General features: G+C 69.9%; 53 protein-coding genes and 1 pseudogene (2 of these 54 only partly in view). 17 read left to right on the plus strand and 37 right to left on the minus strand.

The annotated features are described in order from the left end of the window. Positions 1-977, plus strand: partial view of an acyl-CoA dehydrogenase family protein gene (locus tag OG714_RS03380; protein WP_406118399.1) — the 3' portion only. The gene continues 211 nt to the left of window position 1, outside the view; only the last 977 of its 1188 coding nucleotides appear in the window; its start codon lies off the left edge, out of view; it ends in the stop codon at positions 975-977. Between the two features lie 9 nt (positions 978-986). On the opposite strand, the gene OG714_RS03385 is transcribed toward OG714_RS03380, so the two are convergent. Next, positions 987-1508, minus strand: a complete 522-nt coding sequence (locus OG714_RS03385; protein ID WP_406118400.1) for an AAA family ATPase — start codon at positions 1506-1508, stop codon at positions 987-989. Between the two features lie 56 nt (positions 1509-1564). Here OG714_RS03385 and OG714_RS03390 point away from each other — a divergent pair, with 56 nt between their 5' ends. After that, positions 1565-2500 (plus strand): ADP-ribosylglycohydrolase family protein, encoded by a 936-nt coding sequence (locus OG714_RS03390; RefSeq protein WP_406118402.1) that lies wholly within the window; start codon positions 1565-1567, stop codon positions 2498-2500. Between the two features lie 654 nt (positions 2501-3154). On the opposite strand, the gene OG714_RS03395 is transcribed toward OG714_RS03390, so the two are convergent. The 6 genes and pseudogenes from OG714_RS03395 to OG714_RS03420 form a co-directional block, all read right to left on the minus strand. Continuing rightward, on the minus strand, positions 3155-4063 hold the full coding sequence (locus OG714_RS03395) for a carbohydrate ABC transporter permease (RefSeq protein ID WP_406118403.1): 909 nt from the start codon (positions 4061-4063) through the stop codon (positions 3155-3157). Then, entirely contained in the window at positions 4063-5016 is a 954-nt protein-coding gene (locus tag OG714_RS03400) for a carbohydrate ABC transporter permease (RefSeq protein ID WP_406118404.1), read from the minus strand. Before OG714_RS03400 ends, OG714_RS03395 begins: the two co-directional genes overlap by 1 nt. Then, a complete protein-coding gene (locus tag OG714_RS03405) occupies positions 5013-6332 on the minus strand; it encodes an ABC transporter substrate-binding protein (RefSeq protein WP_406118405.1) in 1320 nt (439 codons plus the stop codon). Before OG714_RS03405 ends, OG714_RS03400 begins: the two co-directional genes overlap by 4 nt. A 344-nt stretch (positions 6333-6676) precedes the next feature. Continuing rightward, complete coding sequence (locus tag OG714_RS03410) at positions 6677-8074, minus strand: condensation domain-containing protein (RefSeq protein ID WP_406131705.1); 1398 nt, start codon at positions 8072-8074, stop codon at positions 6677-6679. A gap of 159 nt (positions 8075-8233) precedes the next feature. After that, positions 8234-9448 (minus strand): annotated as a pseudogene (locus OG714_RS03415) (RNA-guided endonuclease InsQ/TnpB family protein); the annotation flags it as partial. Positions 9449-9654: 206 nt separating this feature from the next. Continuing rightward, positions 9655-10185 (minus strand): FABP family protein, encoded by a 531-nt coding sequence (locus tag OG714_RS03420; RefSeq protein ID WP_406118406.1) that lies wholly within the window; start codon positions 10183-10185, stop codon positions 9655-9657. Positions 10186-10563: 378 nt separating this feature from the next. On the opposite strand from OG714_RS03420, the gene OG714_RS03425 reads away from it, so the two are divergent. Further along, on the plus strand, positions 10564-11559 hold the full coding sequence (locus OG714_RS03425) for a phospholipase D-like domain-containing protein (RefSeq protein WP_406118407.1): 996 nt from the start codon (positions 10564-10566) through the stop codon (positions 11557-11559). Positions 11560-11566: 7 nt separating this feature from the next. On the opposite strand, the gene OG714_RS03430 is transcribed toward OG714_RS03425, so the two are convergent. The 5 genes from OG714_RS03430 to OG714_RS03450 all read right to left on the minus strand — a co-directional run bounded on the left by OG714_RS03430 (position 11567) and on the right by OG714_RS03450 (position 17668). Next, positions 11567-11902 carry a hypothetical protein gene (locus tag OG714_RS03430; protein WP_406118408.1) on the minus strand — a complete coding sequence of 112 codons (336 nt, stop codon included), beginning with the start codon at positions 11900-11902 and terminating at the stop codon, positions 11567-11569. Positions 11903-11970: 68 nt separating this feature from the next. Next, positions 11971-12585 carry a DinB family protein gene (locus OG714_RS03435; protein WP_406118409.1) on the minus strand — a complete coding sequence of 205 codons (615 nt, stop codon included), beginning with the start codon at positions 12583-12585 and terminating at the stop codon, positions 11971-11973. 89 nt (positions 12586-12674) lie between these two features. After that, positions 12675-13583, minus strand: a complete 909-nt coding sequence (locus OG714_RS03440; RefSeq protein ID WP_406118410.1) for a GlxA family transcriptional regulator — start codon at positions 13581-13583, stop codon at positions 12675-12677. Between the two features lie 10 nt (positions 13584-13593). After that, the gene (locus OG714_RS03445; protein WP_406118412.1) at positions 13594-14193 is read right to left on the minus strand and encodes an isochorismatase family protein; all 600 of its coding nucleotides are present in this window, start codon (positions 14191-14193) and stop codon (positions 13594-13596) included. A 100-nt stretch (positions 14194-14293) separates the two neighbouring features. Then, complete coding sequence (locus OG714_RS03450) at positions 14294-17668, minus strand: pyruvate carboxylase (RefSeq protein WP_406118413.1); 3375 nt, start codon at positions 17666-17668, stop codon at positions 14294-14296. Between the two features lie 235 nt (positions 17669-17903). Here OG714_RS03450 and OG714_RS03455 point away from each other — a divergent pair, with 235 nt between their 5' ends. Next, positions 17904-19127 carry a chitinase gene (locus tag OG714_RS03455; RefSeq protein WP_365609258.1) on the plus strand — a complete coding sequence of 408 codons (1224 nt, stop codon included), beginning with the start codon at positions 17904-17906 and terminating at the stop codon, positions 19125-19127. Positions 19128-19137: 10 nt separating this feature from the next. On the opposite strand, the gene OG714_RS03460 is transcribed toward OG714_RS03455, so the two are convergent. From OG714_RS03460 to OG714_RS03475, 4 genes are all read right to left on the minus strand, one after another. After that, a complete protein-coding gene (locus OG714_RS03460) occupies positions 19138-20793 on the minus strand; it encodes a carboxylesterase/lipase family protein (RefSeq protein WP_406118414.1) in 1656 nt (551 codons plus the stop codon). A 132-nt stretch (positions 20794-20925) separates the two neighbouring features. After that, positions 20926-21669: a hypothetical protein gene (locus tag OG714_RS03465; RefSeq protein ID WP_406118416.1), complete on the minus strand. Its 744-nt coding sequence runs from the start codon at positions 21667-21669 to the stop codon at positions 20926-20928. A 106-nt stretch (positions 21670-21775) separates the two neighbouring features. After that, on the minus strand, positions 21776-22960 hold the full coding sequence (locus OG714_RS03470; protein ID WP_406118417.1) for a M20 family metallopeptidase: 1185 nt from the start codon (positions 22958-22960) through the stop codon (positions 21776-21778). A gap of 55 nt (positions 22961-23015) precedes the next feature. Beyond that, positions 23016-24575, minus strand: a complete 1560-nt coding sequence (locus OG714_RS03475; protein WP_406118418.1) for an AbgT family transporter — start codon at positions 24573-24575, stop codon at positions 23016-23018. A 114-nt stretch (positions 24576-24689) separates the two neighbouring features. Between OG714_RS03475 and OG714_RS03480 the strand changes: the two genes are divergently transcribed. Beyond that, positions 24690-25715, plus strand: coding sequence for an Lrp/AsnC family transcriptional regulator (locus tag OG714_RS03480; protein WP_406118419.1), 1026 nt, complete (start codon positions 24690-24692; stop codon positions 25713-25715). A gap of 70 nt (positions 25716-25785) precedes the next feature. On the opposite strand, the gene OG714_RS03485 is transcribed toward OG714_RS03480, so the two are convergent. After that, complete coding sequence (locus OG714_RS03485) at positions 25786-27342, minus strand: hypothetical protein (protein WP_406118421.1); 1557 nt, start codon at positions 27340-27342, stop codon at positions 25786-25788. A 59-nt stretch (positions 27343-27401) separates the two neighbouring features. After that, positions 27402-28151 carry an IclR family transcriptional regulator gene (locus OG714_RS03490; RefSeq protein WP_406131706.1) on the minus strand — a complete coding sequence of 250 codons (750 nt, stop codon included), beginning with the start codon at positions 28149-28151 and terminating at the stop codon, positions 27402-27404. Between the two features lie 106 nt (positions 28152-28257). On the opposite strand from OG714_RS03490, the gene mhpD reads away from it, so the two are divergent. The 3 genes from mhpD to dmpG are packed head-to-tail and all read left to right on the plus strand — an operon-like array spanning position 28258 to position 31045. Next, on the plus strand, positions 28258-29100 hold the full coding sequence (gene mhpD, locus OG714_RS03495) for a 2-keto-4-pentenoate hydratase (protein WP_406118423.1): 843 nt from the start codon (positions 28258-28260) through the stop codon (positions 29098-29100). Beyond that, positions 29097-30032 carry an acetaldehyde dehydrogenase (acetylating) gene (locus OG714_RS03500; protein ID WP_406118424.1) on the plus strand — a complete coding sequence of 312 codons (936 nt, stop codon included), beginning with the start codon at positions 29097-29099 and terminating at the stop codon, positions 30030-30032. The genes mhpD and OG714_RS03500 overlap by 4 nt, the downstream gene beginning before the upstream one ends. After that, the gene (dmpG, locus tag OG714_RS03505) at positions 30029-31045 is read left to right on the plus strand and encodes a 4-hydroxy-2-oxovalerate aldolase (protein ID WP_406118425.1); all 1017 of its coding nucleotides are present in this window, start codon (positions 30029-30031) and stop codon (positions 31043-31045) included. The genes OG714_RS03500 and dmpG overlap by 4 nt, the downstream gene beginning before the upstream one ends. A 6-nt stretch (positions 31046-31051) precedes the next feature. On the opposite strand, the gene OG714_RS03510 is transcribed toward dmpG, so the two are convergent. After that, the gene (locus OG714_RS03510) at positions 31052-31903 is read right to left on the minus strand and encodes a helix-turn-helix transcriptional regulator (RefSeq protein WP_406118427.1); all 852 of its coding nucleotides are present in this window, start codon (positions 31901-31903) and stop codon (positions 31052-31054) included. Positions 31904-31990: 87 nt separating this feature from the next. On the opposite strand from OG714_RS03510, the gene OG714_RS03515 reads away from it, so the two are divergent. Next, positions 31991-32776 (plus strand): SDR family NAD(P)-dependent oxidoreductase, encoded by a 786-nt coding sequence (locus tag OG714_RS03515; RefSeq protein ID WP_406118428.1) that lies wholly within the window; start codon positions 31991-31993, stop codon positions 32774-32776. A 23-nt stretch (positions 32777-32799) separates the two neighbouring features. On the opposite strand, the gene OG714_RS03520 is transcribed toward OG714_RS03515, so the two are convergent. From OG714_RS03520 to OG714_RS03545, 6 genes are all read right to left on the minus strand, one after another. Next, on the minus strand, positions 32800-33846 hold the full coding sequence (locus OG714_RS03520; protein ID WP_406118429.1) for a YbhN family protein: 1047 nt from the start codon (positions 33844-33846) through the stop codon (positions 32800-32802). A 31-nt stretch (positions 33847-33877) separates the two neighbouring features. Continuing rightward, a complete protein-coding gene (locus tag OG714_RS03525) occupies positions 33878-34891 on the minus strand; it encodes a VOC family protein (protein WP_406118431.1) in 1014 nt (337 codons plus the stop codon). Next, the gene (locus OG714_RS03530) at positions 34888-35763 is read right to left on the minus strand and encodes an alpha/beta fold hydrolase (RefSeq protein ID WP_406118432.1); all 876 of its coding nucleotides are present in this window, start codon (positions 35761-35763) and stop codon (positions 34888-34890) included. The genes OG714_RS03525 and OG714_RS03530 overlap by 4 nt, the downstream gene beginning before the upstream one ends. A gap of 10 nt (positions 35764-35773) precedes the next feature. Then, a complete protein-coding gene (locus OG714_RS03535) occupies positions 35774-37369 on the minus strand; it encodes a bifunctional 3-(3-hydroxy-phenyl)propionate/3-hydroxycinnamic acid hydroxylase (protein ID WP_406118433.1) in 1596 nt (531 codons plus the stop codon). Further along, a complete protein-coding gene (locus OG714_RS03540) occupies positions 37366-38328 on the minus strand; it encodes an amidohydrolase family protein (protein ID WP_406118434.1) in 963 nt (320 codons plus the stop codon). The genes OG714_RS03535 and OG714_RS03540 overlap by 4 nt, the downstream gene beginning before the upstream one ends. Positions 38329-38416: 88 nt before the next feature. After that, complete coding sequence (locus OG714_RS03545) at positions 38417-40036, minus strand: MFS transporter (protein ID WP_406118435.1); 1620 nt, start codon at positions 40034-40036, stop codon at positions 38417-38419. Positions 40037-40143: 107 nt separating this feature from the next. Between OG714_RS03545 and OG714_RS03550 the strand changes: the two genes are divergently transcribed. Beyond that, positions 40144-40752 carry a TetR/AcrR family transcriptional regulator gene (locus OG714_RS03550; protein WP_406118437.1) on the plus strand — a complete coding sequence of 203 codons (609 nt, stop codon included), beginning with the start codon at positions 40144-40146 and terminating at the stop codon, positions 40750-40752. A 30-nt stretch (positions 40753-40782) separates the two neighbouring features. Further along, complete coding sequence (locus tag OG714_RS03555) at positions 40783-41601, plus strand: DUF2993 domain-containing protein (RefSeq protein ID WP_406118438.1); 819 nt, start codon at positions 40783-40785, stop codon at positions 41599-41601. A 3-nt stretch (positions 41602-41604) separates the two neighbouring features. On the opposite strand, the gene OG714_RS03560 is transcribed toward OG714_RS03555, so the two are convergent. The 4 genes from OG714_RS03560 to OG714_RS03575 form a co-directional block, all read right to left on the minus strand. Then, a complete protein-coding gene (locus tag OG714_RS03560) occupies positions 41605-42258 on the minus strand; it encodes a TetR family transcriptional regulator (RefSeq protein ID WP_406118440.1) in 654 nt (217 codons plus the stop codon). 171 nt (positions 42259-42429) lie between these two features. Beyond that, on the minus strand, positions 42430-43008 hold the full coding sequence (locus tag OG714_RS03565) for a hypothetical protein (RefSeq protein ID WP_406118442.1): 579 nt from the start codon (positions 43006-43008) through the stop codon (positions 42430-42432). Between the two features lie 142 nt (positions 43009-43150). Next, positions 43151-44050 carry a SigB/SigF/SigG family RNA polymerase sigma factor gene (locus tag OG714_RS03570; protein ID WP_406118443.1) on the minus strand — a complete coding sequence of 300 codons (900 nt, stop codon included), beginning with the start codon at positions 44048-44050 and terminating at the stop codon, positions 43151-43153. 141 nt (positions 44051-44191) lie between these two features. Next, positions 44192-45004: an SAM-dependent methyltransferase gene (locus OG714_RS03575; RefSeq protein WP_406118444.1), complete on the minus strand. Its 813-nt coding sequence runs from the start codon at positions 45002-45004 to the stop codon at positions 44192-44194. A 204-nt stretch (positions 45005-45208) separates the two neighbouring features. Here OG714_RS03575 and OG714_RS03580 point away from each other — a divergent pair, with 204 nt between their 5' ends. Then, positions 45209-46495, plus strand: coding sequence for a PP2C family protein-serine/threonine phosphatase (locus OG714_RS03580; protein WP_406118445.1), 1287 nt, complete (start codon positions 45209-45211; stop codon positions 46493-46495). A gap of 40 nt (positions 46496-46535) precedes the next feature. On the opposite strand, the gene OG714_RS03585 is transcribed toward OG714_RS03580, so the two are convergent. Further along, positions 46536-46982 carry an ATP-binding protein gene (locus tag OG714_RS03585; RefSeq protein WP_406118447.1) on the minus strand — a complete coding sequence of 149 codons (447 nt, stop codon included), beginning with the start codon at positions 46980-46982 and terminating at the stop codon, positions 46536-46538. Positions 46983-47222: 240 nt separating this feature from the next. On the opposite strand from OG714_RS03585, the gene OG714_RS03590 reads away from it, so the two are divergent. The 4 genes from OG714_RS03590 to OG714_RS03605 all read left to right on the plus strand — a co-directional run bounded on the left by OG714_RS03590 (position 47223) and on the right by OG714_RS03605 (position 50669). Beyond that, a complete protein-coding gene (locus OG714_RS03590; protein WP_406118449.1) occupies positions 47223-48095 on the plus strand; it encodes a helix-turn-helix domain-containing protein in 873 nt (290 codons plus the stop codon). Continuing rightward, positions 48092-48343 carry a DUF397 domain-containing protein gene (locus OG714_RS03595; RefSeq protein WP_366095350.1) on the plus strand — a complete coding sequence of 84 codons (252 nt, stop codon included), beginning with the start codon at positions 48092-48094 and terminating at the stop codon, positions 48341-48343. Before OG714_RS03590 ends, OG714_RS03595 begins: the two co-directional genes overlap by 4 nt. A gap of 84 nt (positions 48344-48427) precedes the next feature. Further along, positions 48428-49255, plus strand: a complete 828-nt coding sequence (locus tag OG714_RS03600; protein WP_406118450.1) for an SAM-dependent methyltransferase — start codon at positions 48428-48430, stop codon at positions 49253-49255. 370 nt (positions 49256-49625) lie between these two features. Next, on the plus strand, positions 49626-50669 hold the full coding sequence (locus tag OG714_RS03605; RefSeq protein ID WP_406118451.1) for a glycoside hydrolase family 5 protein: 1044 nt from the start codon (positions 49626-49628) through the stop codon (positions 50667-50669). Between the two features lie 89 nt (positions 50670-50758). On the opposite strand, the gene OG714_RS03610 is transcribed toward OG714_RS03605, so the two are convergent. Beyond that, complete coding sequence (locus OG714_RS03610) at positions 50759-51184, minus strand: nuclear transport factor 2 family protein (RefSeq protein WP_406118453.1); 426 nt, start codon at positions 51182-51184, stop codon at positions 50759-50761. A gap of 170 nt (positions 51185-51354) precedes the next feature. Here OG714_RS03610 and OG714_RS03615 point away from each other — a divergent pair, with 170 nt between their 5' ends. Next, entirely contained in the window at positions 51355-52161 is an 807-nt protein-coding gene (locus tag OG714_RS03615) for an SDR family NAD(P)-dependent oxidoreductase (RefSeq protein ID WP_406118454.1), read from the plus strand. Between the two features lie 65 nt (positions 52162-52226). Here the strand turns inward: OG714_RS03615 and OG714_RS03620 are convergent, their stop codons facing one another. The 6 genes from OG714_RS03620 to OG714_RS03645 form a co-directional block, all read right to left on the minus strand. Further along, positions 52227-52880, minus strand: coding sequence for a TetR/AcrR family transcriptional regulator (locus OG714_RS03620; protein ID WP_406118455.1), 654 nt, complete (start codon positions 52878-52880; stop codon positions 52227-52229). A 31-nt stretch (positions 52881-52911) separates the two neighbouring features. Next, positions 52912-53316, minus strand: a complete 405-nt coding sequence (locus tag OG714_RS03625) for a RidA family protein (protein WP_406118456.1) — start codon at positions 53314-53316, stop codon at positions 52912-52914. 61 nt (positions 53317-53377) lie between these two features. Next, a complete protein-coding gene (locus tag OG714_RS03630) occupies positions 53378-53980 on the minus strand; it encodes a helix-turn-helix domain-containing protein (protein WP_406118457.1) in 603 nt (200 codons plus the stop codon). A gap of 66 nt (positions 53981-54046) precedes the next feature. Further along, entirely contained in the window at positions 54047-54742 is a 696-nt protein-coding gene (locus tag OG714_RS03635) for an alpha/beta fold hydrolase (RefSeq protein WP_406118458.1), read from the minus strand. A 129-nt stretch (positions 54743-54871) separates the two neighbouring features. Then, positions 54872-56179 carry a dihydrolipoamide acetyltransferase family protein gene (locus OG714_RS03640; protein ID WP_406118459.1) on the minus strand — a complete coding sequence of 436 codons (1308 nt, stop codon included), beginning with the start codon at positions 56177-56179 and terminating at the stop codon, positions 54872-54874. 13 nt (positions 56180-56192) lie between these two features. Next, positions 56193-57061: the 3' portion of an alpha-ketoacid dehydrogenase subunit beta gene (locus tag OG714_RS03645; RefSeq protein ID WP_406118460.1), read on the minus strand. Its footprint extends 100 nt past the window's final position; the window shows 869 of its 969 coding nt (coding positions 101-969); its start codon lies off the right edge, out of view — the gene reads right to left on this strand; the stop codon is at positions 56193-56195.

Raw genomic sequence — 57061 nt, forward strand, 5'->3', positions numbered from 1 at the left:
AGGTGTTGGGCGAGATCGCCGCCGGGTGCGGTTCGACCGGCTTCATGGCGCTGATCCAGGCCGGGTGTTCCTACATCGCCGCGCTCTTCCCGGACCAGGCCCAGGACGAGATCTTCACCGGCCCGGACGTCCGGGTCGGCGGCACGCTCATCCCGGACGCCGTCGCGGTCGAGACGGACGGCGGCTATGTCGTCAACGGCACCTCGGCCTTCGCCACCGGCTGCCAGAACGCCGACTGGCACCTCCTGACGGCCCGGGTCGAGTCCGACGGCGGCCCGCCCGACGTGCTGTGGACCGCCGTACCGATGTCCGATCTGGAGATCCTCGACGACTGGTACGTCTCGGGGTTGGCGGGGAGCGGCAGCAACAGCGTCGTCGCGCGGGACGTGTTCGTGCCCGCGCACCGCGTGCTGCCCGTAGGGCCTTTGCTGCGTGGCGAGTTGGCCTCCAAGGCCAACGCTGACGACCCCTTCTACCGGATGCCGGTGCTGCTGCTGTTCTGTGCCTGGACGGCGCCGAACGCGCTGGGCCTGGCCCGGGCGGCCCTCGCGGAGTTCACCGAGCGCATCCACCGCCGGGGCATCACGTACACCTTCCACGAGCGGCAGTACGAGGCGGGCGTCACACATCTCCAGGTCGCCGAGGCGGCGATGAAGATCTCCTGCGCCGAGCTACTGACCGCCGAGTTCGTCGCCCGGATCGAGGACTCGACCAAGAACGGCGACCCGTCGTACACCCAGGCGGACCGGGCCAGGATCCGCGCGCAGAGCGGCTATACGACACGCCTGTGCAAGGAGGCCGTGGACCTCATCGCCTCCGCCTCCGGAGCGTCCTCCCTCCACCGGGACGTCCCCGTCCAGCGAGCCGTACGCGACCTGCACGCGCTTAGCCTGCACTCCTTCGTCAACCCTGCCACCAACCTGGAGCTGTACGGGCGGGTGCTGGCCGGACTCGACGCGGGCACGCCGTTCCTCTGACCGGTCCCTTCAACGCAGAGTTGCCAGCCAGGCGGCGGTGTCGTCGGGCCGGGCGAACCGGTGTGCGGCGAGCGGGGCGAAGCGGGGTTCGCGGATACGGCGTTCGATCTCGCTCCTCCGCCCCGCGTGCTGTGACCAGGCCCACCAGGCCGGGTGTTCCCGGCTCAGCCAGCCTGCCCAAGTCTCCCTGTTCCCACCGAAGATGCTCTCGCGAGTGACCGTGCGCCGAAGGGAACGGCGCAGGACACGGGGCATGATCACGCGTCGCGCGTAGTCCAGCCAGATCACCGTGTCGGCCTTCTCCCAGAGCAGATCACGGACTTCGGGCGAGCCGATCGAGTCGATGATCCAGCGGGGTTCGGAGGTGAGCCGCAGGACGTCCTCGGCAAGGCCTTGGTTGACGGTCCAGTTGGGCCCGGCGAAGTAGAGGGCGTCCATCTCGTGGTACGGCACGCCGAGCCGCTCACCCACGGCCCGCGCGAGCGTCGACTTGCCCGCGCCCGTCGCCCCGACCACCAGGATCCGCTCCATCCACGCACCCTAACTACGATGTGCGGTGCCCGCCGATCATTAACAGGAGCCCCGCCATGCGCAGTCCGCACCACGCCCACGCCTCCCTCGACGGCCTGGTGACGGGAGACGCCTTCGGCGACGGCTGGTTCACCCGGTCCGACGAGTCCGCCGAGGAGTTGTGGGCCGCGCGGGAGCTGCGCCCCGCGCCGTGGTTGTGGACGGACGACTCGGCCATGGCGTTCGTCCTGTTCGCCCACCTGGTGGCCCACGGGGAGGTCCAACCGGACGCGCTGGCCCGGGAGTTCGCCGCCGAGTACGAGCGGGACCCCAATCGGGGGTACGGCCCGTCCATGCACAGCATTCTGCGCCGCATCGGCGACGGCGAGGACTGGCAGGCGGTCACCACCGGCCAGTTCGGCGGACAGGGGTCCTACGGCAACGGCGCCGCGATGAGGGTCGCCCCGCTCGGGGCATGGTTCCAGGACGACTTGGTGGCTGCCGCCGAGCAGGCCCGGCTGTCCGCGCTGACCACCCACGCCCACCCGGAGGCCGTCGCGGGTGCGGTGGCCGTGGCGGTCGCCGCCGCGCTGGCAGCCGCCGGTGCGGGTCAACAGGCCGCCCCGCGCACCGAGTTCCTGCGCGAGGTCGCCTCGCACGTGCCGGAGAGCGATGCCCGCTCCGGTCTGCTGGTCGCCGCGAACTTCTCCCAGCGGACGTCGGTACGGCACGCGGCCTCCGTCCTGGGCTCGGGCACGCTGATCTCCGCTCCGGACACCGTGCCGTTCGCCCTGTGGTCCGCCGCGGGTCAACCGGACGATCTGCCCGAGGCCTTGTGGCAGACCGTCGCCGGGTGGGGCGACCGGGACACGACCTGCGCGATCGCGGGCGGTGTCGTCGCGGCCCGCACCGGAACGGCCGGCATCCCGTCCGCGTGGCGGGATGCGCGCGAGACGATCCCGGCCTGGAGCGGCTGGGATTCACTCGCGGCGACCCGCCAGAGCAGCCTGTAGTAGAGGCGACTGCTCGCAGTGCGCCGGCGGCCTAACGAATCGGTGTGGTCGTGGGCAGACTCGCCGCGGAGTTCAACTGCCGTGACCGCAAAGGCCAGTGGCCCCGGCAGCAGCGGGGCGAGCAGCGGCAGCATCCACAGGAACGCGACGCACAGTCCGACCGCCGCCACGATCAGCGCGCAGCCCACCGGATCCGCGGCGGAGCGGGTCGCGGCCCGGTTCAGGGCCGGGCTCCAGCCGCGCGCCGCCTCCGGATCGGCGGCGGCGCGCAAGGCTACGACGAGTCCCGCCACCGCGACAGCGATCAGCGCCCATGACATCGGACGGGCGCCGGGGAGACCCGCCCGCGCGAGCGCGAGGTCGAGGACGACCAAGGTCACCGCCGCGAGCACCATCGCGCCCGCGAGCAGCACGCGGCGGAGTCCATGGGCACGGAACTCGGCGACGTACTCCCCCATGCTCACCGGTCGGTCCTCGCGGATCGACCGTCGCAGGACGGCGCAGGCCGCGGCGAGCGCCGTAGGAGCCGTGATCACGAGAAGGGAGGCCACCGCGGTCGCCAGTCCGACGGCAAGCATGTCGGCGAAAAGGGTGAAGCGGGGGCCGAACAGCTCGCCCGGTTCCCGGCGTTGGGGTGCGAAGGAATTCATGGGCTCAGCCCTTCAGGCCGGAGGTCGCCATGCCCTGCACCAGGTAGCGCTGGAAGGCGAAGAAGAACAGCACGATCGGCACGATCGAGATCACCGACATCGCGAACATCGGGCCGTAGGCGGAGGTGCTGGACTGGTCGACGAAGTTGCGCAGGGCCAGGGTGATCGTGAACTTCTCCGGGTCGAAGAGGTAGATCAGCTGGGTGAAGAAGTCGTTCCAGCTCCAGATGAAGGTGAAGATCGCGGTGGTGATGAGGGCCGGGCGGGTCAGTGGGAGGACGACCGACCAGAAGATGCGGAACGGTCCGCAGCCGTCGATGCGGGCGGCCTCGTCGAGTTCGCGGGGCAGGCCGCGCATGAACTGGACGATGAGGAAGACGAAGAAGGCCTCCGTGGCAAGGAACTTCGGCAGGATCAGCGGCCAATAGGTGTCCACCATGCCGAGTTTGTTGAAGATGATGTACTGCGGGATCAGCACGGCGTGGTGCGGCAGCATCATCGTGGCGATCATGAAGCCGAACATCGGGCCCCGCATGCGGAAGCGCAGCCGGGCGAAGGCGTAGGCGGCGAGGGAGCAGGACACGACGTTCCCGACGACCGAACCGACGCTGATCAGCAGGGAGTTGAGCAGGAGCCGGGTGATCGAGACGCCGCTGATTCCGTCCAGGGCGGTGGTGTAGTTCGACCACTCGATGTGGCTCGGCAGCAGCTTGAGGCTGGTGAGGACCTCGTTCGCCGGCTTCAGCGAGGTGGCGAGCAGCCAGGCCAACGGGTAGAGCAGGACGAGGAGTACGGCCAGCAGTCCGAGGTGTTTCGCGATCGTCGCGGTGCGGGTGCGGCCGGGGTTGCTCTTGAGTCCGGAGCTGTTCTTGAGGCCGGCGGCACTCTTGAAGTCGGGCGCTGTCGTGGCCATCAGGCCCCCTCGTTGGCGTAGAAGACCCAGGAGCGCGAGGTCCTGAAGAGGATGAGCGTGACCGCGCCGATGGCCAGGAGCAGGACCCAGGCCATGGCGGAGGCGTAGCCCATGTGCGAGGCGGTGAAGCCTCGTTCGTAGAGGTAGAGCGTGTAGAACTCGGTGGAGTCGGCCGGTCCGCCGTTGCCGCCGCTGATCGCGAAGGCGGGGGTGAAGACCTGGAAGGACTGGATGGTCTCCAGGACGAGGTTGAAGAAGACCACCGGGGACAGCATGGGCAGCGTCACGGACACGAAGCGTCGCCACCGTCCCGCGCCGTCGAGTGCGGCGGCCTCGTACAGGTCGGCGGGGATCTGCTGAAGTCCGGCGAGGAAGATGACCATCGGGGCGCCGAACTGCCAGGCGGAGAGCAGCGCGACGACGAACACCGCGAGGTGCGGGTCGGAGACCCAGCCGCCGGTGTGGATGCCGATGGAGGACAGGAGTTCGTCGACGGTGCCGCCGTCGTTGTAGAGCGCCCGCCACACCAGCGCGACCGCCATGCTCGCGCCGAGCAGCGAGGGGGCGTAGAAGGCCGAGCGGTAGAAACCCTTGGCCTTGCGCGTGTTGCCGAGCAGCAGGGCGACGCTGAGTGCGATGGCGAGTTTGAGGGGGACGGCGACCACGACGTAGAGGAGCGTGGTGCCGACCGAGCGCCAGTACCTCGGGTCCGCGGTGAACATGTCGCTGTAGTTGCGCAGTCCGACCCACTTGGGCGGGTCGAAGAGGTTGTAGTCGGTGAACGACAGGTACAGGGACACGGCCATGGGGGCGAGCGTCAGGAGGACGACTCCGAGGATCCATGGCGAGAGGAACACGTAGGCGGGGCCGCCGCGTTGGCCGCGCCCGCGGTGTTCCGGTGGTGTCGCGGTGGCGTGTGCGGTGCGGGGCGGTGGGGTTGCCGTGGTGGTCATCGCAGCTCCCGCTTGGCCTCGGCGACGTACTCCTCGGCGGCGCCTCGCGGGCTCTCCATTCCGTAGGAGACGCGCTGGTAGTCGCGGGTGAAGGAGACCTGGAGGACGACGTCGCCGCGGGGTGGTGCCATGGGCGGGGCCGACGTGCCGTGGGCGGCGATCGTGCGCCCGTAGTCGTAGACCTCTTTTTCCGGGCCGGTGAGACCCTTGCCTATCGCCTCGGCGATCTTCTCGTTGGGGGGTGTGGAGCGGGTGACGCCGAGGATCTTGCCCGCGGCGGGGTCGTTGAGCAGGAAGTCGATCAACTCGGCCGCCTCCTTGGGGTGTTGGGTCCCCGCGCCGGCGCCGATGAGCATGGTCGGCTTGAAGTACTGGCCCACCTTGCCGTCGGTCGTGGGGACGGGCGCGAAGTGGACCTGGTCGCCGAGCAGGGGCGGGTAGCCGAGGAAGGGGGCGTCCCAGTTGAAGTCGGTCGCCGCGATGCCGCGTCCCATCGGGGTGTCCTCGACGGCGCCGCCGACCTGGGCGGTGTCCCTGGCCTGCGAGACGATGCCCGCGCGGCGCAGCTTGTCGGTGAAGGTCCAGAAGGCGGTCAAGTCGTCGGTGGTGAAGCCGAGTCGGTGCTCCGAGGCGTAGAGCTCCTTGCCGCGGCTGCGCAGCCAGGTCTCGAAGGCGTCCTCGTTGACCCCGAGATCGGAAAGGCCGGTGTAGGCATGCCCGTTGGGGCCCTTCATGCCGAGCGCGCTGATCTTCCTGCCCGCTTCGGCCCAGTCGTCCCAGGTCCAACCGGGCTGGGGTGTCGCGACTCCGGCCTTCTTGAAGACGGTGGCGTCGTAGACGATGCCGGTCGTTCCCTTGCCCATCGGGAGGGCGTACTGCTTGCCGTCGTAGACGCCGGTGCGGGTCAGGGTCTTGTCGAAGTCGGCTGTCCGCAGCGTGCCGTTCTTGAGGTAGGGGCCGAGGTCCAGGAGGGTGCCGCTGCCCGCGTACTGGGATATCTGCCGGTAGTCGAGCTGGGCCACGTCGGGGAGGTCGCCGCCGGCCGCCTGGGTGGCGAGCTTCTGCACATATGCCGGGTAGCCGGCGAAGGAGGTGCGCACCGTGACGTTCGGGTGCCGCTTCTCGAAGACGGCCACGGCGGCGTTGGTGCGTTGGGCTCGGTCGTCGTTGCCCCACCAGGCGAAGGTGAGTGTCACTTTCCCGCCTGCCGCCGTGCTCGCTCCGCTGCCGTCGGAACAGCCGGCGAGGAGGGGGGCGAACAGAGCGCCCGCGACGGCGCCGAGGACAGCTCGTCTCCGGAAACTGGGTGGCGTCATGGCGATGCCTCCTGAGTGGGGCGTGGACATCGTTGTCTGAGGTCAGGAGTTGTTGCCCGGTCCGGCAGAGAGTGGGGGGAGCGGACGGACGGCATGGCACGAGAGCGCGACCCGTCAGGCCGTACTGGATGAAGGGCGGGGGGATATGGCAAGCGCTTTCGTCTTGCAAAGAACGTAGATCCCGTCCGTCCGGTCGGTCAACGGTGCTGCACCACATGTTTGTTCGGACATGAGGCACGCGCGCGGGTCGGCACACGTGCCCCAGGTCGGATTCGGCCTCGCCGGCCGTAGGGGAAAGGGCTGACAGCCGCACGGGAACGGGCTGTCAGCCGTACTGCCAGGGGTCAGAGACGCACGACCGACGCCCGCCGGGCCACCGCGACGAGCCGCTCCTGGACCAGCTCCATACACAGCCGCATGTTCTTGTCCGCGATGACGTTGTCCGGGATACGGCACGCGAACTGGAGCCCCTCGTGGACCCGGGTCACCCACGCGCACACCTGATCGCCGTACGACACCCGGATCAGTCCGTACGCCTTGAGCTCGTGCCAGCGCTCCGAACCGGGCAGGGCGCGCGAGTCGACGTAGGAGACGATCGAGTACAGGTCGGGGGACGTGGGCCTGAAGTCGGCGCCCAGCAGGCGCAGTACGCGGGCGATGGGCATGCGGGCCAGCGGACGGTTCTCGCGGAGGGTCGCGCGGACCATGCGCAGGGCGTGGTCGAAGTCCGTGGCGTGCTGGACGGGGATCTCGATCGGGGCGCCGCCCACGTACCAGCCGACCGAGTCGGCCCAGCGGGACTTGGCGCGGGTGTGGAAGGGGACGACGGTGCGGTACACGTCGAGGCCGCTGATCTCGCGGGCGGCCAGCGCGACGGCCGCGAGGATGCCGACGAGGCTTCCGCCGTAGGGGCGGCAGTACGCCTCGAAGGCCGCCGCGTCCGCCTCGTCGACGAGCATCTCCTGGAGGAACTTCTGGGTGGGCAGCGGCCCTTCGGGGTCGAGGCCGAGGTCGACGGGGAAGTTCGGCAGTTTGCCGTCGCAGCGGGCGATGAACTCGCGCCAGCGGGACACGACGGTGTGGGTGTCGTCGATCTGGTCGGCATCCGTGCGCTCGCCCGCGCAGAAGTCGATGTAACTGGCGACGGGCGCCGACTCGACCGCCTTCCCGGCGAGGCCGGCCTCATACAGCTCGTGGACCTCGCCCGCGATGCGATGCAGCGAGTAGGCGTCGACGTTGCTGTGGTCGAACGCCAGGTAGACGCTCGTGCCGTCGTCCCGAACGACCGCCGCGAACAGGAAGTTGGGCCAGGTGAGCGCGTCCGCCGTCACATCGAAACGGTCCTGCAGGTACCGGGTCAGTGTCCCCGCGTCCGCGAACTCCCCCACGTCCTCGCGGTGCAGGGCCACGGCGTCGGCGTCCAGGGTGAAGCGGCGCATCTCGTCACCGGCCCACCTGAAGCCGCTGCGCAGCGTCTCGTGCCGGAGCATCCAGGACCGCAACGCGCCTTGCAGGACGTCGAGTTCGATCCGCCCCGGCATGTCGAAGGCGGTACCGAGCCAGGTCGGCACGAACAGCCCGTCCTCGCGCACCGAGCGCGCCGTACGGATGTGGGACTCCTGCACGTACGCCGGTGGCCGCGCGTCGTCCGGGAGGGCCCGCGCCGCTCCTACGGCCGCCGGGTGCAGCGTCCACTCGACGAGTCGTCCGGGACGGATCTCGCACCGCTGAAGGTCACTCATGCGCACAGGGCTCTCCGTTCGCCTGCCCACGGGAGGCCGCCGGGCACCACTGTCGATCCACGCCTCCATGCCGCTCGGGCACCGCTCACTGCATGGGAGATCAACGATCGGGATATTCGGAAAGCAACGCTTTGAATCCTCCCCTTCTTGATGGATGGGGATTCCTGGCTCACGTTGGCTGTGGACCGGCGGTCCGTCAGCTCTTACACGATCAGCACCAGCCGGGGTGAGACCAGCCCGGACCAGCATCACGCGGGCGGAGTTCTTGTCCCTGGGGGACACGGCTCCACACACGGTGCAGGCGTAGGTTCGTTCAGAGAGGGGCAGTGCGTGCTTGGTTCTCGCTCCGCACTGTGCGCAGTCCATGGTGGTGTGCGCGGGGTGTACAAGGTGGAGTTCGCGGCCGTGTTTGCGGGCCATATGGATCAGTGCCTGCTTTGTGGCGCCGATCGCCGCGTCGGCGGCCTTGCGGGCCATCGTGGACTTGGCCAGGAATTTCGGGCGGAAGTCCTCGACCGCGAGGCGGTCATGGTCACGGACAACCCCTTTGGCCCACTTACGACCAGTGTCCTCGCGGCGCCGGGCGACTTTCTTGTGGAGCCTCGCGGTCTGCCGTTTCGCTTCCCGGTAGCCTTTGGAGCCAGCCTGTCCACGTTTGGGTTTCCTGCGCACCATCCTCCGCTGATAGCAGGCCAGGCGCTGCGCGGCAGTCTTGCCATGCTGTATGTGTGGCAGGTCGTGGGCGTCCGAAGTGGTCGTCGCTGTCTCCCTCACACCCCAGTCGATACCGATGTCCAACCCAGTGACGGGCAGGGTCTCGGTGGTCGTCGCCACGACGAACGAGGCATACCAGTGGCCGAGGCTGTCGCGGTGAACGCGAACGGAGGACGGTGGATTCGGCAGCTCGCGGGACCACACCACACTCAGCATGATCCCACCCGCCAAGTGCAGACGCCCATCTTTGATCCGGAAGCCACGCCGCGTGTAGTTCAGCGTCGGGTCGGCACCGTGCTTCTTCTTGTACCTGGGCATCCCGGCCCGCTGGCGATGCGGCAGCCGGGCCTTGATATCTTTCAGGGACTTCGCACGGGACTTGGCGAAGTCACGGATGGTCTGCTGCTGGGGAACCGAACTGCCCGCGCGTAGCCACCCGTTCGCCGTGCGGGCCTCGGTCAGCATCCTATCGAGGCGGGCCGGACCGCAGTTCTCCTCGTTGACGTACGCCTTCATCGAGCGGGCACAGCACTCGTTCCAGATCCACCGACAGCGCGCCCACTCCGCCTCAAGAGCCGTGCCGGTAGCCGACGACACGCGCAGACGGTACGTGTACCGAGCGTGCCCGGCATCTCCCACCGCGCCTTTCACCGTCGCCATAGCGTCAAACATAGGCGCGCAGAAGTCCCGCGGTGATGTATTTCTCTGCACGAACATCACTTGCGCCGACCTGCCCGTCAGCAGGCACCCCATTGCCACAGGCCGGTTCACCTTTGCCTGCTCTGTACCGCAGGAGTTCGCCTCATCCCGCCTCTGACGGCCGGACGCCCTCGAAAGAACCTAGTGAACGGTCAGTTCAGCAACTCTCAGCCCGCACGTCGCAGCCGCGCGGAAAGATGGTGTTGCAGCGACTGTCCCACCGCCTCCAGACCGTGGTCGAAGGTGAGGTTGCCGTCGTCGGTCAGAACGTATCGGCGACGGCTGGCGATGACCTTCTTGGCGGTCGGGGTGAGGGCGACCTCGTGGGTGGCGAGGTCGACCGTTCCGTCGGTGGCCTTGCCGACGAGGATCTCGGCGATGCCGGTCGGCTGGGTGATCAGTGCCTCGATCCGGCCGTCGGGTTGCAGGCGCCACCAGCCGCTCTCGCGGGCCGCGGGGCGCACCGGTGCGTTGTCGGCGTCGAGGATCCAGGCTCGGGCCTCGTAGTGCACGAAGGGGCGGCCGTCGTGGCTGAAGGTGACGTCCTGGGCGTAGGTGAAGTCGCCGTCTAGCGTGGGGTATTCCCCCTTGCCTTGGCCGTGCCAGTGGCCCAGGAGGGCGAGTACGGGGGCGAGCAGCGGGTGGGGTGCGGGTTTCTCGTCCGCGTGGTGGGCGTCGGGGTACGGGGGGTTGGGCACGGGGGCGCTCCTGTGATCGATGCGGGTGTCGGGGCGCAGCTTAAACGCTCCGAACGAAGTGCCCCGATATGCCGTCGTTCCAGTGCCTCGCCGTTGTGGCTGGGCGCGCCCACGCGGCGGAGCCGCAAATAGACCCAGCCTCGCACCCCTTCAGGGGCGGTGCAGTTGACCCGGGATTCGCTGGCTACGAAGTTTTTGCTAACTCGCGGGGACCTCATGAACCGGGTCCCACCTGCACAGAGTCCCCTTTATCCACCCGAACGCGCGGCCGGTAATAGCGAGTTCACCTTGCTTCCCTTCCACCGCGTTCTACGCGCGTGGTGTCATGCACCTGCCCGCCACCCCCCACGTGGGCATCAACTCGACCAGGAGTCAGACATGTTGAGGACGTTCCTCGGCCGCTCGGGTGTCGCGCTGGCAGCCGGCGCCACCCTCTTCGTCACGGCCGTCCCCGCCGACGCCGCGACCTACACGGCCTTCGCCTTCTCGCAGGCCGGCACCACCCAGCCGACCATCTACGACTTCATCAACTCGGCCACCTCCTCGCTCGACATGACGATGTACGAGCTGGAGGACACCACGGCCGTCAACGACCTGATAGCCCTGGAGAACAAGGGCGTCACCGTGCGGGTGGTCCTGGACCGCGCGCACCAGTCCGCCAACAGCTCGGCGTACACGGCGTTGACGAACGCGGGCGTGGGCGTGGTGTGGTCGCCGTCCAGTTTCGTCTACACCCACCAGAAGACGATCACCGTGGACGCCACCAAGTCGCTTGTCCTGACCGGCAATCTGACCTCGCAGTACTACTCGACCGGCCGCGACTACGGCGTCTTCACCGACGACACCCGTGATGTCGCCGCGATCGAGAAGGTGTTCAACGGGGACTACGCCGGCACCTCGGTCACCCCGACCGACGGCGACCATCTGCTCTGGTCCCCCACCGACTCCCGCAGCCGTCTGCTGACCGTGATCAACGCGGCCACCACGACACTGGACGTCGAGGAACTGGAGTTCAGCGACAGCACGGTGGTCAACGCGATCGTGGCCAGAGCGAAGGCGGGCGTGACCGTGCGGGTGGTGCTGGAGACCCCGTCCGACTACTCCAGCGAGGTGTCCGCGATCAAGGCGGCCGGGGGCACGGTCGTCGGCTACTCCGACCCCGACGGCTTCTACATCCACGCCAAGGCCATGGTCGCCGACTACGGCCTGTCCACCCAGGAGGTGGAGGCGGGTTCGATGAACATCAGCAGCAACTCCCTCTCCAACAACCGGGAGTTGGGCATCATCCTCACCGGCACGGGGGTGGCCCAGTCCGTAGCCACCACCATCGAGACCACGTTCAAGAGCGACTACGCGGGCGGTACGGCCGCCTAGAACCGTCCTACGCCTCCCGGCAGTTGCGGGATCGACGCCACGACTCCGAGGTGGGGGGCCTCGGAGTCCGTCCGGGACCTTCCGGGGTGAGGGTCGCGACGTTCCCGTGCGCGTCTGCCTCATAGCGCCGTTTCACGACCTGGCCGCGGCTCTGCAGCGCGTCCACGACGCGGGTGATACGGCTCGCCGACAGCGCGGTCGCCGCCGCGAGATCCGCCATGCGGAGTTCCTGGTTCGCGGCCTCGGACAGGCTCATCGGTACGACGTACTCGGTGAGCGTCAGTCCCGTCGCCCGCAGCAGATCGTCGTCCGGTGAACGCGGCAGCGCGACGACGACCCGCATCAGGGCACGCCAGAGACGCTCTTCCTGCGCGGTCAGGGGATCCTCGGCGTCCTGGCGACGGGCCTCGGTCAGACGCCGTGCCGGTACAGGTCGCGCAGCATCGCGATCTCGGCTCCGTGGTGCAGCACTTCCTGGTTGACCCACCACACGATGTCGATGAACGGCTCTTCCGCGTCGCTGCCGTGCGGATAGGTGCAGTACCCCACGGTGTCGAGCGCGGTGTCGTCGACGCCCAGCAGTGCCTTCCGCCAGGCGCCGGCACCGGTGTCGAAGGCATCGACCGCGCCGACGGCGTCCCCGCTCACGGAGAACTCGTCGCGGGTGAGCGAGCGGCTGCCCGCCGTGTGGTCGGCGCGCAGGGTCAACAGTTCGGTGAGGTGACTCAGCCGCCAGGCGATGGTGGTGAAGGGCGGGGGCCAGGGGTGCGGGTAGGCGGCGGCGTCGCGTCCCCAATCGCCCTGTCCCGTCAGGGCAGTTGCCCGCGCTCCCGGCCCGTCCGTCCGCCGTCGCACCGACCAGCAGTCCGGCACCGGTTCCCAGAGGTACTCCGCGTCCGTCATGGGCCCGACCCGGGTGTCCGTCCCGTCGCCGCTGTCCATGACGGGCCCTGTCATACGACTGGAGAGGCGCTCGCACGCGAAGTCGAACTGGTCGAGCAGCGGAGCCAGACGGGGTGGGATCACGGGCACTCCTGGGGCGAGCCGGTCGGTCGTCGAGCCGGCGGACCGCCGACCCGGCAACTTAACAACGTCCCTGCCGTGCCGCCTCCCATTTACGGGGTGCGGGCGCGCAGCCGGCGCAGCATCCGGGGGTCCTCGAACCCGACCGAGCGCGCGGCGGCGTCGATCGTGGCGCCGTGGCTGATGAGGTGCTCGGCGCGTTCGAGGCGGAGGGTCTGCTGGTAGCGCAGCGGGGTGAGTCCGGTGGCCCGGGTGAAGAGGCGGGTGAGGGTGCGTTCGCTGACGCCGACGGCCGAGGCGAGAGCGGGCAGTGGCAGGGGTCGGTCGAAGCGGGTGTCGATGAGGTCCTGGGCGCGGTGCACGGTGTCGTCGAGGTGGGAGCGGTGCCGGAGCATCGCGCTGGTCTGCGGTTCGTGGCCGTTGCGGCGGGCGTAGACGACCATGTCCCGGGCGATCTGCGCGGCTGCGGCGGGGCCGTGCCGGGTGGCGACGATGTGCAGGGCGAGGTCGATGCCGCTGGCGATGCCGGCGGAGGTGATGACCCGGTCGTCGGTGGTGAACAGGACGTCGCGGACGACTGTCGCCTTCGGGTGGCGCAGGGCGAGTTCGTCCTGGACGTCGTGGTGGGTGGTGCAGTGGCGGCCGTCGAGGAGTCCGGCCCGGCCGAGCGCGTCGGCTCCGGCGCAGACGCTGGCCACCGTCCCGCCCTGGGCGTGGTGGTCCCGGAGGACACCCAGAGTCGTAGCGCCGACGGCGGGTGCGTCGGCCAGGGTGACGGCACGCCACCCCGGCACCACGACCAGGTCCTCGGGATCTAGCTCGGGCCAGTCGAGTCTGGCCGCCAGGGGCAGCCCCTGGGCGCTGGTGACCTGGGGCTGCTCGGCGACGTAGGAGAGCGTGTAGGGGTGCCCGAAGTCGGCTGCCGTGGAGAAGACCTGCGCGGGTCCCGCCAGGTCCAGCAGGTGGACTCCGGGTACCAGGAAGAAGACGACGTGGCTCACGATCCGGTCATCATGCCTGATGTGCGGCGGCGGCTTCCAGTTGGTCGACCGTCGCGATGGTGGCGAAGCGGCCGGCGAGGGCGTATTCGGTACGCCTGATGATCTCGTCGGCGGGGAGGGTGCGGGGGTCGGCGAGGAGTTCGGCGACGGTCTGGTCGGCGGGGGCGTCGCGGTGCGGGATGGGGTTGGTGGCGGTCGCGTCGGTGACGAAGGTGACCTGGTAGCCGAAGTCGCTCGCGACCCGCGTGGTGGTCTCGACGCACTGCTCGGTGCGGATGCCGCAGACGGTGAGCTCGCGGACGCCGTGCTCGGTGAGGAGTTGCTGGAGGTTGGTGGTGGTGAAGGCGTTGTGCGAGGTCTTGTGGAGGAGCGGTTCGCCGTCCGCGCGCTCCAGTCCGTCGATGAGCCGGACGTGGCCGAGGGCCGGGTCGAAGACGTCGCCGCTGCCGGGCTCGGAGTGCAGGACCCACACCACGAGGTCACCGGCCCGGCGCGCGAGCTGGACCAGACGGTTCGCCTGTTCGGCGATCTTCGGGTCGGAGATGGTCTCCCACAGCGGGCGGGCGCGGAAGGATTCCTGGACGTCGATGACGATCAGTGCTCGGGTCATGTCCCAAGACTGCGCCGTGCGGGCGGGGTGGCGACAGGCCGCATCGGGTCCGGGACCGGACTGATCCGGTCACCGGTGGGGCGGCCTGTCGCCGTCCCGGCTACCTCAGTTCGACGAGCAGGTCGCCGCCCTCCACCTGCTGGATGCGGTTGATGGCGAGGCGGGAGACCCGGCCGGACGTGGGAGCGGTGATCGCCGCCTCCATCTTCATGGCCTCGATCGTGGCGACGGTGACGCCGGCCTCCACCTCGTCGCCCTCCTCGACGGCGAGGGTGACCACGCCCGCGAACGGCGCCGCGACATGTCCCTGGTTGGTGCGGTCGGCCTTCTCGGTGACGGGGACGTCGGAGGCGGCTGCCGTGTCGCGCACCTGGACCGGGCGGAGCTGTCCGTTCAGGGCGGACATCACGGTGCGCATCCCGCGTTCGTCGGCTTCACCGACGGCCTCCAGCTCGATGAGGAGACGCACGCCGGGTTCGAGGTCGACCGTGTATTCCTTGCCGGGGCGGATGCCGTAGAAGAAGTCCTTGCTGTCCAGGACGCTGGTGTCGCCGTAGGTCTGGCGGTGGGTCTCGAACTCGCGCGTAGGGCCGGGGAACAGCAGGCGGTTGAGGGTGGCGCGGCGGTCCTTGTCGAGGGCCGTGCGGTCCTCCGGGCTCAGTTCCTGTACGGGCTTGGGGGCGGCGCGGCCCTGGAGCGCCTTGGTGCGGAACGGCTCGGGCCAGCCGCCGGGCGGGGTGCCCAACTCGCCGCGCAGGAAGCCGATCACGGAGTCCGGGATGTCGTACCGGTCGGGCGACGCCTCGAAGTCGGCGGGGCTCACGCCGGCGCCGACGAGGTGCAGGGCGAGGTCGCCGACGACCTTCGACGACGGGGTGACCTTCACCAGGTGGCCGAGGATGCGGTCGGCGGCGGCGTACATCGCCTCGATGTCCTCGAAGCGGTCGCCGAGGCCGAGCGCGATGGCCTGGGTGCGCAGGTTGGAGAGCTGGCCGCCGGGGATCTCGTGGTGGTAGACGCGTCCGGTCGGTGAGGCGAGGCCGGCCTCGAAGGGGGCGTAGATCTTGCGGACGCTCTCCCAGTACGGTTCCAGGTCGCCGATGGCCTGGAGGTCGAGGCCGGTGGGGCGCTCGGAGTAGTCGGTCGCGGCGACGATCGCCGACAGGGACGGCTGCGAGGTCGTGCCCGCCATTGAGGCCACCGCGCCGTCCACGGCGTCCGCGCCGGCCTGGATCGCCGCGAGGTAGGTGGCGAGCTGACCCCCTGCCGTGTCGTGGGTGTGCAGATGGACCGGCAGCCCGAACTCGCGGCGCAGCGCCGACACGAGCGTCGCGGCGGCCGGGGCGCGCAGCAGGCCCGCCATGTCCTTGACGGCCAGGACGTGTGCGCCCGCTTCTACGATCTGTTCGGCCAGGCGGAGGTAGTAGTCGAGCGTGTAGAGGCGCTCACTCGGGTCGGACAGGTCCGAGGTGTAGCAGAGGGCGACCTCGGCGATCGACGTTCCGGTGGCGCGTACGGCGTCGATGGCCGGGCGCATCTGGCCGACGTCGTTCAGCGCGTCGAAGATGCGGAAGATGTCGATGCCGGTGGCGGCGGCCTCCTGGACGAAGGCGTCGGTCACCTGGGTCGGGTAGGGCGTGTAGCCGACGGTGTTGCGGCCGCGCAGCAGCATCTGGAGGCAGATGTTGGGGACGGCCTCGCGCAGGGCGGCCAGCCGGTCCCAGGGGTCCTCGGCGAGGAAGCGCAGTGCCACGTCGTAGGTGGCGCCGCCCCAGCACTCCAGGGAGAGGAGTTGGGGCACGGTGTGGGCGACGACCGGGGCGACCGCGAGGAGGTCCTTGGTGCGGACGCGGGTGGCGAGGAGCGACTGGTGGGCGTCGCGGAAGGTGGTGTCCGTGACGCCGATCGTGGGCGACTCGCGCAGATGGCGGGCGAAGCCCTCGGGGCCGAGTTCGGCGAGCAACTGCCGTGAACCGGCCGGGGGTTCACCGGTCGGGACCGGCGGCAGCTTGGTGGTGGGGTCGATCAGGTCGGGGCGCTCGCCGTGCGGCTTGTTGACCGTGACGTCGGCCAGGTAGGTGAGCAACTTGGTTCCGCGGTCCGCCGATTGACGGGCCGTCAGGAGTTGCGGGCGCTGCTCGATGAACGAGGTGGTGATCCGCCCGGCCTGGAAGTCCGGGTCGTCCAGCACCGCTTGCAGGAACGGGATGTTGGTGGACACACCGCGGATGCGGAACTCGGCGACGGCGCGCCGGGCGCGGTTGACGGCGGTGGTGAAGTCCCGGCCCCGGCAGGTGAGTTTGACCAGCATGGAGTCGAAGTGCGCGCTGATCTCCGTACCAGCGTGGGTGGTTCCGCCGTCGAGCCGGATGCCGGAGCCGCCGGGCGAGCGGTAGGCGCTGATCCGGCCGGTGTCCGGGCGGAAGCCGTTGGCGGGGTCCTCGGTGGTGATACGGCACTGGAGTGCGGCGCCGTGCAGGGTGACCGTCTCCTGGGAGAGGCCGAGGTCGGCGAGGGTCTCGCCGGAGGCGATGCGCAGCTGGGCCTGGACGAGGTCGACGTCGGTGACCTCCTCGGTCACCGTGTGCTCGACCTGGATGCGCGGGTTCATCTCGATGAAGACGTGGTTGCCGTGCGGGTCGAGGAGGAACTCGACGGTGCCCGCGTTGCGGTACCCGATCTCGCGGGCGAAGCGGACCGCGTCGGCGCAGATCCGGTCGCGCAGGGCGGGGTCGAGGTTGGGCGCGGGGGCCAGCTCGACGACCTTCTGGTGGCGGCGTTGCAGCGAGCAGTCGCGCTCGAAGAGGTGGATGACGTTGCCCTCGCCGTCGGCGAGGATCTGCACCTCGATGTGACGGGGGTCGACGACCGCCTTCTCCAGGAACACCGTGGCGTCGCCGAACGCGGACATGGCCTCGCGGGCCGCGGCCTCGATGGACTCGCGCAGGGTCGCGGGGTCCTCGACACGGCGCATACCGCGACCGCCGCCGCCCGCGACCGCCTTCACGAACACCGGGAAGCCGATCTCCTCGGCGGCGCGCACCAGTTCGTCGACGTCCGTGGAGGGCGCCGAGGAGCCGAGCACCGGTACGCCGGCCGCGCGGGCGGCGGCGATCGCCGTGGCCTTGTTGCCGGTCATCTCCAGAATGCGGGCGCTCGGACCGACGAAGGTGATGCCCGCCTCCTCGCAGGCGCGGGCGAGTTCGGGGTTCTCGGAGAGGAACCCGTAGCCCGGATAGACCGCGTCGGCTCCCGCCCGCTGGGCCGCGCGGACGATCTCCTCGACCGAGAGATACGCGCGGACCGGATGCCCGGGCTGACCGATCTCGTAGGCCTCGTCGGCCTTGAGCCGGTGCAGCGAATTGCGGTCCTCGTGCGGGAAGACCGCGACCGTTCGCGCGCCCAGCTCATAGCCGGCGCGGAACGCCCTGATCGCGATCTCTCCACGGTTGGCGACCAGCACCTTGCGGAACATTCCCGATCCCTTCAGCCTGCCGATGACGTGCACCATGGTGTCGGCGCCGCCCCTATAACGCCATGTGAGCCGGGACACTAGTCGCAAACGTGTCGCGTGACGCGGTCCACCGGGCCGACGGTAAAGAAATCGTATGGTCTAGTCCAAAGTGAGCTTTGGTCCAGTCCAATCCATTGACGTGGCCGCGACAGCGCCAGAAGCTGGGCGCCTCCCCCACTCCCACCGGAGGCACAACGTGACACGTCTTCGTGCATGTCTGGTCGCGGCGGCCGCCGTGACGACCGCCGCCGCGGGCACGACCGCGCTGGTCGCGACCAACGCCCAGGGCGCCACCAACGCGGCCACCGCGCTGAGCAACCGCTGGTACGCCGCGGCCCCCTATCTGATGCCGACGGACAACAACCCGCCGGACGCGGGCGCCATCATGGACGCCACCGGCCTCAAGGCCTTCCAGCTCGCCTTCGTCCTCGCCCCCAACGGCGGCGGCTGCTCCCCCACCTGGGGCGGCACCTCACCGGTCTCCTCGGACACCGCCGTCCAGTCGGTGATCAACACGATCCGCGCCAAGGGCGGCGACGTCTCCGTCTCCATCGGCGGCTACGGCGGCACCAAGCTCGGCCAGGCCTGCTCCGACCCGGCCTCGACCGCCGCGGCCTACCAGCAGGTGATCACCAAGTACGGCCTGCACGCGATCGACTTCGACCTGGAGGAGCCGGAGTACGAGAACACCGCGGCCATCCACAACGAGATCGGCGCCGCCAAGATCCTCCAACAGAACAACGCGGGTCTGTACGTCTCCGTCACCACGGCCGGTACGGCCGACGGCACCGGCTGGTTCGGAAAGCAGATGCTGCTGGAGGCGAAGTCGCAGGGGTTCACGCCGAACAACTTCTCCATCATGCCGTTCGACGGCGGCTTCAACGGCGCGGCCTCCCAGACCAGCGCGCTCACCAACTTCAACTCCATCCTCCAGTCCACGTTCGGCTGGGACCAGGCGACCGCGTACGCCCACGAGGGCTTCTCGGGGATGAACGGGCGCAGCGACACCGGCGAGTACTTCACCCAGGCCGACTTCCAGACGGTCCTGAACTACGCGACCAGCCACAACATGGACCGCTTCACGTTCTGGTCCCTCAACCGCGACCGGCAGTGCAGCCCGGTCGACAACGGCGGTACGACGTCCGGTACTTGCTCCAGCGTGGCGCAGAACGCGTGGGACTTCGCCAAGTACTCGGTGCAGTTCGCGGGCGTCACCCCGCCGACCTCGACGCCCACGCCGACCCCGACTCCGACACCCACCCCCGGCACCTGCAAGACGGCGTGGAGTTCCACGGCCGTCTACACACAGGGCAACGAGGTGTCGTACGGCAACCACAACTGGGTGGCCAAGTGGTGGACCCAGAACGAGGTGCCCGGTGCCTCCCAGTGGGGCCCCTGGCAGGACGAGGGCTCCTGCTGATCCGGCGGGATCAGTAGGACATGGGCTGCGACGTCAGGTAGGCCTTGAGAAAGGCGTACTTGGCGTCGCTGTCCGCTGCGGGAAGCGTGACGAAGCGGTCGCCGAGTTCCATCGTCTGCGGTGTGCCGGTGTCGAGGGCCGGCCAGGTGGTGAGACTGCCGCCGTTCGGGTTCCCGGTGGCCGCGAAGTTCGCCACGTACGAGGCGGTGGTGTCGGCGATGTCGTAGTCGCGCGATGCCCACGGCCGGTCCGTGTTGTAGATGAAGCCCAGCAGATAGTAGACGTCGGCCCCGTCGAAAGCGCCCGAACTTCCGCTCCCGACAACGGGGTTGGTGGCGTCGTGGCCGGGCGGGACCCGGGTCCAGAAGTAGGTGTGGACGGGTCCGCGATTGCCCGCGGTGTCCTCGAACTGGCCGCCCCACAGGAACGTGGACACGCGTTCCTCGTCCCGCGCGTAGGCGGTGTACTGCGTGGCGGCCTCGGCGTCGGTGGTCGCCGGGTACAGACCGAGGAACGTGTCCGTGAGGCCGACCGGCCCGAACTGCGAATCGGCGTAGGCCTGGTACTCGGTCAGTGTGGGTGAAGCGCTGTTCCCGTCCCGGCAATTGCCGGTGAGGACCGCTACGTCGATCTCCCTGCCCGCCTCCATGGCGGCGGTGTACGTGCTCGGCAGGACGTATCCGTCGAGCACGTCGCCGAAGTCGGTGGCGTCGGCCGGGGCGTCGTCGGCATAGGTCCGCGCCACGATCTCGTCGGCGGACACCGCGCGCAGATCGGCGAGGGACGAGGTGCCCAAGTAGGCGGCGAAGGCAGTGCCGTTGGCCTCAGCCGCAGCCAACGTACGGTAGCTGTACGGCGGTTGCCCGAGTGCCGGGTCCTTCGTGTAGTGCACGCCGGACGGCAGCAGGGCCCGGTGGAACAGCCCTCGGGCCGGCTCCGAGACCATCAGGATGTTGACGAGGTTCGCGCCGTTCTGCCAGCCGCCGAGCGTCACCCGGTCCGGGTCGCCGCCGAACGCGGCGATGTTCCGGGCCACCCATTCCAGCGCCGCTACGGCGTCCAGGGCGCCCCAGTTGCCGGAGGCGGCGTGCCCGGACTCGGCGCTCAGGTCGGGGTGGGCGAGGTCGGCGAAGGGGCCGACGCGGTGGTTGACGCTGACGAAGACGACGCCCTTGTTCGCCAGCAGGGAGCCGTTGTAGATCTCCTGTCCGGCCCAGATCGCGGTGTCACGGCCGCCGGGGAGCCAGACGAGGACCGGTCTGCTCTCGCCCGAAGTGGCCGCGCCGGTCCAGATGTTGAGGTTGAGGCAGTCCTCGCTCAGGTTCGGCACCTGGTCGCTCGGGATGCCCGTTACGGGCTGGGGGCAGGCAGGGCCCCAGCTGTTCGCCTTCCGGATTCCGTCCCACGACGGCGCGGGCTGGGGCGGGCGCCAGCGGTTGGCACCGGCGGTGGTGTCCCCGTACGGAATGCCCTTGTAGGCGACGATGCCCTTCAACCCGCCCTGTGCGCCGGTGACTTGGCCGGACTCGGTGGTCACGGGGTCGTCGGCGCTCCGGCTGCTGCGTCGGTCGGCGGCCGACGCGGCCCCTGAGTCCAGACCGGTCGCCAGTACAGCGGCGGCGGTACCGGCGAGAAAGCCGCGGCGGTTGAGGTCTCGCGAGCGCACAGGTGCTCCCTGTCGAGTGGGGGGACGGGCGAGTCGCACCATGCTCGGGCGACCGCCGGGGCGCGGCAAGCGGAACGCCCGGACTCACAGACTCGACAGTTTCGACAGCTGTTCGACAGTTCAACTCGCTTGCTATCCAAGGATGTTGACGGCCCGCGCGACGACCAGGACGACGGTCACCAGGGAGACCGAGGACTGGAGCATCATCAGCATCTTGGCCCAGCGGGAGAGCGGCATCACGTCGGTCGGGCTGAAGGCGGTGGAGTTGGTGAAGGACAGGTACAGGTAGTCCAGGAACGCCGGTTCCCAGTCCGGTGGCGCGGTCTCCGGGCTCTGCATCTGGACGAAGAGGAAGTCGGCGTACTGGTGTTGTGCCATGACCCGGGCCATCGGGCCGCCGCGGTCCCACTCCCAGTACCACAGGGCGAACACGATGACGTTCGTCAGCCAGATGGCGCCGCCGGTCAGCAGCAGCGGCCCGGCCTCCAGCTTCTCCGTGCCCCTGACCAGGCCCGCCACCAGCCGGACCGCCGCCCATCCGTTGGCCAGGCTGATCACGCCCATCAGGACCAGGCCCGGCCAGCGCAGCCACCGCCTGCCCGGCTCGGCCCGCTTGGGGTTGGCGACGAACAGGCCGACCAGCAGGGCGAGTTCCAGGGCCGGCAGCAGCCAGAACGGCTGGAAGGCGAGCCGGTGCGGCAGCATCAGTTGCAGGAAGACCGCCACCAGGATCACCGCGGCCACCGCCCACCGGGTCTCCCCGCGCGTCACCCGGCGCCACGCGGGCACGACATCGCGCCCGCGGTCCTCCAGCAGCCGCTCGATCCTGGCCAAGCGGCTCGCGGAGTCTCCCCTACCGTCCGTACCGTCCGTCATGGCACCGATTGTCCCCGGTCAGGGGTCGATCGGACGACGCGCCCCACCCTGGACGCCCGCGGATGTTCCGGCCGGTCACCGAACCCCGTGCGGGCGGCACCTCGCGTCAGCCCCGCAGCGGCTCCGCCAGCCGCTCCAGCAGCCCGGCGACCAGGGCGGTCTGCGCGGGCACGGTGTCCGGGTAGATGAACTCGCCCTGGGCATGCGCCCCGTCGCCCACCGCCCCCATGCCGCACAGCACCGGCAGGCCCAGCGCGGCGACGAAGTTGGCGTCGCTGGCCCCGCCGACAGCCGTGTCGGGCAGGTGGCCGCGGTCCTGCTCACGGGCGACCTCGCGGGCGAGGTCGAGCAGCGGGGCGGAGGCTGCGTTGAGGGTCATCGGGGGCCTGTTCCAGGCGTGGTCGATGTCGATGCGGACGCGCGGGTCACTCACCTCGATGGCGTCCAACTCCTCGTCCACCCGGGCCTGTTCGGCCGCGCTGCTGACCCGGATGTCGACCCCGGCGGTGGCCTGCCCGGCGACGACGTTGATGGCCGAACCGCCCTTGAACAGCCCGGTGTTGATCGTGGTGCCCTTGTCGGGCGCGGCGACCTTCGCGGCGGCGACCACGAACTCGGACAGCGCGGTGATCGCGCTCGCCCCGTCCTGCGGCGCGAGCCCGGCATGCGATTCGACACCGGTGGCCGTGACGTGAAAGATCCCGGTGCCCTTACGGGCTGTCTTCACCGCGCCGTGGGCGCTCGGCTCCAGCACCAGCGTGACGTCGACCTTCTGCGCGACCTCCTCGATCACCGGCCGCGAGGACAGGGAACCGATCTCCTCGTCGCCGTTGAAGAGGAAGGTGACGGTGGGCAGCGGCGCACCGCTCTCCCGGGCCAGCTTCAGCGCCCAGATCCCTTGCGCCAGCCCGGTCTTCATGTCGAAGATGCCGGGCCCGCCGAGCTTCTCCCGCCCGTCCTCGGCCGCCGCCGGCTGCTCCCATCCGGCGAGTGTCCCGGTGGGCCATACGGTGTCGTAGTGCCCGACGAGCGCGACATGCCCGGCGCCGGTGCCGCCGTAGGTCAGGGTGAGGGTGTCGCCGCACTCACCTCCGGGGTGGCGCTCCTCGTGGTCGGGCCGGCCGAGCCGCTCGACGGTCAGCTCGCGCAGCAGGTCAAGGCCGGTCGCGAGGCCGGGAAGGTCGTAGCTGCCGGTCTCGTGGCGGACGAGGGTCAGGATGTCCTCGACGATCCGCGAAGAGGCGTCCTGGGCGCGGGCGGTGAGGGTGGCGGCTGCCGGTGATGCGGTCATGATCTGCTTCCTTGTACGACGGTGCGGGCGGCGTATGGGGGGCTGCGGGCCGGGGTCAGCCGATGCCGAGCGGGATGCCCAGCAGGTACCAGGCCACGAAGAACGCGACCCAGACCACCCACACGACGGCGGCGATCGGGATCGTGAAGGAGGCCAGGGTGCCGATGCCGGCGGACTTGCGGTACTGCTGGATGAAGCCCAGGGCCATGACGAAGTAGGGGCTCATCGGGGTGACGCAGTTGGTGACCGAGTCGGCGACGCGGTAGACGGCCTGGGTGGTCTCGGGCTCGATGCCGATGAGCATCAGCATGGGGACGAGGACCGGCGCGGCCAGTGCCCACAGGGCGGAGCCGCTGGTGATGACGAGGTTCATGAACGTGATCAGCACGGCGATGCCGACGAGCACGGTCCAGCCGTGGAGGTGCAGGTCGCGTAGGGTCTCGGCGCCTTTGACGGCAAGGATGTTGCCGATGTTCGTCCACTTGAAGTAGGCGAGGAACTGGGCGATCGCGAAGAACAGGACGAGGATCGGCGCCATCGAGCGGGTGCCGTCGACCATCGCGCCGATGCTGTCGCGGGCGGCGGTGAAGGTGCCGGTCATGCGGCCGTAGACGGTGCCGAGCACGGCGAAGAACACGCCGAGGACGAGCGCCATGCCGCCGATCAGCGGGGAGTTGACGATGCCGCCGCCCTCGCCGCGCAGGGGTGAGGACGAGGGGATCATCGCCGCCGCCAGGAAGGCGAGGAAGCCGACGGCGACGAGGCCGGTCGTGCGCAGGGCGCGCCGCTGCCGGTCGGTGACCTCGATCTCGGCCAGTTCCTCGGTGCCCAGCGCGGCGACCGGCTCGTCGGGTTCCAGGTCGGAGCGGCGGGCGAGGACCTTGTCGACGACGAGGGTGATCACCAACGCGACCAGGACGGACGAGCCGAGGCCGAAGAAGTAGTTGGCGACCGGGGTGACGACGTAGTGCGCGTCGATGGTGTGGGCGGCGGCCGTGGAGATCCCGGAGAGCAGGACGTCGGTGGTGGTGAGCGACGGGGAGGCGTCGTACCCGGCGGCGATCGAGACGTAGGCGACGACACAGCCGAGGACCGGGCTGCGGCCGGCCGCGCGGAAGACCAGGGCGCCGAGCGGGATGAGGGTGACGTAGGCGGCGTCGCCTGCGACATGGCTGACCATGGCCGTCATCGAGAGGGCGAAGGTGAGGTACCTGCCCGGCACGCGCACGACCATGCGGCGCAGCAGGGCGGAGAACAGTCCGCTCTTCTCGGCGACGGCGATGCCGAACATCACGGTGAGGATGGTGGCCAGCGGCGGGAAGGCCGCGTAGTTGTCGACGGCGCCCTCGACGGCCATGGTGAGGCCGTCCTTGCTGAGCAGGTTCTGCACCTTGATGGTCTCGTGCGTGCCGGGGTGCACGGCGCTGAGGCCGGTCGCCGCCAGGACGGCGCTGAGGACGGCGACGACCCCGGCGAGGATCCAGAACAGCCAGAACGGGTTGGGGAGTTTGTTGCCGATCTTCTCGATCGCCGTCAGCCCACGGAACGCGGTGCGCAGGACTCTCGACCGGGGCTCCGTGGACGGGGGCTGAGGTTGAGCGGAGGTGACACTCATCGGTACCTCTTGGCGCGATGGGGGGATGTTCCTGCGAACAATGGCATCCAGGTGAGAGATTCTCTATATCTTGAAAGTAACAGTGGGATTAAACAGCACCTTAGAGTGAGGCTCATGACCCGCCCTCTCCTCGACGAGCTCGACCGGCGCCTCATCGGCGCGCTGCACCTGGCGCCCCGGGCCACCTGGGACGACATCGGCGAGATCCTGGCCGCCGACGCCAGCACGCTCAAACGCCGCTACGACCGCTTGCACGAGGCACGCATGGTGCGGGTGATCGGGCAGGCCGACTGGGGCGTCCACTCCGCGGCGATGCCCGTCCACGTCTTCCTCGACATCACCGGCGAGACCCCTCTCGCCGTCCTGCACCGGCTCCGCGACCTGCCCCACCTCCAGCTGCTGGCGCAGATCTCGGGCGACTACCCGCTCTACGCCGTCGTGCACGCCCCGTCCGAGGCGGCCACCAGCGAGGCGATCGACCGGATGTTCTCCGTGCCCGGCGTCCGGCGCGTCAACGCCCTGCCCGCACTGAGCACGCTGCGCCGGGGCATCACCTGGGACCCGCAGTTCCTCACCGACACCGAGCGCGCCGACCTGCTGAAGCTCACCGGCTCCCGCCCCGAGGGCACCGCGACGGCGACACCCCCGGCGAAGCCGCTCAGCGAGGCCGAGCGGAGTGTCGTGGCCCAGCTGCTCCAGGACAGCCGCGCGTCCGCCGCGAGCATCGCCCGGAATGCCGACCTGGCCACCTCCACCGCGCACCGCGTGGTCCGCCGGGTCCTGGACGAGGGCTGGGTCAAGCCGCGCCTGGAGATCGTGTCGGAGTGGCTCGGCTTCCAGACCGCGTTCATCCTCCGGCTGCGTGTGGCGCCGGGCGCGACCCCCGAAGTGATGCGCCGCATCGACCAGTTGCCCCAGACCCGGCTCGCCGCGCACGTGGCCAGCGACATGTCCGTACTGGCCACCGGACTGGTCACCGACCGCTCGGCGCTGGCACTCTTCGTCGACGACGAACTGGCCAGGATCCCCGGCCTCCTCGGTGTCAGCGTCGCCGTGATGCTCGCCGAACCGCGCCGCTACTGGCTGGACCGCGACCTGACCACCGGCCTCGGCGCGTTCCACGCACCGACCCTGCTGTGAGCAAGAGGCGGGCGCCCCGGCACCGAAGTGCCGGGACGCCCGCCGCCCTCGACTCACAAGCGCCGTACGGTCAGCCGGTGCCGAAGCCTCCCGTGCTGTAGGCGCACTCCGTGTAGATGTAGCCCGACCTGAGCTTCGCCGTGTCCGAGGCCGGCGTCGCGCTGGAACTGTCGGGACGGTGCACGAAGTACGTCGTACCCGTCGGCAGACTGATCGTCTTCTGCGGGTAGCTCTTGCCGGAGCTGCACGGCTTGAACCCCCTCAGCAGGGTGGTGGTGAGGGAGTACGACGTGCAGCTCCCGCAGCCCTTGAGGGTGAAACTGCCGGTCACCGGCCCGGTGTACAGGACCGTGATGTCGTCCGGGCTGTCGTTCTTGACGGTGACGGAGATGCTGCCGCCGGACGCGGTCGTCGGCAGCTTCTTGCCCGCGGCCGGGACCGTCTGCGCCACCTCGGCGGCGATCGCGATCTTCTTGGCCCGGGCCCGGTTCTTGTCGTGCGTGTTCTTCTTCACGAAGTCGTTCATGGTGCTGAGCGCGGAGTCGAAGTCGCCGTCCTTGTACTGCGACACACCGCACTGATAGGCACCGGAGTCGGCCTGGCTACTGGCCCGTTGGGCGTCCGCGCCGAGCGCGTCGGCCACACCCGGCTGTCCGCCCTGGAGGCTCCCGATCTGGGTGGAGAGACTCACCAACCCCTGGACGGCCGTGCACGGTTGGCTGCCGGACACGCCCTTCACCGCCTTCGTGACGGCCGACTTGACGGCAGGCTCGACCTGACCCGCCTGCGACGACTGCGGGAACGTGGCCAGCAGATCGCCGAAGTTCGTCGACCAGTCCGCGCGCTGGGCGGCCAGCCCGGTGGAGCCGCACTCGTACAGCGAGGCGGCCAGCCGGTCGTCCGGCCAGGTGCTCAGCGTGCCCAGCTGCTTCTTCGAGATGGTGCCGGGGACGGTCCGCAGATACTTCAACTGGGGTATCGCGTCACAGTAGTTCTTCTGCGCGTAGGCACCGGCGACCGTCGTGTAGAAGGTCTTCAGCCGGTCGGGCACGCGCTTGGCCGCCCGCGAACCGGAGTGGGCGGTGGTGAGGTCGTCGTAGGCGACCAGCGCCTTGCGGTACTGCGGTTCGGCCGCCGAGAACGGCAACCTCCCTGAGTCCGCGACGAGTTGGTCGGCCTTCTCCAGCCGGTCGAGGAGCATCTGCTGGGTCGCCTCGTCGCGGGCGTTGTCGTAGAGGACGACTCCCCCGGCCGGTACGGCGAGCAGGACCAGGCCCAGTACGACCGCGACCGGTGTGGGCGAGGGCCAGGCGAGGCGGGTGCGCAGGCCGACCAACGCGCCGTGGACGGCGGCCAGTACGAGGAACACGACGTACAGAGTGACGACGGCGCCCGAGACGCCGTCCGGATCGGCGGGCAGGGCCACCAGCAGCAGCACGACGGTCGCGACCCAGCACGCGGCCATGAGCAGCCAGCGGCGCATCAGCGCGTAACCGAGCCCGAGTCCACTGAGGTTGAGGAGCCCGACCGCGACGGATCTGAGTCGGTCCGGCGGAGCGGGCGGTGGAGACGCCGGCATCGGTGGCACGACGAACCCCTGGACAGACCCGTACTGATCCTCGGACATGATTATCCCCCCGTTCAACAATGCCCCCGTTACCGTGACTTGTCAGTGTACGGTCGGGTTCACCGCCAGGACAGTGGGGTTTTCGTGGTCCCTCCGCCACGCAGCACGCGGGACAGTCCGAGCGCTGCCGTCCGTACAGCCGGGGCGAGTTGGGCCGGCCGGAAGCGGGTGCGCGGTACGGCGACCGAGAGGGCGGCGACGGCCGTGTCGCCGGCGAACACCGGAGCCGCGATACAGCTCACCTCCAACGCGGCCTCCTGCTCCTCGTAGGAGAGGCCGGAGACCTGGATCTTCTCCAGGGTCATACGCAGCCGGGCCGGGTCGGTGATCGAGTGCGGGGTGAGGCTCGGCAGCGGGCGGGACAGCACTTCCTCCGCCAACTCGGGGCCGGAGAAGGCCAGTAGAGCCTTGCCGACTGCGGTGCAGGTCAACGGCAGACTGCCGCCGATACGGGAGGGCAGCCGTAGTGCCTCGTGGCCGTGGATGCGTTCGAGGTAGACCACCTCCATGCCCTCGCGGATGCCGAGGTGGATGGTCTCCCGGGTGGCCTCGAAGAGGTCCTGGAGGAACGGCAGGGCCGTCTCGCGCAGATCGCGCCGGTGCGGCACCAGCGAGCCCAGTTCGAACAGCTTCGCGCCGAGCAGATAGCGGGGGCCCGAGCGCTCCAGCCAGCCCAGCCGGACGAGGTCGGCGGCCAGCCGGTGGACGGTGGGCTTGGGCAGTCCGGTCCGCTCGGAAAGTTCCGACAGGCGGTACGGACCGCCGTCCGGGCTGAAGCAGTCGAGGATGAGAGCGGCTTTCTCCAGCATGCTGCCGCTCGCGTTGTTCCGTGTCACGGAACAAACATTGTCCCTTCGCGGGGATGCTGTCTATACCGAGGGTGTACCCGCACCGCTCTCTCCCAGGAGGTAACCCGTGCCCACCGTGCCCGACGGCGCCCACGCGGACGCCGTTCCACCGGTCGTGGTCAAGGCCGCCGACCTGCTTGCGGAGGCCACCCGTACCGGGGTCGCCTGCCCGCCGGTGCGTGAGCTGCTCGACGGCGGCGATCTGGAGACCGCCTACGCCGTGCAGCGGCTGAACGTCCGGCGCGGCGTGGACGCCGGCCGCCGCGTCGTCGGCCGCAAGATCGGCCTGACCTCGCCCGCCGTACAGCGTCAACTGGGCGTGGACCAGCCGGACTTCGGCGCGTTGTTCGCGGACATGGCGGTGCCGGACGGCGGCGAGGTGCCCGTGGGACGACTGCTCCAGCCGAAGGTGGAGGCCGAGGTCGCGCTGGTCCTCGGCCGGGACCTGCCGGAGCGCGCGTGCACGGTCGTGGACGTGCTGCGCGCGGTGGACTTCGCGCTGCCCGCGCTGGAGATCGTCGACAGCCGGGTGCGGAACTGGGACATCTCCCTCGTCGACACCGTCGCCGACAACGCCTCCTGCGGTCTGTACGTGCTGGGTGCCACGCCCGTACCGCTGACCGCCGTGGACCTGCGCACGGTCACGATGACCATGAGCCGGGGCGGCGACACCGTCTCCGAGGGCACCGGCGCCGACTGTCTCGGCAGCCCCCTGACCGCCGCCGTCTGGCTGGCCTCGGCCCTCGCCGAGCGGGGCGACCCGCTGCGCGCGGGCGACCTCGTCCTGACCGGCGCCCTGGGCCCGATGACCCCGGCCGCCCCGGGCGACGCCTTCGAGGCCCACATCTCGGACCTGGGCTCCGTGCGGGTCCGCTTCGCCGCAGAAGCCACGGAAGGGGACGGCAAGTGACCACGAAGGTCGCCATCATCGGCTCCGGCAACATAGGCACCGACCTCCTGATCAAGGTCCTGCGCCTCTCGGAGACCCTGGAGATCGCCGCGCTGGCCGGCATCGACCCGGGCTCCGACGGCCTGGCCCGCGCCCGCCGCCTGAAGGTCGCCACGACTCACGAGGGCGTCCAAGGACTGGTAGAACTCGACGAGTTCGCCGACGTCGACATCGTCTTCGACGCCACCTCGGCCGGCGCCCACCGCCACCACGAGGAAGTCCTACGCCCTCTGGGCCGCACCCTCGTCGACCTCACCCCGGCCGCCCTCGGCCCGTACGTCGTCCCGCCGGTCAACGGCGACGCCCACCTCGACGCCCCGAACGTCAACATGGTCACCTGCGGCGGCCAGGCCACGATCCCGATCGTCGCCGCCGTGGGCGCGGTCTCGCCGGTCCACTACGGCGAGATCGTCGCGTCCATCGCCTCGCGCTCGGCGGGCCCGGGCACCCGCGCGAACATCGACGAGTTCACCGAGACCACCTCCCAGGCCATCGAGGTGGTCGGCGGCGCGGCGCGCGGCAAGGCGATCATCGTCCTCAACCCGGCCGAGCCCCCGCTGATCATGCGTGACACCGTGCACTGCCTGGTCTCCGACTGCGCGACCGAGGCGGTCACGGCGTCCGTCGAGGAGATGGTCGGCCGCGTCCAGGCCTATGTGCCCGGCTACCGCCTCAAGCAGAAGGTGCAGTACGACAAAGTCGCCGCCGACGACCCGCTGCGCAGCCTCGCGCCGGGCACGGGCGAACTGCTGAAGGTGTCGGTGTTCCTGGAGGTGGAGGGCGCCGCCCACTACCTCCCGGCCTACGCCGGGAACCTCGACATCATGACCTCGGCCGCGCTGCGCACCGCGGAACGCATGGCCGACCGCACCCGCGAGGAGGCAGCCAAGTGACCCCGTCCCTCTACGTCCAGGACGTCACGCTGCGGGACGGCATGCACGCCGTACGGCACCGCTACACCGTCGGCCAGGCCCGCGCGATCGCCGCCGCTCTGGACGCGGCCGGCGTGGGGGCCGTCGAGATCGCCCACGGCGACGGACTGGCCGGCTCCAGCATCAACTACGGCGTCGGGGCCCACACCGACTGGGAGTGGATCGAGGCCGTCACCGACGTCGTACAACAGGCGGTCCCCACAACGCTGTTGCTGCCCGGCATCGGCACCGTCCACGACCTCAAGCGGGCCCACGCGCTGGGCATCCGCTCGGTACGGGTCGCCACGCACTGCACCGAGGCCGACATCTCCGCCCAGCACATCGCCGCCGCGCGGGAGTTGGGGATGGACGTGGCCGGGTTCCTGATGATGTCGCACATGGCCGAGCCCACCGAACTCGCCCGCCAGGCACGGCTCATGGAGTCCTACGGCGCCCACTGCGTCTATGTCACCGACTCCGGGGGCCGGTTGACGATGGACGGGGTCCGGGACCGCTTCCGCGCGTACCGCGAAGTCCTCGCCCCCGAGACCGAGTTGGGCATCCACGCCCACCACAACCTCGCCCTCGGGGTGGCCAACACGGTCGTCGCGGTCGAGGACGGCGCGATCCGCGTCGACGCGTCGCTCGCGGGCCAGGGCGCGGGCGCGGGCAACTGTCCGCTGGAGGCGTTCGTCGCGGTCGCCGACCTGATGGGCTGGAAGCACGGCTGCGACCTGTTCCCGCTGATGGACGCGGCCGACGATCTCGTACGACCGTTGCAGGACCGCGAGGTTCGGGTGGACCGCGAGACGCTCAGCCTCGGCTACGCGGGCGTGTACTCCAGCTTCCTGCGCCACGCCGAGACCGCCGCCGCCCGCTACGGCCTCGACACGCGGAGCATCCTGGTCGAGGCCGGGCGGCGGGCGATGGTCGGCGGACAGGAGGACATGATCACCGACATCGCGCTGGACCTCGTAGCGCGTGCCGAAAGCTGATCCGGGTCAGGGGGTCATGTCCATGCGCTGCGTGCCGATGACCGACAGCAGCCGCAGGGCACTCTCGGACGGTGAGCCGGGGACGGTGGTGTAGATCACGACCCGCTGGTCCCGGTCGGTGATGTCGAGGACATCGCAGTTGACGGTGACCGGGCCGACCAGCGGATGCTGGAAGGTCTTGCGGAAGGTGGGCGCGGCGGCCACGTCGTGGGAGTTCCACAACTCGGTGAACTCCTCGCTCCCGGCGAGGAGTTCATCCACCAGCTCGGTCAGCTCCGGATCGTCGGGATAGCGGGCGGCGGTGGCGCGCAGGTCCTGGGCCGCGCGGCGCCCGAACTCGTCCGCGTCCGAGACCCCGTACAGCCGCCGCCCCTCCGGGTGGGGCCCGAGGAAGACCCGGCGCAGCAGGTTGCGGTCGCGTCGCGGCACGGCCGAGAAGTCCTCCATGAGGGCGGCGGCCAGGTCGTTCCAGGCGATCACCTCGTGCGTCGCGGAGACCACGATCGCGGCGGCCTGCGGCAGCCGGCGCACCAGATCGAGGATGCTCTGCCGCACCTCCCGCGAGGGCCCCGGCGGCGGCCCCGGCGGTACGCCCGCCAGGTGGTGGAGGTGGTCGCGCTCGGCGTCCGTCAGGCGCAGGGCGCGGGCCAGCCCGGCCAGTACCTCGCGCGACGGGTGCGGGCCTCGGGCCTGCTCCAGCCGCGTGTAGTACTCGGTCGAGATGTACGCCAGCTGCGCCGCCTCCTCGCGGCGCAGCCCCGGGGTACGGCGGCGCGGTCCCGCGGGCAGCCCCACATCGGCGGGGGTGATCCGCTCACGCCTGCTGCGCAGGAAGTCGCCCAGTTCTCGTCGGTCCACTCCCCCAGTGTGGACGCGCGGCGGCGGGTCCAGCCAGGTACTGCCGGTGCCTGGATCAGCCCTGCGGTCCGGCGCACGCTCGCTGCCATGACCAACACATCCACTCCTCCCTCCCTCGGCCTGCTGTCCGGCAAGGTCGCCTTCGTCACCGGCGCCGGTCGCGGTATCGGCGCGGCGGCGGCACGGCTGTTCGCCCGAGAAGGCGCCCGGGTCCTGCTCGCGGCCCGCACGGAGGCCCAGCTGAAGACGGTCACCGAAGAGATCCGGGAGGCCGGCGGCACCGCGGACCACGTGGTGTGCGACCTGGCCGACGCGGCCGGCGTCCGCGCGGCCGTCGACCGGACGGTGTCCCTGTACGGCAGGCTCGACGTGGCGTTCAACAACGGCGCGACGATCCAACGCCCGGGCCCGATGGACGAGTTGCCGGAGAGCGACTTCGACCACGTCTACGACGTGAACCTCAAGGGCGTCTGGCTCGCCATGGTCGCCCAGGTCGCCGCGATCCGGGCCACCTCGGGAACCGGCGCCATCGTCAACAACTCCTCCGTCGGCAGCCTCATGGGCAACCCCGAACTCCCCGCCTACGGCGCGATGAAGCGCGCCGTCAACAGCCTCACCGAGTCGGCCGCCATCACCTACGGCCCGGAGGGCATCCGGGTCAACGCGATCGCCCCCGGCAACACCCTCACCGAGATGATCCGCACCTGGGAGGAGCACTCCCCCGGCCTCCAGGACCGCCTCACGGCGCACACCCCGCTGCGCCGCGCGGCCGCCCCCGACGAGATCGCCCAGGCGGCGGCCTGGCTGCTCAGCGACCGTGCGTCCTTCGTGACCGGCACGGTCCTGCGGGTCGACGGGGGCGCCCGGGCCTGACGGTCGGGCGGCTCGGCGAACCGCTAGACAGCCGGTTCCCGGCGGTTGTGGCGGCGGATGACCAGCCACGTTATCCAGCCGACGCCGATGATGAACCCGAAGCTGATGATCCGGTAAAGCACGACCGTGGCGATCGCGGTGCTGGTCGCGACGCCGCCCGTGACCAGTCCGAGGATCAGCGCGCTGTCGATGAGGCCGAGGCCGCCCGGGATGATCGTGAGGGTCCCGGCGGCCATGCCCGCGCAGAAGGCGAGCAGCAGTTGGGCGCTGCTGATCTCCGTGTCGCTGATCGCGTGGAAGCACAGCCACAGGCAGCCCGCGTCCAGCAGCCAGTTGAGGACGGCGAAGACCGCGGCGGCGACGGCGTGCCGGGGTTCGAGCCTGGCGGTGCGGAGCTGCTCGACGAAGCCGCGGATGCGGTCGAGGCCCTGGGTCTCGGGACGGTGGCGCAGCCGGTTGACCCGGGCCAGCGCGGCGCGGGTGGCCGGTTCGACCTTCTCGGGGTGGCGGGTGATGCGCCGGATACCGACGGTCAGCAGGAGCACGGCCAGGCCGAGGGTGACGAGGCTGTGCCACTGCAGGCTCCCGTCGGAGGCGATCGCGGAGATCGCGGTGACGACGGCGAGGGCCGCGGCGGAGAGCAGGCCGGACAGCGCGATGCACCAGGAGGCGACCGCGGGCGTGGCTCCGAAGCGGCGCATCTGCTGGTAGTTGAAGTGGGTGGAGAAGGCAGGACCGCCGGGCAGGGTGGCGCTCAGCGAGTGGGCCGCGTAGGCGAGGGCGATGTGTCGTTGGATCGGCACGATCACCCCGGCCGAGCGCAGGAGCCGGCGTTGCATGCGCGCGTAGCAGCCCATGGCGGCCACTTCGGCGACGAGCGCGACGGCGAACCAGTTCAGCCGGGGCGCGCGCAGCTGTGACAGCGCGGCGGCCAACGAGGGCCAGCCCAGCACCAGTTCGGCGGTGAACAACGCCAGCAGGGCGATGATCACCACAGGTCGCAGCCAGCGTCGGGTGCGATGCGGGGCCGCGTCGGCCGGTTCGGTGGCGGTGGTGTCCGGAGCGTGCACAGGCAGGACCGTCGATTTCGTGAAGTGAGCTTCAGCCGTCGGCGACCCCGGCACCGCTCAATGCGGGGACGGTGTTCTCCGAGCGGACGAGGGAGCGGGCGCCGAGGCGGAACTGTTCCAGTTTATCCACGATGGTCCGACCGACCGGCGTGTGCCCCCAGATGCTGATGCCCTGGTGGGTGCCGGGCTCCCAGGTCGCCTCGTCCACGACGACGGGATTCCAGCCGACCTCCCACTCGAATCCCGAGGGGCTGCGGGCGTAGTACGACAGCTCCTTGTCGTTGGTGTGCTGCCCGACGGACAACGCCATGTCGAAGCCGAGTTCGCACACGCGCTGATAGCTCCGCGCGAGGTCGTCGAGCCCGGCCGCCTGGATGTTGAGGTGCTGGACGCGGGTGCGGACCGGGTCGATGGGCAGCCCGCGCACACCGGCGATCGCGACGGAGTGGTGGCGCTCGTTGACCCGCAGGAAACGGATCTTGAGCTTGACGCCGCTGATGGTCTCGTCGATGCGGTCCGTCAGCCGGGCGTCGAAGACGGTGCCGAAGTAGCCCCGCAACTGGGTCGGCCTGGTGGACGTGATCGCGACATGCCCCATCCCGGAGTCGCCGGTGACGAACCCGGACGCCAGCATGCGCAACGGCTCGGTGGACCTCACAGGAGTGGTGTAGATCTCCTGGGCGATGCCCTTGGGCCCGGGAAAACGCACGAGCCGCTCGACTCCGCGCAGCGCTGCCTCCTCGGCGGTCCCCGCCACGACCGGAACGCCGTGGGCCCGCACCCGCGCCTCGATCCGCTCGAAGGCGGCATGGTCGTCGACATGCCACCCCGTCGCTACGACGTCCTCGGCCGGCCCGCGCCGCAACAGGAACCGGCACTCCTGCTCGTCGAGCCGGAACCGCGTCAGCCCGGTGTCGAGCGCGTCATGGTGCATGCCGATGGCGTCGGTGCCGAAGCGGCGCCAGTCGGTGAAGCGCTCGGTCTCGATGACGAGGTAGCCGAGGTGGACGGCACCGAAGACGGATGCTCCCAGGGCGCTGTTCATCGCCGGCCGGCCAGGAAGTCGGCGCACACCCGGTTGAACAGCTCGGCGCGCTCCCACTGCACCCAGTGCCCGGTGTTGGCCACCTGATACAGGTCGCAGTTGGGCAGCCGCTCGGCCAACAGGCGTCCTCCCTCGGGCCTGTTGACCTTGTCCGCCGCACCCCACAGCACCAACGTCGGCACCGGCAGCCGAGACAGCCGCCGGTCCCGGGTGAAGTCCATCCTCCAGAGCGTGCGCAGGGCGTCACGCCCGGACGGCCGCCGCAGCGGCGGGGCGGCGACCACCTCGGGGTCGATGCTGGCCGCGTAGCGCGCGTCGATGACGGCGTCCGGTATCTCGGCCGCGTTGAAGACGAGGTAGGTACGGATGAACTTCTCCAGCTTCAGCCGTGAAGGCCCGTCCCCGGAGTAGTAGTCGAGCAGGCTGTTGAGTCCCGGGGTGGGCAGGGCACGGGTGGTCCCGATGCCGCCGGGCCCCATCAGGACCATGCGGTCGACCCGCTCGGGTGTGTCCAGCGCCAGCCGCAGCGCGCAGGCACCGCCATAGGAGTTGCCGACCAAGTGGGCCTTGTCCAGCCCGAGTTGATCCATCAGCCCACGGATGCCATCGGCCAGGTACCCGAAGGGGTCGGCGCCGTCGATGCCCTTGGTGCTGCGACCGTAGCCGGGCAGGTCGGGCACGATCACCCGGTACTCCTTGGCCAACTCCTCAATGTTGCGGGAGTAGTTGGAGACACCGGAGGCACCGGGTCCGCCACCGTGCAGCAGCAGTACGGACGGACCCTCCCCCGTCTCGGCCACGAAGATCTTCTTGCCCGCGATGTCGAGCAGTGACTCCTGCATCGGCGGAGGCGGTGCCGTGCGCATGGTCATGATGGATTCCTCACTGCGTGATCGAGTCGGTCGTGCACGGCGCCGGGGTGAATCCGGCCGGGGGCGGCGGGAGTTGGGCCCCGGCACGGGCGGCGGCGTAGACGTACGCGTCCGGGCGCAGGGCGAGGGTGGCGGCCCGGTGCGCGGCCAGCCAGGACAGCAGCACTCCGTCGCTGTCGACGAGGGTGCCCTCGGCGGGACGGGACCCGGCGGGCGTGACGGTCAGCGTCGGAACGCCCAGGCGGTCCCAGGCGGGTTGGGGCACGGGCGGCCCGGCGTGCAGGAGCAGCCAACGGCCGCCGAGCGCGTCGTCCAGCTGTACACGGTCCCCGTCGGGTCCGGTCACCCAGGGCTGGGGGATCTGGTGCCCGGAGGCTTTGGTGCGCGGGTGGGCCTGGAGACCCTCGGCGTAGTGGGCGACGGGTATCCGGTTCGCGTCCTGGAGCCGACTGGTGAATCCCCGGATCCGGTTGAGCGGGCGCAGTACCGCGTCGCGCAACTGGGCCACCGCGGGCCGCCGTTCGGTGATGATCCGGCCGACGAACACCGCCCGTCCGGTCACCTCCTTGACGTGCGGCTTGCGTTCGGCCTCGTAGGAGTCGAGGGCCGTCTCGGGCAGTTCGCCGCGCAGTACGGCGGCCAGTTTCCAGCACAGGTTGGCCGCGTCCCGTACGCCGGCGGCCATGCCCTGGCCGATCCACGGCGGCATCGCGTGGGCGGCGTCACCGGCGAGGAAGACACGGCCCACGCGGAAGCGGGCGGCGAAGCGCACATGGTGGCTGTAGACGGTGGCCCGCAGGACGTTGACGTTGTCCCGGCCGATCCCGTAGCGGGACACCAGGTCGTACACCGCGTCGTCGTTGGTCAGTCGGCGTTCGTCGTCGCCGGGGAGGATCGGGAACTCCCAGCGGTGATGGCCCAGCGGTGTCGGGCAGTCCACGGCGGGCCGGGCCGGATCGCAGCGGAAGCGCAGCCGGTCGTGGTCCGGCCAGGGCTTGAGCATCTCGGTGTCGATGACGACCCAACGGTCCTCGTACGTCCGGCCCTCGTAGCCCACGTTGAGCCGCGCGCGGGTGAGGCTGGATCCGCCGTCGGCGGCGATGACGTAGGAGGCGCGCAGGCGTCGTACGGAGTCGTCGGCGGTGGCGAGCACCGTCAACTCGACGCTGTCCGAGTCCTGTTGGATGCGCAGGCACTCGTGGTGGAGCAGGATCTCCACGTTCGGGTACCGGTCGACGCCGTCGCGCAGGACCCGTTCCAGGGCCGGCTGGTGGATGAACATCTGCGGTGGGTGGCCGTGGCCGCGCGGGGTCGGGTTCGCGGTGAGGAAGGCGCGGCCCCGGGCGTCGACGAAGTCGACGCGGCGCTCGGGGAGCATGTCGAGCTTCAGCCGTTCCGCGAGGCCGACGCGCTGCCAGATGCGTATGACCTCCTCGTCGGTGGAGATGGCCCGGGCCCGGGTGAACATCTCGGCGTCGCGCTCCAGCACGACGACCCGCAGGCCCAGCGCGCCCAGGAGGTTCGCGGCGGTGACTCCCGTGGGCCCGTAGCCGATCACCGCCACGTCGTAGGCGGCGTCCTCGGCTCCGGCTCGAACTCCACTCACCGGGCGGCCACTTCGTCGCCGCTGCCGTATCGGTTCTTGAGGAGTTCCTTCGCGCTCCCGTAGGTGATCGCGTCGAGTTGACCGGGCTCGAACCCGTCGTAGCCGTCGAGAAGGGAGTCGAGGAGACCGCCGCTCTCCTCGGGCGCGAAGGGGAAGTCGCTGCCGCAGAGGATGTGTCCGGGTGCGGCGAAGGCCAGCAGGGAGGGCAGGGCGGCCGGGGTGGAGGACAGGGCGGTGTCGAAGTAGAAGCGCCGGAGGTCGGTGAGGATGCCGAGGGGTGTGGTGCCCGGGTTGAACTGGGCGCCGGCGGTGAACCGCCAGGCGGCGTACGGCAGGAAGCCGCCCGCGTGGGAGAGGATCACCTTCATCCGGGTGTGCCGGCTCATCACGCCGTTGAGCGTCATGTGCACCGCGGTGCGGGTGGTGTCGAAGGGGAAGTCCAGCAGCGGGCTGGGCATGCCCTCCAGCATGGGCAGCGGCGGTGCGGTGGGGTGGACGAAGACCACGGCGGCGCGGGCGTCCAACTCGGCCCAGAGCGGCTGGAATTCCTTGTCACCGAGATAGCGGCCGTCGATGTTGGACATCAACACCACGCCGTCCGCGTGCAGTTCGTCCAGTGCGTACGCCGCCTCCGCGAGCGCGCCGTCCACGTCGGGCAGCGGGACGCTGGCGAAGAAGCCGAAGCGGTCGGGGTGGTCCTTGGCCAGTTCCGCGCTGAATTCGTTGACGCCGCGGGTGATCGCGCGGGATTCCGTGTCGTCGCCGAAGTGGGTGCCCGGTGAGCTGATCGAGAGGATTCCGGTGGCTATGGACCGGCGGTCCATCATCGCCAGCGCGCTCTCCGCGTCCCAGGACGGTGTGGGCCAGCCGCCGGCCGTCATCTCGTGACGGTCCATCGACTTCCGGTAGGCGGGCGGGAGGAGGTGCTGATGGACGTCGATGCGGTAGGGGGCGGACATGTTCCCTCGCTTCCTGATCTTCGGGCGGCCGGCAACGGGCGGTGTGCGTCGGGGAGTTCGGCGGGTTCAGGGCCCGGCCGCCGGGTGTTCAGACGGAGTCGGCGTGCTCCGGGTCGCGGCTGGTCTCCGTCGCCTGCGGCTGCTCCGGCTCGGGCGTGCCCGTGGTGCGACGGCCCGGCAGGACCGCGAGGACGATCAGCGTGCCGGCGGCCATGATGATCCCGCCGACGAGGCTGGTCTGGGCGACACCGTGGGCGAAGGACTCGTGCACGGCGTCGACCAGGGCCTGTGCCTGCTGCGGTCCCGCGGAGGGGGTCTTCGCGATCTGCTGGGCGACCGCCAGGCCGCCGCCGACCGAGTCCTTCGCGGTGTCCAGCGCGGCGGCGGGGAGGTGTCCGCCGGCCAGGTCGGTCAGCTTGTCCTTGTAGGTGGTGCCCAGCAGCGAGCCGAGGATGGCGATGCCGAGGGAGCCGCCGAGTTCCAGCGCGGTGTCGTTGGCGCCACCGCCGACGCCGAGCTCGTTCTCCGGGAAGGAGCCCATGATCGTGTCCGTGGCCGGGGAGACGCTCAGCCCGATCGCGAAGCCCAGCAGCATCATCGTGGGCAGGAAGTCGCCGTAGGTGGAGGCCTTGTCGACCTGGGTGAGCAGGAGGACGCCGACGGTGCCGAGCACCATGCCGGTGACCACCATCGGCTTCATGCCCAGCTTGGGGGTCAGCCGGCCGGTGACCGCGGCGCCGAGGAACACGGCACCGGCCAGCGGCAGCAGTCGTACGCCCGTCTCCAACGCGTTGTAGCCGAGGACGAATTGGAGGAACTGCGTGGCGTAGTAGATCGCGCCGAAGGTGCCGAAGAAGAAGAACAGGACCGCCGCCATCGAGCCGCTGAAGGGACGCTGTGCGAACTTGCGGACATTGAGCATGGGGTGCGGGTGGCGCAACTCCCAGGCCACGAAGGCGGGTAGACCGATGGCGGCGACGACGGCCGCGGTGACCGGACCCGCGCCCCAGCCGAAGTGCGGGCCCTCGATGATCGCGTAGACGAGGCTGCCGACCGAGACGATCGAGAGCAGACCGCCCACGAAGTCGATGCGGCCCATCGCGTCCGCCTTGGACGGCGGCACGAGGACGAGTGCGCCGACGACCGCGACGAGGGCGATGGGCACGTTGATCAGGAACGTGGAGCCCCAGGCGTGGTCCTCCAGCAGCCAGCCCGCGACCAGCGGGCCGACGGCGATGGCCAGGCCCGAGGTCGCGCTCCAGGCCGTGATGGCCCGCGCCCGCTCGCGCTTCGGGAAGATCGCGACCAGCAGGGACAGCGTGGCCGGCATGACCACCGCGGCGCCCACACCCATGGTCGCGCGGGCCGCGATGACCAGTCCGGTCTCGTGGACCAGGCTGCCCATCACCGATCCGCCGGCGAAGATCACCAGGCCGGTGACGAGCGCGCCGCGACGGCTGTACTTGTCACCGATCGCGCCCAGCACGAGCATCAGCGCGGCGTACGGGACGGTGTAACCGTCGATGACCCATTGCAGATCACTGCTGCTCAGGCCCAGGTCGGTGGTCATGTCGGGGGCGGCCACGATCAGCGAGGTGTTGGCCATGACCACGATCAGCAGGCTCAGGCAGAGCACGATCAGGGCGGACCAGCGCCGGGCGTACGGCCCGGCCATCTTGTCGACGGGTGTGGTGACGAAGAGCGGCATCGGAGACTCCTGGACGGCGTTAATTGCTCACTGATGTGCAGACTATTTTATTGCCCACCGATGTGCAACTATGCCAGGACGGATCAGCCCCACCAGGAGGTGCAGACATGACCGGCCGCAGCAGCACCAAGGCGCGCGCCACCCGCGCCCGCATTCTGGAAGCGGCCCGGCGGGAACTGGGCCGTGACCCCGAGTGCAGCCTCGGTGACATCGCGGAGGCGGCCGACGTCGCGCGCCGCACCATCTACGAGCACTTCGCCGGGCGCGCCGCGCTCGTCGAGGGCCTCGCGGCGGAGGCCGGGGAGGCGGTACGGCGGGCGAGCGCCACCGCCCGCGCCCCGACACCGGACGCCGTGACCGCCCTCGCCCACTTCCTCCTCACCCTCTGGCCGGTCGGCGACCGCTACCGCACGCTCATCGGACTCGCCCACCACGACCTGGGCCCCGGCGGGGTCGACGCACTCCTCGGCCCGGCCCGTGACACGGTCACCGGGATCCTCGCCCACGGCCAGCGGCAGGGCGTCTTCCACACCGCCGTCCCGCCGGGCCCGCTCAGCAGAGCCCTCGAAGCGCACCTGCTGGCACTGCTGGGGGGCGTCAACTCCGGCCTCTGGACCGACGACGGCACCGCCGCCGCCACCGCGGCCCTGATCGCCGCGGGCGTCGGCCCCGACCTCGCGGCCACCACGGTCCACCGCCTGCGACCGACCCGCTGAATCCCGCTGCATCCCGCTGCAAGGAGACCCATGCACCCGTACGACTACGCCGACACCACGTTCCCCGCGTACGAGCCCGGCGACCCGCGCCCGCCCCGGCGGAGCCGGCGTCCGGTCGTCATCGCCGTCGGCGCGCTGCTCGCACTGCTCCTCGTGCCCGTCGCCGTCGACCGCTACGCGACAGCGCGGGTGGAGTCCCGTACGGCCGAGGCGTTCCAGGAGGGCATGCGCACCCCTTCGGCGCCGGAGATCCACGTCCGCGGCTTCCCCGTCCTGACGCAGCTGGCCGCCGGCACCCTGCGGCACGTGGACATCACCGCGCACGACATACCGGCGAGCGACACCACCGGCCCGCTGCCGGTGAGCGAACTCTCCCTGCGGCTGGAGGAGTTGAAGAAATCCGACGACGACACCGAGGCACTGGCCCGCTCGGCCGAGGCGACCGCCCTGCTGTCCTACCCGGACGTGTCCGACGCCCTCGGGCCGGAGATCTCCCGGGGCTCCCGTCCCGACCAGGTCCGCGCGAGCGTCCTCCTGCCCACCGGCGACGTCACGGTGGCGGCGACCCTCTCGGTGCTCTCCGGCAACCGCATCGCCTTCAAGGACTTCCAGGTCACGGGCGGTCTACTGCCCGAAGTGGGCCGAGTGGCGCTCAGCAGGGTCTTCGAGCGGCCGATCCAGCTGCGGAACCTCCCTCAGGGCATGCGCCTGCGCTCGGTCACCACGACGGAGAGCGGGCTGGTCGCCCGACTGTCGGGCCAGTCGGTCACCTTCCGGTCCGACGACGACTCTCGGGGCGATGCGGTGCGGGATTCCGTGCGGGGAGACTCGTCGTACGGGAACGCATGAGGCTCAGTCGTCCGCGGCGGCCTCGGCCGCCGACGCGACCTCGTCCACCACGACACGCGCCTGCTTCTCCGGCACACCGGCCGCGATGAGCGAGGCGACCGCCGCATGGGTCCCGTCGTCCTCCAGTTCCCCGGAGTTGACCTCTTCGAGCAGCGCGATCGTCATGGCTTCCAGCCCGGCGCTCAGCACGGCGGGCGGCAGTTGGGTGTGGAAGACGCCGTCGCGCTGTCCGCGGTCCAGGATGGTGGTGGCCGCGTGCCGGGCCGGTGCCAGGATCTCGGTGACGCGCTCCTGGCCCAGGTCGCGGCGGGCCAGCGCCAGGAGGAGCCGGTAGCGGTCCCCCACGGTCCACATCGACAGGACGAAGCGCGCGAACGACCGCTCGGCCGGCTCCGCCACCGCGTCGGACGGCGCCGGGTCGGCGGGCAGCGCCTCCCGCAGGGCCTCCGACGCCTCCTCCGCCAGCGCCTCCAGGAGCGCCTCCCGGCCGGGGAAGTGCCCGAACAGCGTGCGGCGTACGACGCCGGAGGCGCGGGCGAGCTCTTCCAGGGTGATGTCCGGGTTCCGGCCGAGTTCCCTGCGGGCCGTGGCCAGGATGCGTTCCCGGTTGGAGCGCGCGTTGCTGCGCTGGGGGACACGGGCCGGGGGCTTGGTCACGGACAACCTCGGTGAAGTGCGGGGGCTACGGAGCGGGGGCGAGCGGTACGTCCAGTCTGGCACGCGCCCCCGACCCGCCGGCGTCCCGGCGCCACGGGCGGCCGCCGGCCTCCCTGCCGCCCCGGCCCGGGACACGGCCCAGGAACACGGTCTCCGCCCGCCGTCCGTCCCTCAGTAGTAGGCGCGCAGGTAGCGGTCGAGCCGGGACCGGGCGTTGTCCACGCTCAGCCCGAGCGCCTTCCCGAGCGCCTCGCCCGGCACGTCGTCGGCCTGCGCCCCGTACGCCGCTTCCTTGCCGACCCGGGCGGCCATGCGCTCCAGGATGGCCACCGCCTTCAGCGCGGCCACCGGCGCCGTGTCCGCGAGCGCGTCGAGCCGCTCCTCCAACTGCTCCATCAGCGCGGAGAGTTCCTCCGGCAACGGGACCGTCCGGCGTTCGACCGCGTGGATGTGTTCCCACCAGTCGTCGTACGCGTCGGAGGTGTCCAGGTCGTCGAGGTCGTGGTCCTCCACCTGGTCCCAGTCGATGGAATGGCTGTCCCCGCGCCAGCCGCACGCGCAGGAGGCCCGCCAGCCGGCCGCCTTCGGCCGGCCCATCCAGCCGTTGTAGGCCCACCACTCACGGGTCTCGAACATGGAACTGCCGCTGCCCACATCCAGATACACGGACTTCGGCTCACCGCCGTCGGCGAGGACCGCCCCCACGATGCCCTCGTGGGACTCCCCGAACTCCTCACTCCGCCACGCCACAACTCCCCCTTCCGGCAACCCCGCGAAGGCCGGGCGGTCACCTGAGGTGCCGGCCCGGCCACAGTACGAGAGTGCCGCAGAACGGACATCCAGGGAGGGCGAAATCACCCAACAGCCCGGATTGTTGGGCCGGAACGGCCCGTCAGGCGACCGCGGGATCGAGCAGCCCCGCGCGGAGGCGGCGGAGCATCCGGCTGATGAGCCGGGACACGTGCATCTGGGAGATGCCGAGTTCCTCGCCGATCTCGGCCTGGGTGCGCTCCTCGACGTAGCGCATGTGGATGATCTTCCGCTCGCGCTCGTCGAGTTGGGCGATCAGCGGGGCCAGGGAGCTGAGGTCGTCGACCAGTTCGAGCCCCGGGTCGTCCGAGCCGATGACATCGGCCAGCACGGTCTCGCCCTCGGCTCCGGCGTCGGAGCTGAGCGCCGCGTCGAGCGAGGAGGAGGTGTAGCCGTTGGACGCCTTGCGGGCCTCGATGACCTCTTCCTCGGTCAGGCACATCAGCTCGGACAGCTCACGCGTGGTCGGCGTACGACCGAGGCGGGACCGCAGTTCCTCGGTCGCCTTGGCCAGCTCGACGCGGGCCTCCTGCAGCCGGCGCGGCACGTGGACGGCCCAACTGGTGTCGCGGAAGAAGCGCTTGATCTCGCCGACGATGTAGGGGACGGCGAACGACGTGAACTCCACCTGACGCGAGAGCTCGAACCGGTCGATCGCCTTGATGAGTCCGATCGTGCCGACCTGGACGATGTCCTCCATCTCGTTGTTGCTGCGGCTGCGGAAGCGCGCGGCCGCGTAGCGCACGAGGGAGAGGTTCATCTCGATCAGGGTGTTGCGCACGTACTGGAACTCGTGGGTGCCCTCCTCCAGCGAGGTCAGCCGGTCGAAGAACTGACGCGACAGCTCACGCGCGTCCTTCGGGCTCACCTTCGACGGCTCGGCGATCAGCGGAAGGGCCTCCCCGATCAACGGGAGCGCCATTCCAGCCGTCGTACGCCGCCCTGCCGTGGCCGGTGCCTCCGCTGCCGTCACGGCTGCCATAACGCCCACCCCATTCGTCCGAAGGAACTGCCGACAAGAGCCCCCTGCCCCGGTTCCCGCGACTCACTCCCCCTCATCCGGCCATATTCGGGGCGCGCACCTCGTTTTCCGCGCCGAAGTACTCTCCGAAGTACCCGCGGTCTACGCGTTCTTGGAGCCGACGCCCGCGTAGACCCAGTACTCGGAGGGGTTTTCGGGGATCTCGTCCGCCGGGTCCGGGCGCCACAGGGGGACGTAGGTCAGTCCGGGCTCGACGAGGTCGAAGCCGTCGAAGAGGCCGAGGATCTCGTCGTAGGAACGGGCGGTGACGGGTGAAGTGGCCCTGGCGCTGTACAACTTGCCCACGGCCGCCGCCGTGTCCGGGCGGTCCTCGTTGGTGGCGTGGCTCATGGCCAGCCAGCTGCCGTCGGGCAGTTCGTCGCGGAAGGCGGCGACGATGCCGGCCGGGTCCTCCGCGGGTGTGACGAAGTGCAGGATCGTGATCATCAGGACGGCGACGGGCTGCTCGAAGTCGATCAACTTCCGTACCCGCGGGGAGGAGAGGACGTCGGACGGTCTGCGGATGTCGCCGTCGACGATGTCCGCGTCCGGGTTGTCGGCGAGCAGGGAGGTGCTGTGGGCGACGGCCACCGGGTCGTTGTCCACGTAGACCACGCGGGCTCCGGGGCTGGCGGCCTGCGCGACCTCGTGGACGTTACCCTGGGTGGGGATGCCCGAGCCGAGGTCGATGAACTGCCGTACTCCGGAGTCGATCAGGAAGCGCACCGCCCGGCCGAGGAAGTCGCGGTTGGCGCGGGCCAGGGTGCGGACCTGGGGGTCGATCGCTGTGAACGCCGCCAACGCCTCGCGGTCTATGGCGAAATTGTGTTCACCGCCCAGCATCGCGTCGTACATTCGGGCGACACTCGCCTTGTGAGGATCGATCCCCTGCGGCAGACCTCCGCTGTCCTTCACCACAACTCCCTTTCGCCCCAGGTTGCTTGACGCGTCATCATATAGTTGCCGAGGAAAGCACGGCAGACCGCTTGCCCCACGCCACGCGGCCGGTCCCCACCCCGGAAAGGCACGACCCTGCGGAACGAACCGCGCAGTCACCACGGTGACGCACCCCCTGCCGGGCCCCCACGCCGCAGGCAGGTCTTCGCCCCCGCCGCGGACGTGATCGGCTCGGAGCTCGACCTGCGGCTGACCGGCAGCCACGTCGTGCACGCGCTGACGCCCGGGTTCTGCGACGCGGCGTCGGTGTATCTGCTGGAGCGGTGGGTGCTGGAGGAGAACGCGTATCCGGCCGTGGATCCGCCGCAGATCGAGGCGCGCCGGCTGGCGGTACGGGTGGGCACGGAGGCACCCGAGAACTGGGACGGTGTGCTGCCGGTCGGTGAAGTGGTCGTCTTCCCTCGGGAGACCCCGTACGCGCGCGCTCTCGCCAGTGGTCATTCGCAGGTCCTCGACGGAGTGGACAAGCACACCTCCGAGCGGCTGCTGGCCTCCGCGGGCGGGGACGCGCAGCGCATAGACGACCTGCTGGGGACGGCGTCGTTCCTCGTCGTCCCGCTCCAACTGCGGGGCGCCACCGTCGGGTTCATCGCCTGTACACGCGGTCCGGACCGGGACCCGTTCCTGCCCGGCGAGGCCGTGGCCGTCGAGTCACTGGCGGCCCGGACGAGCGTCGCCCTGGACAACGCCCGCCGCTACGAACGCGAGCGCCGCACCGCGCTGGCCATCCGCAACAGCCTGCTCCCGGACCCGGCCCAGGCGTTCCACGGCTGCCGCATCGCCCACGGCTATCTCCCGGCCGGCCAGGGCAACATCATCGGCGGCGACTGGTTCGACGTCCTGCCCCGCCCCGGCGGCCGGGTCGGCCTGGTCGTCGGCGACGCGATGGGCCACGGCCCCGAATCCGCCGTGGCCATGATCCAGCTGCGCACGGCCGTGCGCACCCTGGCCCGGCTCGACATGGCACCAACCGAACTCATGCGCCGGCTCGACGAGTTGGCCTACGACACCCCGGGGGCGTCATTCGCGACCTGCATCTACGCCGAGTGGGACGCCCGGGCGCACACCTGCACCCTGGTCGGCGCCGGACACCCTCCCCCACTGCTGCGCGGCCCTGACGGACCGGCCATACCGGTCACGCTCGCCAGCGCGGGGCTGCCGCTGGGACTCGGCACGGGCAACTACGAGGCCACGGTGCTGACCATCGACGAACCGGCACTGCTCCTGTTGTACAGCGACGGGTTGGTCGAGTCGCGGCACGCCGACATAGACCAGGAGATCGACTCCCTGGCCCGGGCCCTCGACACGGCCGCCGCCGAGCCCACGCCGGCCGGCGGACCGGAGGGGTTCCCCTCGCTGTGCGAGCGGCTGCTGCGCGCCCCGTCCGCGACGCCCGGGGCGGACGACCGCACGCTGCTGCTGGCCGAGTTGACGCCCGCGACCACCTGAACAGGCCGCGGGCGTCCTCGCCCCCTCCACGTCTCCGGCGTCAGTAGCCGGTGGACAGTGTGGCCCACACCGCTTTTCCGCCGGTGAGCGCGGATCTGTCGACCCCCCAAGTGTCCGCGATCGCCTGCACGATGAACAGTCCGCGCCCGCTCTCGTCGTCGACGCACGGTTCGCAGCGCGAGAGATTACTGCCGGTGTAGTCGTGGTCGTGGACCTCGACGCGCAGACTACGGTCGGTGACGAGCCCGACACCGCACAGGAGTCGCGCGCTGGGTGTGTGGCACACCCCGTTGGTGGCCAACTCGGAGATGAGCAGCACCGCGTCGTCGCGCACACCTTCGGGCAGCTGCCACTTGGCGAGTTGCGCGCCCATGGCGTGCCGGGCGGTCCGGACGCCGGAGCGGTGCGCGGGAAGTTCCAGCCAGTGCGCCAGGTCCGGGCTGACGACGTCTAAAAGCTGCGGGGAGGGAGTCGTGTGGGGGGACACGGTGGTTCGCCTTCCATCGGGGGCGGGCGCAGGCGGGAGACGCACAGCATCAGCAACCGGCCTTCCGGAGTTGGGGTGTTCCACCGGGAGACCGAGATCGCTCACACAAGTAACTATGCCCATAGCTCAGTTCAAGCTGCAACCGACTCCCTGATAATTTCAGAACGTCGGTTTCTGTCTGGCGGCATCAGCAAGTCGCTGTCAGACTAACGCCGGTGACAGTCCCTCAGGAGGTTGGGCGTGAGCGAAGCTCGTTCGGGCACCGGCGCCGGTGCACCCACTGTTCTCCGCATGATCCTCGGCCGGCGGCTGCAGGAGCGGCGACAGGGTGCGGGCGTGTCCCTGGAGAACGCCGCCAAGGCCCTGCGGGTGACCTCCCTGACTATCCGCCGACTGGAGAAGGCCGAGGTCGGCCTCAAACCGCTCTACGTCGAGAAGCTGCTGGAGACCTACGGCGCGGACCGTCAGGAGATCGAGGAGTTCGTCGCCCTCGCCGACCGCGCCAACGAGCCCGGCTGGTGGCACGCCTACCGCGATGTGCTGCCGGGCTGGTTCACCGCCTATGTGAGCCTGGAGACCGGCGCCAGGACCCTCCGTACCTATGAGCCGCACTACGTGACGGGACTCCTGCAGACGTACGACTACGCGCGCGGCGTACTGAGCGGCGGCTTCCCGAACGACAACGACGAAGACCTTGAACGGCGGGTGCAGTTACGTCTGCGCCGCCAGAGTCTGCTGGAGAGGCCGGACGCGCCCACGCTGTGGGCGGTGCTGGAAGAAGCCGTGCTCCACCGGGTGGTGGGCGGTCCCGCGGTCATGCGGGACCAGATAGACCGGCTCCTCGAGGTCTCGGAACTGGACCACGTCAGTGTCGACATCGTCCCGTTCTCGGCGGGTGCCCACGTCGGGGCGTGCGCACCCTTCACCTATTTCCGGTTCAAGGAACCGGAGCTGCCCGACATCGTCTACAGCGAGATCCTCTCCGCCTCCATGTATCTGGACCAACGGTCCGATGTCGTGGCCCATTTGGAGGCGCACAACAGGATGTCGCTGCTGACCTCGTCCGCGGACAGCAAGGCGCTCTTGAACCGCATGCGCAAGGAGTACTCATGACCACCACGGACGGCAAGGTCTACAACGGGATGCCCGCGTCGAACCTCGGCGAGCAGGGCTGGGAATGCCCCTGGAGCGGTCCCAACGGAGGTCAGTGCGTGGAGACCAAGCAACTGGCCGACGGGCGCGTCGCGTTGCGCCAGTCGACCGATCCCGCCGGACCAGCTCTGATCTACACACCCCAGGAGATGGCCGCGTTCGTCGCGGGAGTCAAGCGGGGCCTTGCCGACCATCTGATGGCCGGCTGAACCAGACCAAGGGCGTGGGGAATTGGAGCCGGCCCGGCTGCGACCTGCCCGAGACGCCGATGCACACCACTTGAGAGGGAGAGCATGACCAACGCCCACGCCGCGCGGGACATCGACACCAGCAGGCCGCACTCAGCCCGCATGTACGACTACTACCTGGGCGGCAAGGACCACTTCGAGGTGGACAAGCAGGCGGCCGAGGCGGTCTCCGGCGTCTTCACCGGCGTCTTCGTCGCCGCCCGGGAGAACCGCGGGTTCATGCACCGCGCGACCCGCGTCCTGGCCCGGGAGCACGGCATCCACCAGTGGCTCGACATCGGCACGGGCATCCCCACCGAGCCGAACCTGCACCAGGTCGCCCAGTCCGTGGTACCCGAGGCCCGGGTGGTCTACGCCGACAACGACCCCCTGGTCCTCAAGTACGCCGAGCGCCTGATGCGCAGCACCCGCCAGGGCCGCACGGCATACGTCCAGGCGGACGTGAACGACCCCGAGACCCTCCTCAACTCCCCCGAAGTCGCCGAGATACTCGACTTCGACCAGCCGATCGCGCTGTCCCTGAACGCACTGCTGCACTTCGTCACCGACGAGCAGGACCCGTACGGGCTCGTGAACCGGCTGCTGTCGGTCCTGCCGTCGGGCAGCGCCCTGGCCATCAGCCACGTCACCGCGGACTTCGACCCCGGGCCCTGGGCGAAGGTCACCGCGATCTACGCCGAGGGCGGGACACCGGTGAAGGTCCGCACCCGGGACGAGGTCGCGCGTTTCTTCACCGGGCTCGACCTGCTCGACCCGGGCCTCGCCGTCGGCCACCGCTGGCGCCCCGAACCCGTGAGTGAGGACCGTGACGAGGCGGACGCGCCCACGGACGCCAAGGTCAGCCTGTGGACCGGGGTGGGCATCAAGCCGTAGCGCCGTCGCATGACGCCAACGACGTTACGTGCGGGAAACCTTGACGATGGCGGTGCCGAATGCCACGATTCCGGCGCCGCCATGTTTGCGTAAACATCTCCAGGTACTGCCCGACCGACAGATCCGGTCGGTGTTCCGACCGCAGGATGTTTACGTAAACACCACGTGGCGGCCGGTGGAGGAGGGAGGACAGGAGGCTCCCGGCGAGCAGGGCCCACCGTGCCCGTACTCCCCCACCACCACCGAGCCCACCGGGACTTGGGACGACGAGCCGTCGTCATCCGTCCCGCCCGGTATCTGTTCCGAGGGCCGCTCAGCCGCGCGCAGGCCTCGCCATGCGCGGAGTCGCCATTCCTGAAAGGGCAAGTCGATGCGCACCATCCCCGCCAGAACCCGCCTGCGGGCCACCTTCGTGGCCGTCGCGATCGCCGCGGTCACCGGCACCACGCTGGCCGGCAGCCCCGCCTCCGCCGCGCCGAGCACGAATACGTCCCAGTTCAAGGGCGTCAACTGGGCCGACCCGCGCGACAATTACGCCGACGACCCGGTCGTCCTGTCCGGCCTGTCGCTCTCCGACAGCTACGCCCAGACGTACGCCAAGGCGACCCGGGTGATCGCGGCGTTCCGCGCCAACCTCGGCGCCAACACGGTGCGGCTGCCCATCAACCCGTACACGGTGAACGGCAGTTACTGGAAGTCCTACCGCGGAGTCATCGACGCGGCGACGGCACAGGGCTTCAAGGTCATCGTCTCGTACTGGGAGGGGACGGGCGCCAACAAGGACGGCTTCATCGACGACCCCGCCACGTACTGGCCCATGTGGAAGACCGTGGTCAAGGCGTACCAGCACAACCAGCGGGTCTACTTCGAGCCGATGAACGAGCCGCACGGCTACACCGACGCCGAGTGGGCCGACCTCGCCGCCAAGTGGCTGGACACCTACTCCAAGGTGCCGCGCAACCGCGTCTTCGTCAGCGGCGCCGGCTACAACGACCACGTCACCACGGTCTGCGCCGACCCGCGCCTGAAGGGCACGTACCTCTCGCTGCACCACTACGGGTTCTGGAAGGACTACGCCACCTACGACCAGTGGGTGAGCGACCTCAAGGAGCGCCTCGGCAACTGTGCGAACCGCACCGTGGCCGACGAGTTCGGCGCCCCGATGACCACGGGCCTGAACTACAACGTGCCGACTCCCGCGGACAACTCGGTCAACTTCATCCAGGCCGACACGGACACCTTCCGCAAGCTCGGCATGGGTTCGGTGTACTGGCCCGGCCTGCGCACCGACGACACGTACTCGATCCAGAAGCTCATCGGCGACGCGGCCCGCCCCTGGCTGGTCACCACCAACCAGTCGGGCGCCGACCGCCTGGCCTGGGCCTGGGGCCGCGGCAAGCCCGTGAAGTCCTGAACCGGCAGCCTGATCCGATGCCCTGATCCGTGTCCCCCGTGCGACGGGGGCGCGGATCAGCGCGCGTCGGGCACCGATCACGGCGTCGGTCAGGCGTCTCCCGCCCTGACGCCGGGGACCTGACGCATTTCCGAGATCCTGCCGTCGGTGATGGAGAAGATCGCCATCACACGGAATTCCTGCCGACCGGTGTCTCCATCATCCGCGGCACCTTCATGACGTCGCCCACGGATCAGGATGTCGTACTCGATGACGACTTCATCTCCCGACTCCAGGTAGGTGTGGAACGGCTCCCGGATCTCCACCTCTTCGTATTGCCGGGGATAGATCCCGAAGTGCTTCCGCAGCTCCTCGATGCCGGCCGCCTTGACCTGACCGCAGGTGACGATGCGTCCGTCAGCTGCCCAGAATCGGTGAATCCCGTCGAGGGTGCCGCTGTTTCCGGCGTCACTCAGACCGGATATCCACGTGAACATGCCGTGGAAGAAATCCCGATAGCGCACAGTCGCGTCCATTGCCCGGAATAATCCTTTCGCACCAAAAACCCTTGGTCGCCGACCAAGACCGTACCGCACCGCTTGGTCACTGCACAAGGGAGTCGTCCGGAGTTGACATCTTGGTCACTGACCAAGTTCACTTGCTGTGTTGGTCACTGAACAAGAGCATGCGTCCCAGGAGGAAAATCATGGCGAAGACGTGGTTCATCACCGGCGCCTCGAAGGGATTCGGCCGGGAATGGGCGGAAGCCGCGCTCGAACGCGGTGACCGGGTCGCCGCGACCAGCCGTTCCGCCGCCGCCTTCGACGACCTGGTCGAGAAGTACGGCGACGCGGTCCTGCCGCTGCGCGTCGACGTCGCCGACCGCGCGGCCGCGTTCGAGGCCGTGCAGCGGGCGATCGACAAGTTCGGCGAACTCGACGTCGTCATCAACAACGCGGGCTACGGCCTCTTCGGCATGGTCGAGGAAGTGACCGAGCGACAGGCCCGCGACCAGATCGAGATCAACGTGTTCGGCGCGCTCTGGGTCACCCAGGCGGCGCTCCCCCACCTCCGCGCCCGCGGCTCCGGCCACATCATCCAGGTGTCGTCCATCGGCGGCGTCACCTCACTGCCCGGACTCGGCATCTACCACGCGTCCAAGTTCGCCCTGGAAGGCTTCACCGCGAGCCTCGCCGCCGAGGTGAAGGGCTTCGGCATCAAGGTCACCCTGGTCGAGCCGGCCGGGTACGCCACGGAATGGGCGGGGCCCTCCGCGGTGCAGACCGAGCGTCTTCCGGCCTACGACGATTTCCGCGCGGCCATGAGCGGTATTTCCTCCCGGCGAGGCGACCCGACCGCGACGCGGGCGGCGATCCTCACCGTGGTCGACGCGGAACAGCCGCCCCTGCGGATCTTCTTCGGTCAAGGCCCGCTGGAGCGGATCACCCAGGAGTACCGGGCGCGGCTCGACGAGTGGCGGAATTGGGACGAGGTCTCCAAGAACGCGTTCTGATCCCAGGACGCGACGGCACCTCCTCGATCAGAGCGTGGCGAGCGCTCCGACACCCCGACACATCGTCAACTCCGGGCGCGTGGTCGGGGTTTGGTCGTCGGGGCCGATTGAAGAATCTGCTCGATCCCGAAGTCGAAGCGCTCGCTGTAGTCGATCGATACGTAGTCCTCCAGTACCGAGTGGAGGCCCGGGAAATGCTGCTCGTCCACCGTTTCCCGCAGGCGGTCGTGGAATTCGGCCGGTGTCGCCTGTTCTTCCTGGACGAGCCCGAGCGTGAAATAGAAGAGGCTCCACGACGTCCACGCGGCCGACTTGCGGGTGGGGCAGCCTTCGAAGAGGACCGTCACCACCCGTTCGGAAAAGGCCAACGTGCTCGGTTCGACGGGAAAGGTGCCGGCGACGAGCAGGGCGCCGTCCCGGTGTCCGAGCATCGCCTGCCGCAAGCGCCGGAGCAGTTCGGCCACTTGCTCGCGCCAGTCTCCGTGCAGATCGTCCAGGTCGACCTCGCCCATGATGGATTCCGCCATCAGACCGAGCAGCCGGTCCTTGGTCCGGATGTGCCACATGACCGTGTTCATCCGGACATCGAGCTCGGCCGCGATCGCGCGAGCGGACAGCTTGGCGATGCCGCCCCGTTGCAGCACATCGAACGCTGCCTCGACAACACGGTCGAGCGTGATACCGACCTTGGTCGGAGCGGCACCTGGCGTCTTGGTCACCGATCAATGCTACCCGGGCCGAAACGACCGCTCACAAGGTCGCGACGACCTCGATCTCGACCAGATAGCCCTCGGCGAAGAGAGTCTCCACGCCGACACATGTACTCGCGGGCGGCGTCTGCCCCGCTCCCCGGCAACCGGCGATGAGCCCGATCAGCTGCTCCGCGTTGTCGGTGTCGTACCCGACGAGATAGATCGTCTCCTTGATGATTCCGCTACGACTCGAACCGCCGGCGGCCAGCACCGAGTCGATGTTCTCGTAGGCCTTGGTGAATTGCGCCGCCAGGTCGTCCCGGCCGACGAGTTCCCCCTTGGCGTCCCACGCGACCTGCCCGGACGTGTAGATGAGACCGAGGTCGGGAACCGCCAGGCCGTGGGAGATCACGCCGGTGAGGGGCGGGAGTTCAGGGGGATTCAGCGCAATGGGTGACGACATCGTGGGTCTTCCCTCTATTTCCTGGAATCACCGACGCGCACCCTGCGCTGTCACGCATTCCTCAGCGGGAGTCCGCCGCATTGCGACGTGACGATGCCGGGATGGGGTGCCGCATCGGAACGGTTGCCGCTGTCGACGCGATCAGTACGGTCGCGACGGCATCGTCCTTGTTGGTGAGCCGGTGCTCCTTCGACGAATCGAAGTGCACGGAATCCCCGGTGTCGAGTTGAAGCGACACTCCCGAGATATCGAGAGTGATCGCCCCCGACAGCACATGCAGCCATTCTTCGCCTACGTGCCGGGCGGTCTTGGTGTTCTTGCCGGCCGCCAGTTCGACCCGGATGACGGACATGGTTTCCCGAGGCCCGCTCAGTACGGTGTAGCGGCCGTCCTGCCCGTCACGCGTCATCGCCGCGTCGGCACGCACCAGATGGAAGTCGTCCTGATCGGGTTCCTGCACCAACTCGCTGATGGATACGCCGTAGACGCGGGCGATCTGCAGGAGGCTGCCGATGGACGGCTTGCGCACGCCCTTCTCCAGGCGCGAGAGATGCGCGGAGGAAATGCCGGTCTGTTCGGCCAGTGTCGTCAGGGTGATACCACGCTCGCCCCGCATGTCCTTGAGGCGTTGGGCAACCCAGAGATCAGTGTCCTCGATCGGCATTCCCGCACAATAACATGCCTCTGAGGCAATAGAACAAGCCTGCCAGGTACATCGGACGGTCTCCGGTCATACGAGTTTCAGCAGTTCCCGCTCAAGGACGTGCGGGCTCGTCAGCAGGCCGACATGGGTGATGTCGTGCAGCGCGACGACCCGGAATCCGCGTTTCTCCGCCGAGGCGGCGATATCGGTGAAGAGGGCCTGATCGGCGCAGTAGACGTAGGTGACCGCCCTGCTCGCCAGGGCTTCCTCGCTGCCGGGACCGAGCGGCTCCTCGTGGGTGAAGCGGGGCATCGGTGTCATCCCGCTCGCCAGCCACGCCGCCCCTTCGTCGTCCGCCCCGAGCAACCCGGGGTCGAGGGCCGCCACCTCCCACTCGGCGGGCCCCGGCGACTCGGAGAACGCCTTCTCCAGCCACGGCAGCATCGTGAACGCCGACTCACCGGTCACGGGGGCGAACGCGTCCGCGTACACCACCTGCCCGACCCGGTCCGGGGCGAGCGCGGCCGCTCCCGTGATCACCATCCCGCCGTAGCTGTGCCCGACCAGGATCGCGTCCACCACCCCTTCGGATTCCAGGAGTTCGGCGATTTCTCGCGTGTGGACGCCCAGTCCGACGTCCGGCGCGGAGAGCTCGTGCCGCTCGGCGAGGCCCGTCAAGGTGGGTGCGAGAACCGTGTGGCCGGCGCTCTCCAGCAGGGGGCGCAACCGGTCCCACACCCAGCCACCACCCCACGAACCGTGTACGAGTACGAACGTTGCCATGACCCGCTCCTCCTGAGATTCCAGAGCCCTCGGTGTTCCCACAGAGTCGCGGTCCAGTCCCATCCACGTCAACCTCATAGGCAAATTAAGTTGCCTCATGGGCCAGCACGCCGACGGGCACGGCAGCCGTCACAGCATCGCGAGTCCCGGTTCGCGCAGGATCTGCGCGGTGTTGGCCAGCAGCTCGGAGCCCTGCCGCCCGTCCATGAGCCGATGGTCGAAGGAGAGCGCCAGTTGGGTGCACCAGCGGGGCTCGACGCGTTCGGTGCCGTCGTCGTCCTGGACGACCCAGGGCATACGGCGGACGGCGCCGACCGCGAGGATGGCGGCCTCTCCCGGGTTGAGGATGGGGGTACCGGTGTCCACGCCGAACACCCCCACGTTGGTCAGCGTGACGGTGCCGCCCGTCATGTCCTGAGGGGACGTACGGCCGGCTCGGGCGGTCGCGGTGAGGGCCGCCAGCGCCTGGGCCAGTTCGTGCAGCGACATCCGGTCCGCGCCCTTGATGTTCGGCACGACCAACCCGCGGTCCGTCGCGGCCGCCACGCCGAGGTTGGCGTAGTGCTTCAGGACGATCTCCTGTGCCGCCTCGTCCCAACTGCTGTTCGCCTCCGGGGTCTTGGCCAGGGCGATCAGGAAGGCCCGGGCGAAGAACAGCAGTGGAGTCACCCGTAGATCGCGGAACTCCCGGCGCCCGGCGACGAGTTCGCGAAGCCGCATGGTGGCGGTGACGTCGACGGTGATGAACTCGGTGACGTGCGGTGCGGTGAAGGCGGAGGCGACCATGGCGGCGGCCGTGTGCTTGCGGACTCCGCGGATCGGTATGCGCGTCTCGGAGCCCCGGGAGGTGTCGGGGGCCGGGGTGACGGCGGTCTCCGGGACCGCACGTCGGACGTCTTCGCGGGTGATGGTGTTCCCGGGGCCGGTGGGAGTGACGGTCGCCAGGTCGACCCCGAGGTCCTTGGCGAGTTTGCGGACCGGCGGTTTGGCCGCCGGCCGGGCTGCTGCTCGCTCCGGGCCGCTGTCCTCGACACCACCCGCCGTGCGGTGGGGCTGCGCCTGGGCTGGACGCCTTCTGCGACGGCCGCCGCCGGCGCCCTGCGGACCGTAGCCGACCAGCAGTGCGGCCTGTTCCGGATCCGGCTGCCGCACCGCCGGGCCGTCCGGTTCTGCGCCCGCCGGCTCCCCCGGTGCGCCGGTGTCGATCGTGATGAGCGGCCTGCCGACCGGAAGCAGGTCCCCCACGTCCGCGTGGAGGGCGCTGACCACACCGGCGTAGGGCGAGGGAAGTTCGACGGCGGCCTTGGCCGTCTCCACCTCGACGATGATCTGGTTGACCTCGACGACGTCACCGGGCCGGACCGACCAGGCGAGGATCTCCGCCTCCGTCAGACCCTCGCCGACGTCGGGGAGCAAGAACTGCTGCGGGCTCGTCATGACGGCGCCCCTCCTAGTAACTCAGGCTGCGGTCGATGGCGTTGAGGATCCGGTCCACACCGGGCAGCCAGTCCGACTCCAGACGGCTGGGCGGGTACGGGGTGTCGTATCCCGTCACCCGTACGACGGGTGCTTCGAGGTAGTGGAACTCCTCGTCCTGCAACCGTGCGGCGACCTCCGCGCCGAACCCGTGGGAGAAGGCGGCCTCATGGACGACGACGGCCCGCCCGGTGCGGTGCACGGACGCGCGGACGGTCGTGACGTCCCACGGAGACAGGCTCCGCAGTTCCACGACCTCCACGCTGCGGCCCTCCTCCGCCGCGGCCTCGGCCGCTTCCAGGGAGACCGGCACCGCCGGGCCGTAGGCGATCAGCGTCACGTCCGTCCCCTCGCGGCGGACGACGGCCCGCTCCAGCGGGAGGGCCGAGTCCCGGGTGATCTCTCCCTTGCTCCAGTAGTGCCGCTTGGGTTCGAGGAACACCACGGGGTCGTCCTCGGCCACGGCCTGTTGGATCATGTGGAACGCGTCGTGCGGGGTGGAGCAGGTGACCACCTTCAGCCCGGCCGTGTGGGCGAAGTACGTCTCCGGCGACTCCGAGTGGTGCTCGATCGAGCCGATGCCACCGCCGTAGGGGATGCGGATCACGACGGGCAGGGAGATGCGGCCCGCCGAGCGGTGCCGGAGCTTGGCGAGCTGGGTGATGATCTGGTTGGCGGCCGGGTAGACGAAGCCGTCGAACTGGATCTCGCAGACGGGCCGGTAGCCGCGCATCGCGAGTCCGATCGCCGCTCCGACGATGCCTGCCTCGCCCAGCGGGGTGTCGACGACTCTCAGGTCGCCGAACTCCTTGCGCAGTCCGTCCGTCACGCGGAACACACCGC

The organism is Streptomyces sp. NBC_00989 (genome assembly GCF_045162655.1).
Lineage (GTDB): Bacteria > Actinomycetota > Actinomycetes > Streptomycetales > Streptomycetaceae > Streptomyces.

Coding starts and splice junctions, on each gene's coding strand:
- OG714_RS03410 (WP_406131705.1), bottom strand. CDS start 8,074: ATGAGTGACCTTCAGCGGTGCGAGATCCGTCCCGGACGACTCGTCGAG.
- OG714_RS03480 (WP_406118419.1), top strand. CDS start 24,690: ATGACCCGCCCTCTCCTCGACGAGCTCGACCGGCGCCTCATCGGCGCG.
- OG714_RS03385 (WP_406118400.1), bottom strand. CDS start 1,508: ATGGAGCGGATCCTGGTGGTCGGGGCGACGGGCGCGGGCAAGTCGACG.
- OG714_RS03400 (WP_406118404.1), bottom strand. CDS start 5,016: ATGACCACCACGGCAACCCCACCGCCCCGCACCGCACACGCCACCGCG.
- OG714_RS03615 (WP_406118454.1), top strand. CDS start 51,355: ATGGCGAAGACGTGGTTCATCACCGGCGCCTCGAAGGGATTCGGCCGG.
- OG714_RS03570 (WP_406118443.1), bottom strand. CDS start 44,050: ATGGCAGCCGTGACGGCAGCGGAGGCACCGGCCACGGCAGGGCGGCGT.
- OG714_RS03470 (WP_406118417.1), bottom strand. CDS start 22,960: ATGACCGCATCACCGGCAGCCGCCACCCTCACCGCCCGCGCCCAGGAC.
- OG714_RS03485 (WP_406118421.1), bottom strand. CDS start 27,342: ATGTCCGAGGATCAGTACGGGTCTGTCCAGGGGTTCGTCGTGCCACCG.
- OG714_RS03610 (WP_406118453.1), bottom strand. CDS start 51,184: ATGGACGCGACTGTGCGCTATCGGGATTTCTTCCACGGCATGTTCACG.
- OG714_RS03635 (WP_406118458.1), bottom strand. CDS start 54,742: ATGGCAACGTTCGTACTCGTACACGGTTCGTGGGGTGGTGGCTGGGTG.
- OG714_RS03525 (WP_406118431.1), bottom strand. CDS start 34,891: ATGAACAGCGCCCTGGGAGCATCCGTCTTCGGTGCCGTCCACCTCGGC.
- OG714_RS03545 (WP_406118435.1), bottom strand. CDS start 40,036: ATGCCGCTCTTCGTCACCACACCCGTCGACAAGATGGCCGGGCCGTAC.
- OG714_RS03450 (WP_406118413.1), bottom strand. CDS start 17,668: ATGTTCCGCAAGGTGCTGGTCGCCAACCGTGGAGAGATCGCGATCAGG.
- OG714_RS03540 (WP_406118434.1), bottom strand. CDS start 38,328: ATGTCCGCCCCCTACCGCATCGACGTCCATCAGCACCTCCTCCCGCCC.
- OG714_RS03630 (WP_406118457.1), bottom strand. CDS start 53,980: ATGCCGATCGAGGACACTGATCTCTGGGTTGCCCAACGCCTCAAGGAC.
- OG714_RS03475 (WP_406118418.1), bottom strand. CDS start 24,575: ATGAGTGTCACCTCCGCTCAACCTCAGCCCCCGTCCACGGAGCCCCGG.
- OG714_RS03390 (WP_406118402.1), top strand. CDS start 1,565: ATGCGCAGTCCGCACCACGCCCACGCCTCCCTCGACGGCCTGGTGACG.
- OG714_RS03600 (WP_406118450.1), top strand. CDS start 48,428: ATGACCAACGCCCACGCCGCGCGGGACATCGACACCAGCAGGCCGCAC.
- OG714_RS03640 (WP_406118459.1), bottom strand. CDS start 56,179: ATGACGAGCCCGCAGCAGTTCTTGCTCCCCGACGTCGGCGAGGGTCTG.
- OG714_RS03430 (WP_406118408.1), bottom strand. CDS start 11,902: ATGCGGGTCGTCGTCGCGCTGCCGCGTTCACCGGACGACGATCTGCTG.
- OG714_RS03445 (WP_406118412.1), bottom strand. CDS start 14,193: ATGACCCGAGCACTGATCGTCATCGACGTCCAGGAATCCTTCCGCGCC.
- OG714_RS03555 (WP_406118438.1), top strand. CDS start 40,783: ATGCACCCGTACGACTACGCCGACACCACGTTCCCCGCGTACGAGCCC.
- OG714_RS03530 (WP_406118432.1), bottom strand. CDS start 35,763: ATGACCATGCGCACGGCACCGCCTCCGCCGATGCAGGAGTCACTGCTC.
- OG714_RS03395 (WP_406118403.1), bottom strand. CDS start 4,063: ATGGCCACGACAGCGCCCGACTTCAAGAGTGCCGCCGGCCTCAAGAAC.
- OG714_RS03595 (WP_366095350.1), top strand. CDS start 48,092: ATGACCACCACGGACGGCAAGGTCTACAACGGGATGCCCGCGTCGAAC.
- OG714_RS03425 (WP_406118407.1), top strand. CDS start 10,564: ATGTTGAGGACGTTCCTCGGCCGCTCGGGTGTCGCGCTGGCAGCCGGC.
- OG714_RS03490 (WP_406131706.1), bottom strand. CDS start 28,151: ATGCTGGAGAAAGCCGCTCTCATCCTCGACTGCTTCAGCCCGGACGGC.
- OG714_RS03625 (WP_406118456.1), bottom strand. CDS start 53,316: ATGTCGTCACCCATTGCGCTGAATCCCCCTGAACTCCCGCCCCTCACC.
- OG714_RS03605 (WP_406118451.1), top strand. CDS start 49,626: ATGCGCACCATCCCCGCCAGAACCCGCCTGCGGGCCACCTTCGTGGCC.
- OG714_RS03550 (WP_406118437.1), top strand. CDS start 40,144: ATGACCGGCCGCAGCAGCACCAAGGCGCGCGCCACCCGCGCCCGCATT.
- OG714_RS03515 (WP_406118428.1), top strand. CDS start 31,991: ATGACCAACACATCCACTCCTCCCTCCCTCGGCCTGCTGTCCGGCAAG.
- OG714_RS03465 (WP_406118416.1), bottom strand. CDS start 21,669: ATGACGGACGGTACGGACGGTAGGGGAGACTCCGCGAGCCGCTTGGCC.
- OG714_RS03405 (WP_406118405.1), bottom strand. CDS start 6,332: ATGACGCCACCCAGTTTCCGGAGACGAGCTGTCCTCGGCGCCGTCGCG.